This is a genomic window from Rhabdobacter roseus (genome assembly GCF_014202275.1).
Lineage (GTDB): Bacteria > Bacteroidota > Bacteroidia > Cytophagales > Spirosomataceae > Rhabdobacter > Rhabdobacter roseus.
This window is the reverse complement of record NZ_JACHGF010000020.1, coordinates 1-57,671: the sequence shown is the minus strand read 5'-3', so window position 1 is coordinate 57,671 and position 57,671 is coordinate 1. Positions and strand designations below refer to the sequence as shown.

Here is a 57,671-nt window from a genome sequence, read left to right as displayed (position 1 = left end):
TATTCAACCGTATTAATCCTAAATTCCTTAACGCAATGAAGAACGAGAACCAGGTTTCCCGCCGGGAATTCATCAAAAACTCCGCCGGCGTGGCCGTAGCGCTTTCGATCCCTACCTTTATTCCGGCCAGCGCTTTCGGGGCCAATGATCGCGTCCAGGTGGCCGTGTTGGGAATCAACGGCCGGGGGCAAAACCACATCAGCGGTTTTTCTAATCTTAAAAACGTAGACGTAGCCTGCCTCTGCGACCCTGACAACGAGGTACTTCAAACCCGCGCCAAAGAATTTAACGAGAAGGCGGGCAAGAAGGTCAAAACCGAGCAGGATCTCCGCAAAGTCATCGACGACAAGTCCATTGACGTCATCAGCATTGCCATGCCCAACCACTGGCACGCGCTGGCTACCATCTGGTCCTGCCAGGCGGGTAAGGATGTGTACGTGGAGAAACCCGGCTCGCACAACTTCCACGAAGGGCGCAAGATGATCGAAGCCACCAAAAAGTACAACCGCATCGTGCAGCACGGCGTGCAGCTCCGGAGCTCGGAGGCGCTACAGGAAGCCGTGAAGCACCTGCGCGACGGCCTGATCGGGAACGTGTACATGGCGCGCGGACTGGTGTATAAGTGGCGGCCCGATATTGGCAACAAAGGTACCGAGCCCGTACCCGCGGGCCTCAACTACGACCTCTGGACCGGACCGGCCGAAATGCGGCCTTTCTCCAAGAACTACGTGCACTACAACTGGCACTGGAACTGGAACTACGGCAACGGCGACATCGGGAACCAGGGTATTCACGAAACGGACATGTGCATGTGGGGACTGGGCGTAGATACCTTCCCCGAAAAAATCACCTCGGCCGGTGGTAAGTTCCTGTGGGACGACTGCCAGGAAACCCCCGAGCTGCTTTCTTCGACCTATATTTATCCCAAAGAAAAGAAAATCATCGAGTTTGAGGTACGCCCCTGGATGACCAACCGCGAGGACGGCGTCGACATTGGCAACATCTTCTACGGCTCCGAAGGGTACATGGTGGTGAAGGGTTACGATTTCTACGAAACCTTCCTGGGCCGCGACCGCAAGCCCGGCCCCACCCGCAAAGCCGGGGGCGACCACTACAAGAACTTCATCGACGCCGTGGTGTCCCGCGATGCCTCTAAACTGAACGGCCCCGTCGAGACGGCGCACCTGTCGTCGGGGCTGGCACACCTGGGCAACATTGCCTACCGCACGGGCCGCGCACTGACCTTCGATCCCAAAACGGAGAAATTCGTGAACGACAAGGAAGCCAATGCCCTGCTCACCCGCAAGTACCGGGCTCCCTACATGATGCCCGAAACGGTATAAAGTACCTTTCGCTTTTTTCCAAAAACGAAGGCCCGGCGTGTTGTCCGGGCCTTCGGGCTTTAAAAGGGCACTTTAAGGTACCTTCTAGGTACTTAAATATCCGAGTACTCCGTAGGGCGCAAGAAGTAGGTATTGTTCTTGGAGACGGTATGGTCGTACTCCGACTTGCCCGACAGCGCTTTCCAGGCCGGGTCGCTGCTGAATGACTTCCAGTGGGCGTCGCGCGAGGCTTTGTCGGTAAAGGTCGTCAGGTACATGAGGTTGGGCATGGTTCGGCCCGACAGCGCTTTGCCGTAAAACACGGCGTTGAAGCCCAACGATTCAAAAATGGCGATCTCGCCGCCCGTGTTAAACATCTCTACCTTCTTGTTGTATAGCTTCTCGGTGGCTCCTTCGTAGCTGCGCAGCTCGTAGATCTGCTGGCTGCGGGGGCTGTCAAGGGTAGGCTTGCGGTAGCGGGGCATTTTGTCGAAGGCTTCCAGCAAGATCGTCTCGATGCGCTGGTAGGGCGGGTTGTTCCAGGCGGCCTCCAGGTACTCCTGGCCGTCGGCCAGGTACTGCTTATCCTTTTCGAGCTGCTGGAGTAGCTTGGGTACCTGGTCCAGCGAGCGCAGCGGCGTGTACACGTAGATGCGCTTACCGGCGGCGGTGTCCGTCTCCACGGGTTTGAACACCCCCACTTCCTTGATACCCGCCCGGTGGAGCGCCGGGAGGTAGGCATTTTTGAGGTAGCGTTCTACCCGCTCTTCCTGCGCTTTGCCGCTCAGGTGATAGATTCTGATTTCATAAAAATCGCGCTTGGGCGCGGCACTGTAGGTACTTTGACTCAGCAGAGCCAGTAAACAAAAAAGGCTAAAAAAGCGGTTCATAAAAAGCAGGTTAAATAAAGCACAAACTACACGAGTAGAAAGGCAGGCATAGCCGCGTTCTATGCAAGGTAGGTACTTTTATTTTTTGTAGTAAAATCTCTAAAACTTGGGGCAGGAAAGCTGCCGGTCTTTCCGGCGCGGGCGGGGGCGCTTGGGTGTGATTTCTTCAAAAATATAAGAAAGGGAAATTTCGTGCGCGCCACCGCTGGCAAAACCCAGCGTGGAGATGGTGGCGTCGTAGCTGTAGCCAATGGAGAATTTGTCCTGCCTAAAGCCTGCCAGCACGATCAATGACTCATGGTTGTTGATATTTTCGGCGTACTTTTTGATCGGAATCCCCCGGTACCAGGCCCCAAACACCATGGGCGAGTACGTTACGTACAGCCCCGCGTCAAACTGATCAAATTTACCCTGCGACTTGTACATGATGGCCGGCGAGATGGTTTTTTCGCGGTCGAGCTCGTCGCCCAGGTAGGTATAGCCCGCAAACGGAATGCGTAGCCCCGCGTGGAAGCTGGTCTTCATGGGTAGGCGGGCCAGCTCCAGCCCCGAAAAGGACTGGTCGGGCCGGTTGATGTGGTGCATAGCCAGCCCCGCCCAGTACCAGTCGGAGTACACGATGGCCCCCGACGAAAAATCGGCGTAGGATACCTGCGGAATGCCGTTGCCCACGATGGGCTCCTGGGTAGGGTTGCCGGTATAGCCCTGGTTGGAGTACTGGTCGCCGAAGGTGAGCCCAAAGTAGTCGAGGGTACGCGTGGCAAAAGTACCCTGAAGGCCCATGCGCACGTAGGTTTCTTCGTTCAGCCGAAGCTGGTAGGCATACTGTAGCCCTACTTCTGTTGACTTAAGATTACCCAGCCCCTGGCTGTCCGTCAGTACCAGCATCCCCAGCCCACTGTTAAAGCGCGGCAAATAAATATCCGCCCCGAAGGAGGTAGTCACGAAGTTGGCCGACAAGGCCGGCCACTGGTTACGGTAGTTGACGGTGGCACGGGGTGCCAGCGCACTACCCGCCATGGCAGGATTGAGGTACAGCGGGTTAGCGTAGAACTGCGAAAATTGAGGGTCCTGGCTCCAACCTTTTAGCGTACTGAGGGTCAACGTAAGTAGAAGTAGTAATCGCTTGATCATAGTTAAATACATTCATGAGTCGAAAATAGCCCGCCAAAATCCGATGTGGCCCATATTTTGACGACTATTATTCACAAATTAGCGCCACCTTGCGTAATAAAGACCAAAGAAGGAGGTATTTTGAATATTTATCGAACAAAATTTTAGAATTTTATTTTCGTTAGAACTAGCAGAGAATGCAATAGTTAGAACAAAGGACTGTGGATTTGAGTAAGTAACGAACAATGGGGTGGATTTATAATAGGTACAGGCTTTTTTTTTGGTGCGTAGGAATGTTGGCTGTTTTTATGGCTAGCGCGTCTGTCCACGCCCAAACGCCGTTTTTGGTACAAGGCCAGTGCATGCAAAATCCCGACTGCGAAGCCGACTCCACGTCCTTCAGGGATACGCTCAGCACCGCCGTTTCGTGGCGCTGGGACTTCGGCGATGCCGCCAGTACGGAGAACACCTCCACGCGCCAGAATCCGCGCCACTCCTACGCCACACCGGGCGCCTACACCGTATCGCTCACCCGTACGCTGGCCGATGGTACCACTGATAGCTACACCGACATCGTCCAGATCGGCGAACTACCTCCTTCTTTCCAGAACTGGAAGCCCGATACCACCATTTGCCCCGGCGAAACCATCACCCTCGACCCCTACCCCATGGGAGCGCCTCCGGGTGCGCAGTACATCTGGTACCCCAAAGGCGATACCACCCAAACCCTGGAGGTAGATAGCTCAGGCTGCTACTCGGTGGAGGTGATTCTGCCCAACGGCTGTAAGATACAGGACCGGGTGAACGTCAAGATTTGTTTAGAGCCTGCCGGGGGAGAAGGAGCCAAGTGGTTCTTTGGGAATAATGCCGGGCTGGATTTTTCGGGAGGCGCTCCCGTAGCCATCACCGACGGAAAGCTCAATACGCCGGAAGGCTCTTCGTCCATTGCCAACTCCAAAGGCGAGCTGCTGTTTTATACCGACGGTATTAAGATTTTTGATAAGGAGGGAAACGAGATGGTGTGCCAGGCCGATAGCTGTCTGCCCCTGCTGGGAAGCCCCAACTCCACGCAGTCGGCGCTGATTGTACCGCAGCCTACCTGCCGGGGTTGCGACTACCTGTATACGGTTTTTACTACTACCGACATCAACGATACCACCAAGCTCCTCACCACCACCGTCGTAGACATGCGCCGGGAAGGAGGCAAGGGGGCCATTGTGGAACAAAACACCATTCTGCAGCAATCGACCACCGAGCGGCTGGCCTCCGTCCGCAACGACCGCGACAGTACCTTCTGGATCATTTCGCACGACTACGGCAGCAACGTATTTCGGGTGTACCATGCCACGACGGGCGGGCTTACCGAAGCAGGTACCTACCCCTTAGGTATGGCCCACGATACCCCCACCAAAGGCGAAGGCTACATGAAGTTTTCTGCGCCGGATAGTACCGGCCTGCGTCGCCTGGCGGTAGTGGTACCCGGACCGCCCAATAACTACGTGGAGATATTCACTTTTTCGGACTCTACGGGGGTACTTGGCTACGAGCGCACCGTTGACCTGGGTCCCGCGCCACCCAAAGCCTACGGGGTGGAATTCTCGCCCGACGGCGAAAAACTCTACGTTTCCTACATCGGAAACGGCAGCGACACGGCCTCCCTCCTGGTACAATACGACATTAGTCTGGGCGACTCGGCCCTCGTGGCGGAGTCCAGGATCGTGATCGACAGCTCCCGAACGCAGAAATTCGGCGCGCTCCAGATTGGCTCCGACGGCCGAATTTACATGGCCATCGAAGGCAGTCAGTTCCTGGCCGTCATCGGCGAGCCGGATCAGAATTCCGTCACGGCCATCGAATACGAGCGTAATGGCGTAAGCCTCGGGGGTAGAACCAGCCAACTGGGACTTCCCAGCCTGGTACAAAACTTCACCCAGGAAAGCGACGGCCCCGGCTTCCAGGCCGACGGCTTTTGTTCCGGCGCGCCTACTACCTTTCAGGCCAGTCCGCTTTGCCAGCCCATTGAGGATACCTACACCTGGAACTTTGGCGACGGCAGTGCGCCCGTATCGGGCAAGGAAACCGAGGTGCAACATACCTACCGCAACCCCGGCATTTATACGGTTACGATGCGCGCCGTCAACCAGTGTAAGGATACTACCTTTACCCAGGAGATTGAGATCTTTGCCACGCCCGAGCCCATCGACCTGGGACCTGACCGCGACGAATGCCGCAACGCCGTGCGGTTGGAAATCAACGTGGAGGCCGAAGAGTACTTCTGGCTCTACAACGGCCGTTTGTTTGGCCGCGAAAAGGTACTTAGTGCTACCAACACCGGACAGTACATAGGCATTGCTGCCAACGGCCCCCAGGGAGCCTGCTTCCGCGTCGATACCCTGGAGCTAACCCTGCGCCGTCCGCCCGCCTTCTCGCTGGGGCCCGATACCACCATGTGCAACGACAGCAGCATTGTGCTCTCCGCCCCCGGCCTTACCTGGCGCGAATTTACCTGGAATACCGGCGAAACCACCCGTGACATCACGGTACGCCAGCCGGGTATGTACTTTGTGGAGGTAAAAAATGCCAACGACTGCTACAACGAAGATACGATTCAGGTAGTAGCCCGACCGCGCGCCCGCATCACTGCCGACTTGCTGACGCCCACGGGCTGTACCACCGCCGACGGGGCCATTACGGTGACGGCCATTGCGCCGCCGGGTACTTACAACTACGCCTGGACCAGCCTGGACAGCACCGTACTGGGTACTTTGCCCGAATTGACGGGTCTGCGCGAAGGCTCTTATTCGCTGCGCGTGAGCGGGAACCCGCAGGCTTGTACCACCGACACCAGCTTTGCCCTGCGCTCGGCAGCCAATACGTTACAGATGAGTCCGCTCATCGACAACGCCGCCTGTACCCAGCCCGACTCCGGGGCCATTGCCCTCAACATCACCGGCGGGCAGCCCAACGTATTCCGCTGGCGCAACAACAGGGGGCAAATCATCGGCACCGATTCGTCCATCAACAACCTCAGCCCAGGTACCTATAGCCTGGAAGCGTCCGACGCCGGGGGCTGTACGTTTACGCTCACGGGCATTCGGGTAGGGCTCGACCAAGACAACCTGGCCAACCTAGGCCCCGACCGAGGCAAGTGCATTGGCGATACGGTTCACCTCATGCCCTACGCGGTGGATTTTCCGGGCAATCAGTACATCTGGGGCAATGGCTCCACCGACCGCACGCTGATTGTGCAGGAAGACGGTACTTATACCCTGACCGTACGCAACCCCGAAAATGGCTGCGAAGCGACGGATCAGGTACTGGTTAGATCCACGCCGCCGCCGGTGCTGGACCTGGCACCCGAGAATGTTCTGTGCGTAGATGCGGGCGGGGTGATCACGCTGGATGCCCGCGGACGGGGTGAGCTGAGCTACTTCTGGCCCCAAACCGGCGACAGTACCCAGCGAATCCAGGTGGACCGGACGGGCCAGTACCTGGTGATTGCCATGAACGCCCAGGGCTGTTCGGTGGAGAAAACGACCGTGGTGCTGGACAAATGCGAGCCGCGGCTGTACATTCCCGACGCTTTTACGCCCAACGGCGACGGAAGCAACGATTTCCTGGATGTCTTTGGCGCGTACTTTACCAACTTCAACCTGAAAATTTACAACCGCTGGGGCGAAGTGATCTTTGCCTCCGACAGCATCGAAAAACGCTGGGATGGTACCTACCGGGGGCTGAAAGTACAGCCGGGAGTATATGCCTACATCGTTTCGTACAGCAGCGAAGACTTCCCCGAGCGCCCTCCCGCCGTAGAGCGGGGCTCCGTGACCGTGATCCGGTAAAATTGTGCTGCTTTACGCCCAAAAATCCGTATTTTTGATTCCCTTCGTTTCCCGTAGCAAAAAGCGTGTAGGTACCTTTCGGTCCGGCTAGCCTTTTATGCTCTGGCAACGAAATCCACTTCGAAACGATTAGTTCATGCGTAAAGATTATCTCTCCGGCGAGAAAGAACCGCTATCTTCCACTGAGAAGGAAATTGAACGGGCGCTGCGGCCGCTTTCGTTTGAGGACTTCACGGGGCAGGATAAAATACTGGAAAACCTGAAAATATTTGTGCAGGCCGCCCGGCAGCGCGGCGATGCCCTGGACCATGTGCTGCTGCACGGCCCGCCGGGCCTGGGCAAAACGACCTTGTCGCATATCGTGGCCAACGAGCTGGGCGCGAATATCAAGATTACCTCTGGCCCGGTCCTGGACAAACCGAGCGATCTGGCGGGACTGCTCACCAACCTGCAGGAGTACGACGTGCTCTTCATCGACGAAATTCACCGGCTCAATCCCGTCGTGGAAGAGTACCTGTACTCGGCCATGGAAGACTACAAGATCGACATCATGCTCGACAGCGGCCCCAACGCCCGTAGCGTGCAGATTGGCCTCAACCCCTTTACGCTGGTGGGCGCTACGACCCGCGCCGGCCTGCTTACCTCGCCCCTGCGGGCGCGGTTCGGGATCAACGCCCGCCTGGAATACTACGATGCGCAGCTGCTGGCCTCCATTGTGCGGCGTTCCGCCGCCCTCCTAGGTACCCCCATTGACGACAGCGCCGCTTTTGAAATAGCCCGTCGCAGCCGAGGTACCCCCCGGATTGCCAACAACCTGCTGCGCCGCACACGTGATTTTGCCCAGGTCAAAGGCCAGGGTATCATTACGGTGGCCATTGCCGAAATGGCCCTTTTGGCGCTGGACGTGGACCAGAACGGCCTTGACGAAATGGACAACCGCATTTTGCTTACGATCATCGAGAAGTTTAAGGGTGGCCCCGTGGGGCTGTCTACGATTGCGACGGCCTGCGGCGAGGAAGCCGAAACCATCGAGGAAGTATACGAGCCCTTTTTGATTCAGGAAGGGTACCTGAAGCGCACGGCTCGAGGCCGCGAAGCAACCGAAAAAGCCTACCGCCACCTCGGAATTTTGCCCAAGTACCGCACCGGAGAGCTGTTCTAGCGCTCCTTCCCCGTTTTCTGAAATCGTCTCGGTGTCAGGCTCCCGAGGCGATTTTTCTTAACGACAAAGTACCTTTTTATCTATTTAGTTACAAAAAATACTAAATAGATACCATTTCTCGTTCTAACAACTTGAATCAGGAATTTTTCTTCGGCGAAGGTAAGCAGAAACGGATGAAGAAGAATACCACAAGAAGCAGGCGCAAAGGTCGCTTTTAGGCTGACATGCAGACCTTTGGCTTTATTGTCCATCAAGTACCTTCCTCTACTTCGCCGGTAAACACCCAAAACTTAATGTTTAAGTAACGATCCTATGTTGTACTTTTGTGCGCTTTTAGGAATGAAGAAAGGAAATGGTAGTGCCCGAGATAACCACCAAAATGATTGTGAAAGTACCCTGTGCCGTGATTGAACGTGAGGGTAAAATACTGGCTGCTCAACGAAATGCAGCCAGCTCGCTCCCCCTTAAGTGGGAGTTTCCGGGCGGCAAACTGGAAGAGAACGAAACCGAAGAAGAGGGGCTGATTCGAGAAATCCGGGAAGAATTGGAAGTGGAGATTCGAATTGGCCAGCGGTTGCCGCTTAGTATCCGCGACGACGGCTGGCGCGAGATCCAGCTGGTACCTTTTGTTTGTCAACTCCTTAGCTTTGATATCGTACTTACCGAGCACGAGCAGATTCTGTGGCTCTTTCCCCATGAGCTCGACGCCCTCGACTGGGCCGAGGCCGACCGCGATGTCATCGAGAGCTACCGCGACTATTTGCAGAAACAATTATTTCTGTAAGTACCTACCGCTTCCCCTTCCAACCGATCAAAACGACCCCGGCTAACACCAGGAAGGTACCTGCTATTTGTAAAAAATCAATTTCCTCACCCAGCAGTAGCGTAGCCAGCACAATGGTAAAGATAGGCCCGATGCTGGCCAGGAGCGACGCATTGCCCGAGCCCACGCGCCGGATGCCCTCGGCAAGCAGGAAGGTAGGAAGTACCGTCACGAATACGGCCATGACCAGGCTGAGCCCGTATACCGGTGCCGGGTACCCTAGCAGCGACCAGCCGTTGACCACCAGCGTATGCACGACCGTCGGCACGGTGGCGGCAAGCATGGCGTAGCAGGTAAATACCCGCGAGCCCACCACGGGGATAATCCGGTCGCTGCCCACTAGATACACGGCATAAACGACCCCGCTCACAATGACCCAGAACGCTCCCCAAAAAAGATCTTTTTGCGCTCCTGCCTCCACATTGGGGACAAAGGCCAGCAGAATACCCAGGTAGGTGAGTACCAGCGCACCGTACTGCCGCCGGGTTATCGTTCGCTTGAACAATATGGCCCCCATCAGCAGCACGAAGGTAGGGTAGATAAAGAGCAGGATGCGCTCCAGGCTGGCCGTGATGTAGACCAACCCTAGGAAATTGAAGTAGCTGGCGAAGTAGTAGCCCAGAATGCCCATCAGGCTCAGGTACCCCCACTGCTGGTGCGTCAGGCGCTGGTAGGTACCCCGCCGCTGCGCCTGACGCGCCAGCAGTACGGCGGTCAGGAGGTAGAAAGGCAGGGCAAAGAGCATTCGGAGCGCCAGCAACGCAATGGCGTCGATGGGGTACTGGTAGGCCATCTTAATGAGAATGCCTTTGCAGGCAAAGCAAAAGGCCGCCACCAGCACCATCAGGGCACCCGCCCAGTAGTAGAGGCGGGCGGGTAAGCCTGACGAGGAAGTCCGCTCCACAGATTTTACTTTTCCCGGAAAAACAGCGTGATGGGTACGCCTGAGAAGTCAAAATTTTCCCGCATCCGGTTCTCCAGGTACCTCATGTAGGGCTCCTTGACGTGCTTAGGGTGGCTCGTAAAAAAGATGAACGTGGGTGAGGGCGTAGGTACCTGAATCATGTACTTGATGTTGATGTACTTACCTCGATGAGCGGGCGGTGGGTACTTGGCGATTTCGGCCTGCATCACGTCGTTGAGCTTGGAAGTAGGGATGCGCTTGGTTTTATTTTCATAGACCTCCATCACCTTTTCCATTACCTGGTAGATCCGCTGCTTTTCCACCACCGACGCAAAGATAACCGGCATGTAGTTCATGGGTGCCAGGCGCTCCATCATTTGCTTACGGAACGTGTCGGCCGTTTTGGTATCTTTTTCTACCAAATCCCACTTATTCACCATCAGCACGATGCCCTTCTTGGCCTTGTCGGCCTGGCCTATGATGCTAATGTCCTGGCCTTCCAGGCCCAGCGTGGCGTCGATCATGACCACGCAGACATCCGACTCTTCGAGGGCTTTCACCGAGCGCAGTGTCGAATAAAATTCAATATCTTCTTTTACCCGCGACTTCCGGCGGATACCGGCGGTGTCGGTCAGGATAAAATCCTTGCCAAACGCTTTGTAGCGGGTATGGATGGCGTCGCGGGTAGTACCGGCGATGTCGGTCACGATGCTGCGTTCGGCACCAATCAGGGCGTTCAGGAACGACGACTTACCCACATTGGGACGGCCCATGATAGCCACGCGCGGAATACCCGCTTCGGGATTTTCGATGCCCGGGTCCTCGAAATGCGTCACGACGGCATCCAGCAGATCGCCGGTACCGAAGCCCGTCTGGGCCGAAATGGTATAGATTTCGTCGCCCATCCCCAGCTCATAAAACTCCGCCGCCGACTGGTGGCGCTCGGTGGTTTCGGCTTTGTTGGCCACCAGGTACACGGGCTTGTCGTAGCGGCGCAGCACGTTGGCAAACTCCTTGTCGAGCTCGGTCAGGCCGGTCATGGTATCAACCATGAAAAGGACCACCGTTGACTCTTCGATGGCCCGCTCTACCTGCTCCCGGATGGCCCCCTCAAAGATGTCCTCCGAACCCACCACGTACCCGCCCGTATCGATGACGGTAAAGTACTTGTCGGTCCACTCGCCGTAGCCGTAGTGGCGGTCTCGCGTTACGCCGCTCTGGTTGTCCATGATGGCCTTCCGCTCTTCGATCAGCCGGTTAAAAAGGGTCGATTTACCCACGTTGGGGCGCCCTACGATGCAAATAATATTCGTACTCATTGTTTTTATCTAAATCAAAAGTGGGCTTTCAAAAGTACCTTCGCGCTTTCGACGGCCCCTGTATTATATATATACTAAATTAAAGGGGGTACTTTAAAGTACCCTATTCATTGTAGCCAAATTGCCGCAGCTTGGTTTCTTTGCTGCGCCAGTCGGGCTCTACTTTTACGTATTGTTCCAGAAATACCTTCTTGCCAAAGAACGCCTCCAGGTCGTGCCGCGCCTGGGTACCTACCCGTTTGAGCATGGAGCCCTTATCGCCGATCAGAATCCCCTTCTGGCTCTTGCGCTCCACAATAATCTCGGCCCGCATCACGATCATGTCGTCGCGCTCCTTGAACTCCGTGATCATGACCTCGCTGCTGTACGGAATTTCCTGCCGGTAGTTCAGAAAAATCTTTTCCCGGATGATCTCGGAAGCAAAGAAACGCTCGGGTTTATCGGTTAGTTCATCGGTGGCAAAATAGGGCGGGTGCTCCGGGAGCCGCCTCACCACGGCATCAAAAAGAGTGGCCGTATTGGCGTTCAGCAGGGCCGACACGGGCACAATCTGTGCCGGAGCCAGGGCCTGTTGCCATTCGTCCATTTTCGCCTGCAGCTCTTCCTCGTTCGAGAGGTCAATTTTGTTCAGCACCAATATCACCGGTGCCTCGGTTCGCTTCAGGAGCGGAAGTACCTCGTGGTCGGCGGCCTTCTCCCCTACCTCTGCCACGAATAGCACCACGTCGGCGTCTTCCAGGGAGCCTTTCACGAAGGTCATCATAGACTCCTGAAGCTTGTAGGCAGGGTTGATCACCCCGGGCGTGTCGGAGTACACCAGCTGAAAGGGGGTACCTTCGTGCTCGCCGTTAAGGATGCCCATGATCCGGTGGCGGGTTGTCTGAGCTTTAGAGGTAATGATGGACAGCTTCTCCCCCACCAGCACGTTCATGAGCGTCGACTTGCCCACGTTGGGCCGACCGATGATGCTCACAAAGCCGGCTCTGAATCCCGCCGGAGCGGTACTTTCTTGTATTTCTTCCATGATTAGCCTTTTCTTACGTCTACCAGTACGAAGCGCTTCGGTAGGTACCTGAATCTTTGCCTTGCCTTCAAAAGGGTAAAAGATCAGAGTAATGACAGTTTTACGTATTTTTTTACAAAGGTAGTTGTTTTTTATAAAGAATCGTCGTATGTTTGCAGTCCCATTCAACAACACCGCGGGATGGAGCAGTTGGTAGCTCGTTGGGCTCATAACCCAAAGGTCGCTGGTTCGAGTCCAGCTCCCGCTACAAGTACAAGGTCGCTAGCAAACGTTAGCGACCTTTTTGTTTACCATAGCTACCCTCGCCTTACCTTCAAAGGTACTTTCCCTCCTCCTAAAAAACTTTTACCAGCCACGTTCATGGCATTGCTTTTTTAGGCGCTTTCCCTCGTCAACTAAACGCAATATGTATGATGGAGGACCTTTGGTACAAAAATGCCGTCGTTTATAGCCTGGATCTGGAAACGTTTATGGACGCCAACGCCGACGGAACGGGTGATTTTGAGGGCTTGTGCAATAGGCTGGATTACTTACACGCGCTGGGCGTAGATACCATCTGGCTGGCCCCTTTCCAGCCCACGCCCAACCGCGACAACGGCTACGACGTCAGCGATTTCTACGGAGTAGATCCCCGCCACGGCTCTAGCGGCGACTTTGTCAATTTCATGCACAAAGCCCATAATCTGGGTATCAAGGTGATCATTGACCTGGTGGTGAACCATACTTCCGACGAGCATCGCTGGTTTCAGGAGGCACGGTCTTCCAAGGACAATCCCAAGCGCGACTGGTACATTTGGTCGGATAAAAAACCCTCTGACTGGAACCAGGGCATGGTTTTTCCGGGGGTACAAAAAGCCACCTGGACCCTGGACAAAAAGTCGAAGTCCTACTACTTTCACCGCTTTTACGAATTTCAGCCCGACCTGAACATCGACAATCCGGACGTGCGGGATGAGATAACCCGCATCATGGGGTACTGGCTGCAGCTGGGCATTGCCGGGTTTAGGGTAGATGCCGTCCCTTTTATCCTGGAATCGCCTCAGCCCGGCGATAAAGAATCGACCATGCATTTTGAGTACCTGAAAGAAATGCGGCGTTTTCTTCAGTGGCGACAAGGCAACGCGGTTTTATTGGGCGAAGCCAACGTACTTCCCGAAGAAAGCAAAGAGTACTTTGGGGAAGCGGGCGACGGCATTCACCTGATGTTTAACTTTTTCGTTAACCAATATGCCTTTTACGCCCTGGCTACCGGCGATACCGTTCCTTTAGTGAAAGCCCTGGAAGCCACCAAAGAAATAGCCCCCACCAGCCAATGGGCTCACTTTCTACGCAATCACGATGAGCTGGATCTAGGCCGACTGACCGAAGAAGAAAGACAAAAAGTATTTGCCGCCTTCGGGCCGGAAAAAAATATGCAGCTGTACGAGCGGGGTATCCGGCGGCGGCTTTCGACGATGCTGGGAAGCCGCCAGAAAATGGAACTGGCCTATAGCCTCATGTTCTCGCTACCCGGCACGCCGGTGATCCGCTACGGCGACGAAATTGGGATGGGCGACAACCTGGACCTGAACGAACGGGATGCTATCCGAACGCCCATGCAGTGGTCGGGTGAGAAGCAGGCGGGTTTTTCTAAGGCTACCAAACTGGTGCATCCGGTGGTGAGCGAGGGCTACTACGCCTACGAGCACATCAACGTAGAGAACCAGCGCCGCGACCCCGGCTCCCTGCTCAACTGGATGACTTCGCTCATCCGGCTGCGGAAGGAATGTCCCGAGATTGGCTACGGTACCTGGGAAATTTTGGAAACAGGCTGCAAAGAAATTCTGGGTATGCGCTACACCTGGAAAGGCAAGAAATTATTTATTTGGCATAACTTTCTGGAAAAATCCCTGGAGCTGGTCGTGCCCAGCAAGCAGGCCGAAGCCGAGCGGCTCGTCGATTTGCTCAATAACATTGAAAGCCGGGCGGATGAAAAAGGCAAGCATACCATCACGCTGGAAGCCTACGGCTACCGTTGGTTCCGGGCCTCGGAAGAATGAAAAGCACAGATAGCCGTAAATCCATAGAATACGATACCTTTACGGTATGAAGCCTCAGCCCCAAACTACCCCTCAGCCGCAAGCCGCCAACCGATGGTTGCTGTTGTTAGCGCTTTGGGGTAGTTTGTTTTGCTTTTCGCCGGCGCTCCCGGCGGTTTCCTGTTTGCAACCAGCGGCCCCCCAAACCGAACTGGTGGCCCGCCTGGCCCGGCTCCAGAAAGGGCCAATACGTTTTCGTCGGGCTTCCAGCCAAGTACCTACTCTTGGCCCTGATCGTAGTGCCGCCGCACTCCGGCGGCTCGTTCGGGTACATGACCAAGCGGCTCAGGTCGCATTTTTACAGTCCGCTCCGCTTCCTATTTCTTTCGTCGGCGGGTGGGTACCTCCCAAAACCATCCCCCAAAGCTCCGCCGAGCCCTTGGGCTCTTTCCTCGCGGCGAAATCTTTCGCCTAAGCGCTAGCGCTTCTTTCTCCTTTCTAATAAAAAATCAGACACGAAGGTGGCTTCTAAGCCACCGCTCCTAATTCATTATCCTATGAAAAAATTCAAAAAGCTGCTCCGGCTGGGCGGCTTGCTGTGCCTGTTGCTTTTGGCTTTGGTAGGTGTGGGCGTGGGTCCCATTTTTTCCGGCCAAAAGGAGCCCTACCGCGACAACCAGATTCAGACCGAACTGGTTGAAACCAGGGAAGAAGACGAGGACGAATCCACTAAACCCGACGTAAAGTAGTAAAAACGAGTATTCTTATTTTATTGATCAAAAAAGCACTACGTTTATCAACCTCAACTTTACTTCTGATGAAACAAAACCTGCTACTCTCGTTTTCAGTACTCCTGATTTGCTTCTCCTCAGCCTTGGCTCAGAAAAAAACCACCGCCCAGCAAGAGGTAGAAAAAATGGTGGTGCTGTTTTTTGACGCGCTGACCGAGGCCGATATGCCCAAACTGCGCCAAACCTGTACCGATGACTTCCTGCTGCTGGAAGACGGCGAAGTCTGGAATCTGGATACCCTCCAGGCCAAACTGGCCGGTGGGCGCCCCGCCGACTTCAAGCGGGTGAATAGTTTTGACTTCTTCCGCACCGACGTACGCGGCGATGTGGCCTGGCTGGCCTACGAAAACACGGCCGTTATCACCCGCGGCCAGCGCGAGCGGACCATCCGGTGGCTCGAATCGGCCGTGTTGGAGAAAACCAAGCGGGGCTGGCGCCTTCGGGTACTTCACTCCACGGTGATCCGGGATAAGCCGTAAAGTGCCCTATGGTCCGTTTACTTAGGTACCCGCATCAGGTACACCTTCCCGGAGGGTACTTCCAGCATTACGTTCATGGTTTTGTTTTGTTCGTGGTATTTGTCGGCAGAAGTCCAGGTGGAGCGGTATAGAAGCCAGGGATTGAGGTACTTGAGCTGGTTGTAGGTCAGTTTGTATTGGCGCGCAAAGGCCACCAGGTCCGTATCCTGGCTTACTTCTACCACCTGCGTAGGTGCTTGGTACTCCGCCGCCGGGACGTTAAATCCGTAGCGCTCGGGCTGCTCACAGATGAGCTTCAGAGCCAGGATCCGGAACACGTAGTCGTAGGTTTCGGGCGTCAGGTACAGGTCATAAAAAGACTTCACCTGCTGTGCCTTCAGGTTGTTAAGTACCATCGTTCGGCCACCGTTGTAGGCCGCAGCGGTGAGCGTCCACTTCTGGAAAGTTTTATAAAGTGCCATAAACTGCCGACTCGCGGCCTGGGTGGAGCGCTCAAGGTGCCGGCGCTCGTCCACGTAGCGCGACATCTCCAGGCCTTGTTCTTTGGCCGTCGCTTCGGTAAACTGCCAGAAACCCACCGCCTTGCCCGACTCGGCCAGGGGTGAAAGATCACTCTCGATCACCGCCAGGTAGAAGAAGTCGGCGGGTACTTTTTGCTGCGCTAAAAGGGCCGTCATGGGTTCCCGGTAGCGCTGCACCCGCTTCAGGATGGTCAGCGTGGTGGCGTGCTTGTACACGTTTTTGACCAACTCTCTCTCCAAACGATCACGGACCAGCGGGTCGGTCAGCGGCACGGCCTCACCCGCAAAGGTCAGGGTTGAAGGTACCCAGGGTACTTGGTTGGCCGCGGGCTGCGCTAGCGCTTGACAAAAAGCCAATAGCAGCCAGCAAGTACCCAACATCAGTAACACACGCATGGAGGCAAGTAATTAAAACCAGGGCTCAACAAGACTTACAAGATGTTTATTTTCAAAGAAGTAAAAGGTTGCAGGCGCGCAAAATCCTTCCGATTGTAGGTGACCAGCTCGGTGCAGTGATGCGCTTCGGCCAGGGCTACATGAAGGCAATCGTTGATATTTTTAAAGCCAATTTGCTGCGCCAAATGAAGCGCTCGCGCGAACATCTCTACATTAAAATTGACTAGATCCGGTGAATGCCAATTTTTGACGGTCGCTGCTATATCCATAGCAGCTATGTCTTTTAGTGGCAATTTCGCCAATGCATAGGTTAATTCCTGTAAAGAAAGTAGGGAGATAAAAAAGGTTTGGCTGCTTGCCGCTCGCCGGTATAGTTCTTGGGCTTGCTGATGTTTGGCTGGCTCCTGATTGATCAAGTAGTGGATCAATACGTCTGTGTCAAAGTACTGCATCCTATAATTCTACATCATTGATATCATCAATCAAATCGTTAATATCTACGCCAGGCGGTAATTGCACAGGTACCACTTCCATCCTTTGTCTAATTTCTTCCATTTTAAGAAAAACTTCATATTGATTCCCTGTTGGCTTTTGCTCAGGACTCATTGCTTTAATCATAATGGTTTCACCTGCTCCAAACTGACTTTTTAACTGTTCCAGCCACTCGGGAGTTAATTCTTCCGTTTTTACTACAAATGTCGCTTCCATGCTTTCATAAGATCATTGATTAGCAAGATAACGATTTTTCTGCTCCGTTAGGTACCTGGGGTACTTTCTTACGAAGGTACTTTAAGAAGGTGTCAGCGCCTCGATCAGCGCCCGGTGCTGGGGGTACTTGGCCAGCAGATCGGTCCGCTCGGCGAGCTCAAAATCCGCGAAGTCAAAACCCGGCGCTACCGTGCAACCTACCAGCGAGTAGGTACTTCCCGACGCGGGGCGCGAGCCAAACCAGGTACCGGCCGGTACGGCCGCCTGAAACACCTCCCCCGCCTCGGGGTCATCCCCGAGCCTGATCACCTCCAACCGACCGTCTTCGGGGTAGATCACGTACACCTCCAGTGGGCCACCGGCGTAGAAGTGCCAAAGTTCGTCGGACTGGATGCGGTGCAGCGCCGACACGTGGTGGCTCTCGAGCAGGAAGTAGATGGCCGTACTAAACGTTCGATCCCCGCCAAAGCGAGCGGGCAAAGCCGCTTGCGAAAGTACCTCGGCGGCGCGGTAGGTTTCTACAAAGTACCCCCCTTCGGGGTGCGGCTGCATCTGGTACTTCTCTACCCAGTAAGTAGCTGGTTTCATGGTTCGTTTCTTTTCTTATTAAAAATTAAGGTAACTGCGAAACTGGCCTGGCTCGCCGCTGGCGCATGGCCCGTAGCCCAAACACCGCCGCGTTGCTGAGTGCCGCCAGTAGCAGGTAAGGGGGGCGGCGTTGCAAGGCTAGGCTCCGGGCCATTTATCTATAATTTCTTCCATTGGTCAAGGAGAATGACGATTTTTTTTAGCAGAATTCTAGCTTTGCGACCGGTTAGGTACCTGTGCCCTGGGCAGGGTACCTTTTACCGGCAATATTCTAAAAAATAAATAGCCATGAAAAAAAATGTTTTGAAGCCGATCGTCGCCCGACGATCCACCCTGCTATTGGCCTTACTGGCCGCAGCTTTCACCGCCTGCCGCACGGCCGAGCTGGCCGTCAGTGACGAAATCAAAACCGGAGCCACCGCCTACGCCGTCAAGGGCCGCCAGGGCTTTCAGGTGGGCCAGGTACTTTCGTTTGGCGAGTACAAAACCAGCCAAGTAAAGCGCGGCTGGACCTTCAGCTACTCCATTCCGTTTGCGGCCCGCTTCAGCGGTGCCCGCGAAAAACTAAGCTTTCAGCAGCTGGGCCCCGGCGGCCGCTCGGCGGAAGTCGCCTTCGTGAGTCGGTTTAAGGAAACCGAGCTTTCCCCGCTCAAAGACTACTTCTCGCTTTCGGCTTACTACCAAAACGCCTTCGCGGGCGGCATTGAGCTCAACGGCACCAACGAAGGCTGGGAATTCATTGTTCAAAACGTAGATGGCGGCGGTAATTCTCTGAAAAACAATACGCTCGGCTTTGTACGTAGCAGCACCGACCGCACCCGGATCGACATCATAGGCCTGCGCGAACTGGAAGGTAGCCCCAAGCTCATGACGATGACGAACGTCTACGGCTACGAATTCCGGCTGGATGGCCAAACCATCGGCGCGGTATCGACGGTCAATAACGGCAAAGTGTGGATCAAAGATAATCTGCACCCCGAGCTAAAACTGGTGCTGGCGAGTGTAGCCTCGGGCCTGATACTACGCACCAACGTAGAGGAAGAAGCCCTGGCGGCGCGTTGAGCTTTCCGGGCCAGGTACCTTCAAAGTACCTCTAGTCCGGGAGGCGGGCCAGCACGATGCCGTACTTTTCGTACAGGATAATTTTGGTGGGAAAGTCCACCAAACGATCCTTCCGGGCCAGTACCGTATCACCCGGCCGTGGCGCCCGCTCCTGGGCGAAGCGGCCGGAATAAAAATGAAAGCTCGGAGTATAATGATCCAAGACGACCAGACGCTGGTCGTCTTTTTCTTTGGCCAGCAGCGCCGCTTCTTTGATGGGTCGTTGCAGCAGATTTCCCAGCCGCGGCATCCACAGCCCGTTGACCGTCACCAGCAGCACCCCTCCCACTAGCAACGCCCGGAGCTCCTGGCTCCAGGTTTTACGAAAACCTACTAGTACCACCAGCCCCATCAGCAGCCCCATCGTAAGCAGGTACGGCAGGCCAAACTCCGCGGCGGCCCCTTGCATCACGGCCACGGCGTAGGCATCCTGAACGTACGGAAGTACCCAGGGCAGCCCGAAAGGTACCCCCGCCAACAGCAGCAAAAGCGCCAGCGCGGGCCACATAACGGGAAGCCGTTTGCTTTCTACCAAGTACCTGGCTCCCAGCACAAACAGCGGTGTGTAGCCGTAAACAAGGTAGTGGTGAAGCTTGGTACCCGAGAAAGAAAAAAAGACAAACACAAACCCAAACCACAGCAGATGAAACGAAAGGTACCGATCGGCCCAGAGCCGACGTACCTGGCCCAGCGCCGAAAGTACCACCGCCGTGTAGGGCAAAGTACCTAGCAGCAGCACTGGTACAAAGTAAAGTACCCCACCGTAGTGCCCCTCGAAGGCCGTCTGGAAGCGGTTGAGGTTATGATTAAAGAAAAAACCGTCGATGAAAGCCTGCCCCATTTGGCGGTACTGCAGCCAGTACCACGGCAGCGCCAACCCCAAAAACAGCAGCATACCCAGCGGATGCAGCACACGCAGCAGCGGCTTCCATGCCCGCCAGCGAAGCAGGTACAGCCCCGTGACCGCCCCCGGCACCAGCACCGCAATGGGCCCCTTGGCCAGAAACCCCAGCGCCGTGAAGCCGTAAAACGCCAGCAGGTACTTGAAGGTAACTTTCTGAAGTACCTCGTAAAGACAAAACATAGCACCCGCCAGGAAAGCGTTGAGCAGGGAGTCGGCCAGGGCGGCCTTGCCGATGATCGTGATCTGCAGCGAGCAGGTAGCCATCAGCGTAGCGAAGAAAGCCTCCCGCTCGCCCAGCGCCCGGCGTACAAACCGGTACAGCAGCAGCATCCAGCCCAGCGCCGCCAGGGCCGACGGCAGCCGCATGGCCGCTTCGGTCCAGCCCAAGAGCTGCGCCGAAAGGTACTGGAGCCAGTTGGTGAGAGGCGGCTTGTCGAAGCGGGGCTCCTGGTTGACGTAGGTAGCAATAAAATCGCCGCGGAGCGCCATTTCGCGGGTACCTTCGGCAAAGAAACCTTCGTCTTCGTCGAAGAGCGGGGCGTTGCCCAGGTTCCAGAAAAACCCAAAAAGAACAATACCGACCAGCCACCAGCGGTGGTCCAGGCTGAAAATCTTCATATTAATACACTATCCAAAATCAAAAGCGCCCCGGTACCTTCCCTACATCGCCATCATGCCGCCGTCGACGGGCAGGGCCATGCCCGTGACGAAGGTGTTGTCGGGGGCGCACAGCCACAGGATCGCCTGCGCCACGTCCTCGGGCTGGCCGTAGCGGCCCAGCGGGATGTTTCGTTTCAGCTTTTCTTCGTAACTCGGATCAATGGAAAATAGCGAATCAAAAAGCGGCGAGCGCGTAAAAACCGGGCACACGGCATTGATCCGGATGTTTTTGCGGGCGTACTCCACGGCCGCCGCCTTGGTGAGCCCCACCACAGCGTGCTTGGTAGCGGTATACACGGCGCTGTTGGGCAGGCCGCGCAAGCCCGCCACCGAGGCTACGTTTACGATGCAGCCGCTCCCTTGCTCGAGCATCTGCCGGAGCTGCTCCTGCATCCCGAAGAATACGCCCCCCAGGTTGATGTTGACGGTCTGGTGGTAGTCCTCGGGGGTAATGTTGGCCGTTTTGGCAAAAGTACCCCCCACGCCCGCGTTGTTGATGGCGATATCCAGTTTACCATACGTAGCCAAAGTACCTTCCACCAGCTGTTGTAGCTGGGCCGGGTCAGCTACGTCACAGGCCAGAAATGTAGCCTCACCGCCCGCTTCTTCAATGAGCCGCACCGTCTCGTGCCCGCCTTCCTCGGCCCGGTCGGATACGACCACCCGCCCGCCCTCCCGGGCAAACGAAAGGGCCGTGGCCCGGCCAATACCCGAGGCCGCGCCCGTAATGAGTACTACCTGCTGCTGAAATTTTTTCATGGATTTAAGCGAATTTAGTTTTGCCAAGTACCTATCCGGCCAACGCATAAAAACCCGGGTGCCCCCCCAAACCAGCTCAGGTGAAACGTCCTTTCTGGGGCCACCAGCGGGCGTAGTTTTGCCGCTGGATTTCAAGGTAGTAATAAAGTAGCAAACTAGTACTTACTCCCAGCAAAGCACCCACGTGGACGTCGATCGGGTAGTGCTGCAAAAGGTACATCCGCGAAAAAGCGACCATCAGCGCTGGCAGCAAACACAGCGCTTTCAGCCAGGGACACCGGGCCTGCAGCGCCAGCATCATGCATAATGCAAAGGCCGACGTACTGTGCCCCGACGGAAAGCTGGCGCTTTGGTACAGAACTACGCCCTCTACCCTATGCAACTCCGGCACTACCTGGCTCAGGGTATACCACGGCCGGTGGGCCTGGGGAAAAAGTACCTGCTTACCCAGGTGCACCAGGGTACTTGAAAGCAGGTAGCTGAGCAAAATCCGCAGGGAGTGGCGTCGGGAAAAAAGCAGCACTAGCGCCGCCACCGCGAGCACAAACAAACCATCGCCCCCGTAGGTACCATACTTGAAGAGCCCGTCCAGGGCGGGTGTCCAGTGGTGGTTGATCCGTAGTAAAATCTCGTTTTGGGAATAAAAGAACTGTAGGTACCCCGCGGCCAGCCATAGGATGGTAAAAGGTACCCCAAAAGGCCATTGCCGAAAAAAGAATTGCCCCATAAACTACCTGCTTGAGATAAGAACCGGGGCAAAGGTATTTTCAAACTACCAGCGGGGTGTTCGTTCGTCTATTATGTTTATTTTAAATCAGTTGTCTCCGTTTTTTTGTTTTTTTAATCTTCACCACTCCGTGGAATTCATAAAGCGCACGCCGCGCTCGCGCGCTTCGGCGTAGATGGCGTCGGCCAGGTACCCCAGATCCGTCACGTCCGACATGCAGTCGGTCAGTACCACCACCTTTGGTACCAGCTGCGGGGCGTAGCGCAGCATTTGGTGGAGGCTGGTCCCTACGCAGTGTGAGCGCGCTTCGCCCACCAGCAGCAGGCGATCGTAACCTTCGAGAGTGGCGATGAGCCCGGTATTCAGCTCCGTTTCGGGTACGCCGGGTACGGGTACCTGCGCCCGAAAAATGCCAAAATGTTCCGCCAGCGGATGTACCCCCTTCACGACCGCCTCGTAGTCGCGCCCCCGGCGGTGTACCCACGCGCGGGCGGCCGCCGCAATGGGCTCCGCCAGCGCCGCTCCCCGCGTACCCAGGAGGCAATGCTCCGGCCAGATGAAATGCTGGAACGCCCCTTCGGCTTCCAGTTGCTGGAGGTACTTTAGCACGTAGTCCGGCTCGAAACGAGGTACCCAGCGGCCCGCCGCCAGGTCGGCGGCCGTGATGGTCGTAAAGGGAGCCGGGGGGGTACCTTCGGCATCTTGCCAGAAGCCCGGATGGGCCACATCCAGCACCTGGTGCGTATCCAGCGTCACGATGAGGTGGTCGATGCGGTCGGCCTGCCGGTGGATGAGGTCGGCGATACGACGCACGTCTTCTTGGGCACCCGGTACATAGAGCGCCCCGCCGGGGTCGCAGAAGTCGTACTGAGCGTCGATAATGAGTAAAGCGGTAGTTTCTTCCATCGTAGATTAGTTAACAAAAGTACCTCCCCTAGTGTATCAGGGCCAGGCTTTGGGTAGTTGGAGCTGCCGGGCGTAGGATTGCGTGCACATGGTGTGTAGCTGTTGCAGCAGCTGGTTCACCCCGGACTCAAAATCCACGTAGTAGTCGGTATCCAGCTTCGTGAGCCGGTTCAAAATAGTCTGGGCTTTTTTGGCCATGTACAAAGCGCACTTGTCCGAGCGGGAAGTATGGTGTCGGAGCTGGTCGGCCTGCTGCGCAAAGAACGCATTGAGCATGAATAGGTTCAGGTCTATTTCGCCGTACTTATCCTTGGTCACCTTCACGTGGTAGGCAATATCGCCGCTCAGCGACCGCATGTCCATCATGATCCAGCCCGGCGAGTTGTGGGTCATGTCAGCCACGCGCGCGATGGTCCGGCGGATCGCCTCCCGGCGGTCATCCACGGTGGCCGACTCTTCGATCAGCTCAAAGAGCAGGCGGTCCGTCAGTACTTTATCCTTGACGACCAACCGTAGCAAAAGCTTGTCTTTTTCTTTGGGAGGTAGTTGAATGATCGCTTTTTTGAGAGAATCCGGGAGCGCCATAAGCCATAGCCATTTGGTGAATAGTGGGGTAAGCAGGCGATTGATCGCTTCGCTAACCCAAACAAATATAGCCTTCCCGGCGAAACCCGAAGGCTTCTCCTTAAAAATTTAAAAATAGTGCCCAGGGATAAAAGTACCTCGGAAGAATCGACCGGGGCGGGGCTATTCCTTTTTGGCCAGGCACTTCGCGCGCTGATGTTTCTCCGGTTTTATTGTCAATACGCTTAAATTTTAACGCTTCGGGCTACCAAAAGAACCAAAAGCGGATTAAATTTGCCCTCTATTGTATTCATCGATCATCATTTAGGGTATGCGTTTTACAACTCATCGAGCCGAAAGAGCTCCTCATTTCTACTCTGTATACGCGCTGGATTTTACCCAAAAAAGTACCCTGATCCCTTGAAAGTACATTTACAACCTCCCTCCCGCCGCTCAAAACAAAAAAAACAGGTAGCGCTTCCTATTAGTACTCACTTACACACACTAGCATGATTTCAGTAGCCATGTGTACCTACAACGGGGCGAAGTACTTACCGGAGCAGTTGGAGAGTATCATCCGGCAAACCCAGCCCGTCGATGAGCTGGTGGTGTGTGACGATGGCTCCACGGACAATACCCTGGAGGTACTGCGTACTTTTGCCCAAACCGCCCCTTTTCCCGTACAGATTCACCAAAACCCAGTGAACCTGGGCTCGACGAAAAACTTTGAGCAATGCCTGCTGCGCTGCCGGGGCGAGATTATTTTTCTGTGCGATCAGGACGATGCCTGGTACGACCAAAAAGTAGCCAGGACGGTGGCCTACCTGGAGGCACATCCCGAAAAAGATGCGGTATTTACGAACGCCCGCGTCATGGACGGCGACTCAACCACCAACGGCCGAACCATCTGGGAAGAGGTGGAATTTATCGAGACCCAGCAGGAGCTCTGGAACCAGGGACGCGCGCACGAAATTCTGTTCAAAGGCTTCGTAGCCACCGGCGCTACCATGGCCATCCGGAAGCGCTGCCTGGCTCGCCTCCTTCCTTTTCCGACGCACGTACGGCACCTCATCCACGACGCCTGGATCACGCTGGCCCTGAGCCTGGAAAACAAGATTGGGTTTATCCCTGAGTGCCTGAGCAACTACCGGATGCACGCGTTGCAGCAGGTGGGTTTTGGGGCCAAAGTAGAACCCGTACGCCTGCGGGATCGCCTGGTGCGGGACCGCTCCCGGAAGTTGAGGCCCATTCTGGAAAAAGCCGAGGAACTACAAGGTATGTACCAGCTCCTACGCGAGCAGCCTTTTGTGCCTCAGGAAAAACTGGCGAAGCTTTATTCAAGCCAAAAACACTTTGAAAAACGCGCTAGCCTACCCGCCAATCGCCTGCTACGGATTGGACCCGTGCTGACGGATGTACTCCAAGGACACTATCGGTTTAGCAGCCGGCACTGGTGGCTACCCGCCCTGGGCGATTTATTTGAATAAACAGTAGTAAAAAGCAACCGCAACGACCCGTGCGTGAAGTACCTCCCCGGCCCAATGCCGTCATTGTGATTCCGCTCTACAAAGCGGCGCTTAGCCCCGGCGAGCGCCAATCGCTTCGGCAGTGCCTGCACGTGCTGGCGGCCTATCCCATCGTGCTCATTAAGCCGCACGGCTTAGCGATTTCATCGCTACTACAGGAATTCCCGAAGCTAAAAGTACAGTCTTTCGACGATAGGTACTTCACCAGCATCGACACCTACAACCAGCTGATGGTGTCGGTAGCCTTTTACCAAACTTTTGGCCACTACGAGTACATGCTGCTGTACCAGCTGGACGCCTACGTATTTCGCGACGAACTACCCCTCTGGTGCCAAAAGGGCTACGACTACGTAGGAGCACCCGCACTCGAAACCGAGGCCGTGGATCAACTACCCGCCGCCGAGCATGAGCGCTACGCGCGCGCCCTCGACACCACCCGCCCGGTACTGAACGGCGGCCTGTCGCTCCGCCGGATTCCCTCGCTCATCAGGTACCTGCGGATCTACCACTTTTTTTACTCGGCCTGGCCCGGCAACGAAGACAAACTCTTTTCGCTCGACGCCCGCCGCCTGGCCCCCATGAAGTACTTCATCCGCCTGCCGACCTGGCGCGAAGCGCTCTTTTTTTCGTTTGAGAAAAGCCCCGCCGCCAGCTACGCGCTCACGGGCCGCCAGCTGCCGTTTGGCTGCCACGCCTGGGAGCGCTACGACCCGGATTTCTGGGTACCTTTCATGCCAACAAACTCGTAAAGTACCTCCAGCATTTAACAACTTTTAACATACTAAGCCTTTGCGCTCAGGCGTTTCTGCATTGCTTACCAAAGTACCCACTTTTAGTATTTGTAAAAACGTCATGAAAACATCTTTTACGCTGTTCGCCTTGGTTTGGGTGGGGCTGGCGGGGGCCTGGGGGCAGGTCACGCCCCGTCCGCGGGTCGATGAGCAGTCGGCTCCCTACGTGAAGATCACCCGCGTGGAGCTCACCAAGTCGTATACGATCATTGACATGCGTTTCGTGAATAGCTCCCTGCCGCGCGAGCTTTTACCCTTCTCTCGGAATCAAGGTGGGGTTATTCCAATCAGCATCAACCCGGACAGCCGCCTGTATGAGCCCGGCGTCACCAGCCGTAAGTTCGCCTTTGTGCGGGCCGAAAATATTCCGCCTTCGCCCGAAAGCCGTCGGGTTTATCCGGGTGACACGGTGCAGTTCCGGCTATACTACGAGCGCCTGGAGCCCGGCATCGAGGTTTTCGATTTTTACGAAGGCAGAAGTGCTCAAGGGTACAATACCTGGAATTTTTACGGCATTCACATTAAAAATCCCAAACAGCCCACGGCCAGCACCCAGGCGCGCAAAAGTACCCCAAAAGAAGCTCCGGCTCAGCCCCCCGCAGCGGAAGTACCCGCCCCCGAAGTACCTACGCCTACCTCCCGGACCGTGACCTGGCTGGGTACCGTCTACGACGCCCAAACCAAAAAACCCATTGCCGCCCAGCTCTCCTACGTAGAGGCAGGCGATACTTTGCAGGTACGTACCTCTTCGGGCAAGTACCGCCTGGGGCTGGCCGAGGGGCAGGCGGCCGTGCAGGTGTCGGCCAAGGGGTACCTAGGTACTTCGGGGGTACTTAACTCCGCCGAAGCGGCCGACCCGACCAGCCTGACGCAGGATTTTTACCTGGTGCCACTGGCGGCCGGAGCTAGCTTTACGCTGGAAAATATTTACTTCGCAACCGGCGAGTTTATGCTGCTGTCGGAGTCGCACCGGGAGCTGGACCAACTCGTAGAAACGATGCGCAGCAACCCGACGCTGCGCATCCGGGTAGAAGGCCATACCGACAACCTGGGCGACTTTGACAAAAACCTGGAGCTGTCGCGCCAGCGGGCTGAGTCGGTCAAAAACTACCTCGTCAAGCAGGGCATCCCGGCGGCCCGGATCGACACCCAGGGCTATGGCTCCACGCGCCCGGCCACCAAGGGCACTTCCGAGGCCGAGCGGCAAAAAAACCGCCGGGTGGAGGTGGTGGTGATCGAAACCTAGCGTCGGCATAAGGGTACTTTTTACCAACGGGAGGTCGTGCGGCCTCCCGTTTTTATTGGTTACCTTTGGTGGGCTATTAACTCCTTTTGCTTTTTTATTCCGCTATGAATTACGTTGAAGTATCACTTGAAACTACCCCCGACTACGTCGATATCCTCACCGCCGAACTGGCCGAAATTGGGTACGAATCGTTTGTAGAAAACGAGGACGGCCTGCTGGCCTACGTACCCGAGGCCGATTTTGACGAAAGTACCCTCCAGGCGATCCTGGCCAAATACCAGATCTTCACCGCAATAGCTTGTTCCTGGCAAACGTTAGAGAAGAGAAATTGGAACGAAGAATGGGAGCAGAGCTACGAGCCCATCGAAGTAGGCGACCAGATCCGGGTGCGGGCCTCCTTTCACGAGCCTGACGCCCGTTTTCGGCACGACTTGCTCATAACGCCCAAGATGTCTTTTGGCACGGGCCACCACGAAACCACCTGGCTCGTGATGAACGAGCAGCTCACGCTGCCCCATAGCGGGATCGACGTGATGGACGTAGGCTGCGGAACGGGGATTTTGGCCATTTTGGCGCGGAAATTGGGGGCGCAAAGCCTGCTGGCGTTTGACATCGACGAGTGGGCCGTAGAGAATACACGGGAGAATTTTGCGCTGAACGAGCTGCACGAGCAGGCGGAGGTTTTTGAGGGTACTATTGAAGAAGTACCGGCCCACCGGCAGTTTGGCGGAATACTCGCCAACATCAACCGCAACATTTTGCTCCGCGACATCCCTCTCTACGTGCAGCACCTGCGAGCCGGAGGCTGGCTGGTGGTGAGTGGCTTTTATGAGGCGGATCAGTCCGCTATAGTGCAGTGCGCCGAGCAGAACGGGCTGCTCCAGAAACGGAGCAGTACCCGCCACCAGTGGGCCACGGTAGTTTTTGAAAAGCGATGAATGTAACGTTATCCTAGTTGATTGATCTTGTGAACAGAACCGTATTTACCTCTCTATTACGCAGCCTTTTACTCGCCATCCTGGTACTGGAAGGTGGGTCCGCTTCTGCCCAGGCCGTACGGCTTTCCGAAGAGCCGGGGCAGTTTATGGTGGATATAAAGAAGCTGATGGAAAGCAGCAAGAACCCTGCCTACCTCAAGGCGGCGGAGGAGCTGGAAAGCATCTGGATGAGCCAGCTCAACACCACCCAGCAGCTACAGTTTGTGGGCCAGGTACGCCGCCTGGCCGCCAAAGGCCAAAAGGCCGGGCCTGTATTTGCGCTTTTGATGCACAACCTGCACACGGTCACTACCCAGCAGGGCGACATCAACGGCCTGATGATCATGCTGGACAAAGCCAGTGACAAGTACGACGGCAAAACGCTGCTGCGGCTGCTGGAAACGACCCAGCTGATCCTGGAAAAAAAGCAGCTCTACGCTTCTAATACCAATAAACTCTACCTCACCGAAGGCCAATATCGTTTCCGCTTCGACGACTCCCGACCCGACGCGGGCTCCCTCACCACGGTCAGCGACGGCTGGGACACCCCTGCCGACACCAACTTCTCGGTCCTGACTAAGTCTCAACCTATGCCTACCCTATCGGGCGCGCTGCTGGACTTGCAGGAGGCCACCTTTGCGATTGTGACGGCGCATGACTCCGTGGCCTTCGGGCCCAGCACGGGTAGTGTGTCCCTTCGGGAAGGTACCTTTGTGGGCAAAGGCGGGAAATTTACCTGGGAGGCGGCGGGCAACCCAGCCCTGTACGCCGCCCTCGACGAGTATACCTTCAATATGGCCAGTCCCAAGCTCCTGGCCGAGAACGTAACCCTGCACTACGACGAAAAGCTGGCCCAGCCCGTTAAAGGTACCTTTGAGTTTAGAAGCGCCCGCCGGGCGGCGGGCAAACCTACCACCTACCCGCGCTTTATTTCTCAGAAGAACGACGCCGTGCTGCGCAATGCGCGCAAGAGCATGGCCTACCGCGGCGGCCTCACGCTGCTGGGTACTTCCATGTACAGTACTTCGCTGAGCAACGAGCCCTCCACGCTGGTGGTATCGTACAAAGACCGCCCCGCCTTCCGGGCCACCAGCCTCCGCTTTGCCCTCAACGACTCGGTGGTTTCGGCCCCGCTGGCTACCTTTTCGATGCCGCTGGGCCGCGACTCCATCTACCACGTGGGGGTGGTATTCCGGTACAGCGACGACGCCGGCCTGCTGCGCCTCGAGCGGGCCGATGGCACGGCTTATGGCGGAATTGCCTACCAGGACAGCTACCACAAGATGAACATCTGGGCCGAAGGCATGCGCTGGTCTTTGGGCAAAGACCAGGTGGAGTTTTACATGATTTCCGGAAAAAAGGAAGTACCCGTGCGGTTGGAATCGTACGACTATTTCAGGCCGCAACGGTTTCAGGCGATGGCCGAGGAGTTTGGTTTTCAGCCGTTGCTCATGGCCACAACCTACGTGCAGTCGGAAAAGAAACAAACCTTTACGCCGGACGAGCTGGCCACGAAACTACGGCAAAACCCCACCATCCTGCGCCGGGCTCTCGAGCAGCTTAGCCTACAGGGGTACTTTGAGTACAACCAACTCACGGATGAGTACCGCGTCACGCGCAAGGGTATTCTGTACGTACTGGCCAATTTTGACAAAAGCGACTACGACAACTTCCAGATCTCCTCGCATTTCCAGGCCAATAGCGACGTGGCCAACGCTACCATCAACCTGAAAGATACCCTCCTGACGGTGCGGGGCGTGGAGCGCTTTGTGGTTAGTGATTCACTCAAAATTATTGCAACCCCCTCCGACAAGCAGGTGGTGATTGGGCGCAACCGGGATTTTACGCTCAACGGCCAGATGAAGTCGGCCAACTTCCGCTTTGCGGGTCGTGACTTAAAATTTAATTACGATCAGTTCTTTGTCAACCTCAACCAGGTCGATTCAATCACCTTCACGCCCCAGGAAAAGTACGCCAAAGGCCTCTCGGGTGAGGTAGGTGGTCACGTCAAGTACGAAAAAGGGGGTACTTTTTACCTAAACGACCCGAAGAATAAATCCGGAAAACAGAAGGGTACGAAATCGCCCCGGCTAGTGGTACCGGAAGGCATGACGGTATTCTTTGACCAGCCCATCCGCAGCCCGATCCTTTACGACCAAAGCGTTTTCTTCAAAATACCCAAGCTCGACTACGACAGCCTCGACCGCCGCGACGTGGCCTTTGTGGGTACTTTTAACTCCGACGGTATGCTGCCGCCCATCAAGACCACCCTCAAAAGCATGGAAGATAATTCGCTGGGCTTTGAGTACAAGCCCAGCGGGGACGTGAAAGTATACAACGGCCAGGCGACGGTGAAATTTACGGACCCGCTGGTAATGGACAACAAAGGGCTACGGGCCTCGGGGGTACTTTCGCACTTGTCGGCCACGCTACCTACCGAAAAAATGCTCTTTACCTCCGACTCGCTGGTGGCCTCGGGAGCCGAAGCCAGCATCAAAGAAGCGACGATCGGCAAGGGGTACTTTCCGAAGGTAGAGTTGAAAAACTACTCGCTGCGCTGGATTCCCAAAACCGACAGCATGTTGATCCTTTCCAAGGGCAACTCCTTCAACTTTTACAACGGCAGCTCCAAGCTGGAAGGCGGGCTGCTGCTGCGTTCGTCGGGGCTATACGGCTACGGACACCTCAAGCGGTCCGACTCGGAGCTCCGCTCGCAGGACATCAAGTTTAACAAAGAAGGCTTTGTGGCCAACCAATCCCAGTTTACCATTACGGACGGGCAGCAGCAGTCGTTCCGCTCCATTCTGCTGGGCCGCAACGTGGACGTCGACTTCAACGTGGCCAAAGGCCAGGTAGAGCTGGCTACCAACGCCACGGGCTTCGGAGCCGACTCGTCCAGCCTGGAGTTTCCCTACGCGGCCTACCGTACTTCCATCAGTAAAGCGCGCTGGGACATCAATAAGAAAAGCATTGCCATGAAGGGCGACGTCAAAACGTCTACCTTCACCTCCACCGCCCCGGAGCAGGAAGGGCTTACTTTTAACGGCTCGGCGGCCGTGTACGAAGTAGAGAAAATGATGCTGAGCATCAGCGGGGTACCTTACATCCGCACCGCCGACGTGAAGATTATCCCCGACAAGGGTGTAGTGAGCGTGAAGAAAAACGGCGAAATGAACGCCTTCAAAAATGCCCGGATCGAGATCGATACCCTCAACAGTTCGCACCGGCTGCGCAATGCCGACATCCGGATCACCTCCCGCAACCGTTTTGAGGGCTCGGCTACCTACCAGTACATCACGGCGCGCAAGGATACCTTCAACATCAAGATGGAGAACTTCGAACTGCGCGAGCTGGGCGCACCCGAAGTGACCGCCAGCCGTCGCGCCAAGTCGGCCCCAAGTACCCAACCGGCGGGTACTACCTACTACACTACCGCCCGGGCGGAAGTCCGGGAGGACGACAAGCTGGTTCTTTCGCCCCGGATGCAGTTTAAGGGCGGCGTGCGCCTGATTGCCTACGAGCCTTCGCTGCAGCTGGACGGGTACATCCGGCCTATGCTCAAGCCGCGGCCCGATTTGACCAGTTCGTGGATTGTGTACAAGGAAGCCCCCGGCGAAATCCTGACCATTAAAGTAGATAAAAATCTTAGAAACGAGGTTGAGCAGCCTCTGTTTGCCGGCCTGCACTACCGCCCGAGTGGCGGCATGTACCTGAGCTTTTTGTCGCCCAAGGAGTACAGTCGCGACCAGGATATTTTTACCGCCGAAGGTACCTTGCGTTTTGACGAAGAAAGCAAAGCCTTCCGGATTTTGCCACCGCCCGGCGCGGATGGGCTCGTCAACGAAGCCCGCGCCTTTACTTTCAACGACCAGAAAGGCACCGCTACCTTTGCCGGTCCGCTGAAGCTCGTGGCCGCCGACTGGCTCACGGCTGCCGGTACGGTGGATGCACAGGTAGACAGCCTGCGCTTTGACTTCAACACCCTGCTGCTCATGAACCTGCCCGCGCTCACGCCGGTATTGCCGGAGCTGGCAGCCAAAATAGTCCAAACCAACCTGGACGAACAGAACAGCGACGCGGCCGAAGATGACCCCACCCGCCTGAACACAAAGCTGGCCGTACTCATTGGCCAAAAAGGAGCCGACGACTACCTGACCAAGACCGCGGCGGGCTACAAGCCTCTTTACGAAGCATCGGCCACGCTGGATGCGCCTATAGTACTTTCCAACGTAGACCTTCGCTGGTCGGAGATACACGGAGCGTACTTCTCCTCGGGGCCGATCGGCGTATCCAACCTGGGCCGCCATGACATCAACGCCCAGATGGAAGGCATGCTGGAGATTCGGCGCAGCGACCGGGGCGATGAGTTCAGCTTGTACCTGGAAGTCTCGCCCGACGTGTGGTACTATTTTGATTACTCCCAAAAGCAGCTGGGGGTGGTGTCTTCACTGGTTGATTTTAACGATCAGCTTTTGGCCAAATCCAAAAACGCTAAAACCAAAGACATGGAACTGATTTCCCTGGGCTTTGAAGAAAAGGCCATGTTTACGGATCGCTTCTACGATTTTTACCAACCAGCGCTTAAAAAAGCGAAGCTCGTCAAAGCGGCGGAGAAAAAAGACACCAAGAAGAAAACGACCAAAAAGGCCGCTGAAACCCAGGAAGGCTTTTGATTATCAAATAGTTAAATTATTGTTATGAATTAATTTTGGCGAGTCAATGTTAGGGGTAGCGGGTACCCACACTTGCAAAGTCCGGGAAGAGTTGTATTTTTGAGTAAAAGTGCCCCAAACAAGTCAAATTTTTATTGATAATATCCAACAATGAGCGTTGCCTTATTTAGTATTACCATTTTGTTTGCCTACTTGTTAGGTTCTATTCCTACCTCCGTATGGTATGGGATCGGCTATTTTGGGGTCGATGTACGTCGACTCGGCAGCGGCAATGCCGGCGCTACCAATACCTTCAGGGTACTTGGCAAAAGAGCGGGTACCATCGTGATGTTGATTGATGTGCTCAAAGGCTGGACGGCTACCTGCCTGGCACCGCTGCTTTACTACTTCAATGCCATTGGCGACTCCGAGGTACTTACTTACAAGATTATCTTTGGGATCATCGCCATCGTGGGTCATATTTTCCCGGTTTTTGTGCGCTTCAAAGGAGGCAAAGGCGTAGCTACCTTGCTGGGGATGGTCCTGGCGGTTCATTCGGAGCTAGCGCTGGTGTGTATTACCATTTTTATCCTGACGCTGATTGCCTCGCAGTACGTTTCGCTGAGCTCGATTCTGGCTACGCTGGCCTTTCCGGTACTTTCGCTGCTGGGCGTTTTTGGCCAGCCCGATCCCTTGCTGGTGGCCTTCGGCTTTGCCATGTTTTTGCTTGTTGTTTTTACCCATCAGAAAAACATCGTCCGGCTGCTAAAAGGCAACGAAAGCCGGGTCAATATTTTCCGCAATTCAAAAAGAGACCAGTAAACCTTATCTATATTATCTGTGAGTCCCGAAGGCCGTATGGCCTTCGGGCTTTTCTTTTTAACTTCGGGCCGTGAAGTACCCCTTGCGACAAGGTACTTTACAGGCAGGTACTTTTCCGAAAAAGGTACCCCTCGCTTTCATCTGACAAACCGCTTTATCTATGACCAACTACCTGGACCAACACCGCGACCGCTTTCTGAACGAACTGCTGGAGCTCCTGCGCATTCCGTCGGTCAGTGCCGACTCGAAATTTAAGGCCGACGTCCGCCGGGCCGCCGAGTACGTCCGTGACCGCATCCAGGACGCCGGGGCCGACTCGGTTAAAATCTACGAAACGCCCGGCCACCCCATTGTGTATGGCGAAAAAATGGTGGACCCTGCTGCCCCGACGGTGCTGGTATACGGCCACTACGATGTACAGCCCGCCGATCCGTACGAGCTCTGGGACTCTCCGCCCTTCGAGCCCGTGATCAAGAACGACCGGATCTACGCCCGGGGAGCCTGCGATGACAAAGGGCAGTTTTACATGCACATCAAGGCGTTGGAATTCATGCTGGCAACGCATAGCCTCCACTGCAACGTTAAGATCATGATTGAGGGCGAGGAAGAAGTAGGCTCCGATCACCTGGGCGAGTTTGTGAAGCAGCACCGCGACATGCTCGCCTGCGATACCATCCTGATTTCGGATACGAGCATCATTGCCAACGATGTACCTTCGATTGAGGTAGGCCTGCGGGGCCTTACCTACCTGGAAGTAGAGGTAGTGGGCGCCAACCGCGACCTGCATTCGGGCGTGTACGGCGGGGCCGTGGCTAATCCCATCAACGTACTTTGCGACATGATCGCTTCGCTCAAGGACGAAAACGGGCACATTACCATCCCGGGCTTCTACGACAACGTGGAGGTACTTTCGGACGAAGCGCGTAAAGCAATGAACGAGGCGCCCTTTGATCTGGACGCTTACCAAAAAGACCTGGGCATCGACGAGGTCATGGGCGAAGCGGGCTACACGACCATCGAACGTACCTCCATCCGGCCTACGCTGGATGTGAACGGAATCTGGGGTGGCTACACGGGTGAAGGGGCCAAAACGGTACTTCCGGCCAAAGCTTTCGCCAAAATTTCCATGCGCTTGGTACCAAACCAAACTGACAAGGAAATCGAGGCGCTCTTTACCCGGCATTTTGAATCCATCGCTCCGGCTTCTGTGAAGGTAAAAGTGAAACCTCACCACGGCGGCCTGCCCTACGTGAATCCCACCGACTCCGTGGAGTACGAAGCGGCTTCGCGCGCCATGGAAGAAGCCTTTGGTAAAAAACCTATCCCGACCCGCGGCGGCGGAAGTATCCCCATCGTGGCGCTGTTTGAGCAGGAGCTGGGCGTTAAGAGCGTCTTGATGGGCTTCGGGCTCGACATCGACGCGCTGCACTCGCCCAACGAAAGCTACGGGCTTTTTAACTACTACAAAGGCATCGAAACCATCCCGCTCTTCTACAAGCACTACGCGGCGTTGAAAAAGGCGGAATAAGTACTCTAACTACTTACCAAAAAAAGCAGGAGTCTCCATCAACTCCTGCTTTTTTTATAACCACAAGTACCCAGGTACCTTTCCGATATTTGTTGGACCAGGAAGTACAAGAACCTCTCATTTCAATACTCTGTACTCACGAAACAACGCCAGCCTACCTACTACACCGCGCCTATGGCTTTTCTTAGCTCTATCGTTGGCTGGGAGTAGCCGATGGGTCAGTCGCCGAGACCCGCCCTGATTTTATGGGGTAAAAAACCGAAGTGCTTCTTAAAGGCCACCGTAAAATGCGTGGCGTGCTTGTAGCCCATCAGGCGGGCCACTTCCGACACTTTCTCTTCGCCTTCACTGAGCAACTTTTTAGATTGCTCCATCCGGTGCTCATGCAGGTACCCAAACACGGTATTGCCAAATACGCGTTTGAAATGGCTTTTTAGATTATACTCGTTAGTACCTGCCTGATGCGCCAGATCCTTCAACGAGAAGGTTTTGTCCAGGTTGGCCAGCATGGTTTCTCGTACCAGATGCATTTTCTCCACGTCTTCCTTTTTTAAATCGCCCCAGGACGGTAAGGTACTTAGCTGCTCGTACTGCCCGAGCTGCAAGGCCAGCAGCTCCACGATCTTGGCCTCCACGAAGAGGCGTTTGTAGCACCCTCCCAGTTCGCAATGCAGCAGCTCGTACAGAATGGTGCTGATCCGGGGCGTAATGGGCAGGCCGTTTTCACGAAGGCTTCGGGGTACTTTATCCTCTAGATGCTGGCGGAAAGCGTGGTAAAAGGGGTGGCTGGGAGGGAGGTAGTTAAAGAATAGAGACGGCGCTATATTGATACTAAAAAGCTCGAGGTGCTGGTGGGGCTCCCAGGCCAAATCCAACGTAAAGGGGGGCAGGATCAATAGATTATGCTGGCAGGGCGCAAAAGTAGCGAAGGGACGGCTCTGGCCCAGGGCCCGGTATTCGCTGCTACAGCGAACCGAAAAATGCAGCTGAACCACGGGTTCGCAGTACTCGATCAGGGTACTTTTGGATTGCAAGAGGCGCTGATTCGTATATGACAGATGGATGCCTTTCGTAATTAAATCGTAGGTACTTCCCTCGGCGTCAGCCTCCTGGATGGTATTCGTGTTTTCCACCAAGATGTCTATTCCCTTCTCCAGGCGCGACGCACAGTAGGATTGCACCAACGGCTCACCCGCTTTCTTGATTCGTTCAATTTCTCCTTTTCGCGTTAGTGATTCTCCTTGATACGTCATTTCTAAAACGTTTCTGCGAATATCTTTGCACGAAATTAAGTTTATTTAGACAATTTATAAATAAAAAGCTTCTTTTTCTATTAACATAGCAACCGAATCATGCATAAAAAATTACTAATTGCCTTCTTGATCTACCTCGGCGGCTTAAGTACAATTCAAGCTCAGGAGCGCGGCCTACGAGGTAAAGTGGTTGACGAACAAACGGGAGAGGTACTTCCGGGAGCGGCTGTCACCATCAAAGGTACCAACGTAGGTACCACCTCCGATCAGGAAGGACGGTTTAGGCTTCCGGCCAACGCCGGACAAACCCTCGTGGTATCGTTCATTGGCTACACGGCGCAGGAGATCGTCATTGAAAGCCTTAGCCAACCCCTCACGGTTAATCTTAAGGAAAATTTCAATCAGCTTTCGGAACTGATCGTGACGGGAGCACTGGGCATTAAGCGCTCGGCGCGGGAGCTTGGTGCGAGCGCGCAGATTGTGAGCGACGAATCGCTGAACCAGGCCAAAACCATCAATCCTATTTTTGGTTTGAGCAGCAAAGTATCCGGCCTGCGCATCAACATGTACGACAGTAAGGTAGATCCGGCCGTTCAGATCACCCTGCGCGGCAACCGCTCCCTGAGCCGCTCGGCCGGGATTGACGGCCGCGGGGCCAACGAGCCCATCTACGTGGTAGACGGCATGCCCGTACCGGACATTGCCCGGCTCAATCCCAACGACATCGAGAGCATTACGGTACTGAAAGGGGCCAACGCCGCCGCCCTCTACGGCTCGGAAGGCGTCAACGGGGCCCTGATGATCACCACCAAGTCGGGCAAGCAAGGCCGGGGCGTGGTGAAGATCAGCAACACCACCACGTTCTCGCAAGTGTACCTGCTGCCCAAGTACCAGTCCGAATTTGGGCAGGGAGTCAATGGTGTGTACGATCCGGTACAGTTTGAGTCCTGGGGCGACCGCTTCGATGGGTCGATGCGAAACTTCGGTCTTCCGCTGCCCGACGGTACCCAGCCTCAGCTGCGCTACGCCGCCCGCGATACGGATGCCCGCCTGGATTTATTTCAAACGGGCGTCAACCAGCAAAACGACGTGTCCTTCTCGGGTGGCGACGAGCGAAGTACCTACTTTCTGTCGGCGCAGTACGTCAAAATCAAGGGAATAATTCCCCAAGACGAAAGTGACCGGATCAACTTGCGCTTCAACGGCGCGCGGCAATTTGGCAAACTGAACACGACTTACAACGTCAACTACATTCATTTCAAAAAGAACACGACGCCCGATGGTCCCTGGATCGGTGCCTATCGGTACCCGGCCAACTTCGACTTCGGCATGATGAAAGACTGGCGCGACCCGCTTTCGCCGGGCAACCCGCTCAACTACTTTACGCCGCAGGGAAGCTGGATCCGGAATCCGTACTTTCTGATAGACAACATCCGCGACCAAACGCAGCAGCAGGTGCTGAACGGAAAAATTGACTTCGATTATCAATTTACGCCCTGGTTTAAGGCGTTGTACCGCGTAGGCTTGTACAGCCTCTCGGAAGAGACGCGCAGCACGACGGGCAAATTTGAAGCACCCGGTACCCGCAACACCGTCGGGACCGTGAGCGATGGTACCAACAACTACCGCCGGGTAAACAGCGACCTGATCCTGACCTTCAACAAAGATTTTGGCAAAGTAAGTACCCGCCTGCTTGTGGGCCAGAACCTGCGCCTGGATAGCCGGAAAACCACCAGCATTGGGGCCAGCAACCTGCTGTATCCCGATGTATTCAATCCAGGCAGTCGCGTGGGCGAGCTCAACGGCAGCGTGGCGCTCACGCAGTACCGCACGGCGGCGGCTTACGGCGAATTTACGGCGGGCTATGACAACTACCTGTTCCTGACGCTGACGGGCCGCAACGACTGGGTGTCGGTACTGAGTCCCGAAAACCGCTCCTACTTCTACCCCGGCGTAAGCGCCTCCTTCATCGCCAGCGAGGCGCTGGATTTCCTCCAGAAAAGCAGCCAGGTTTCGTTTGCCAAACTGTACGCTTCCTGGAACAAAACGGGCAACGTAACGCTCACGCCCTACCAGCTCAACAACCCTTACGCGCAGAGCAACGGCTTTCCCTTCGGTGGCCTGGTGGGCTTCTACCCTAGCCTCACCAACCCCAACCCCAACATCAAGCCCGAGTTTGTGACGTCGTTTGAGACGGGCTTGCAACTGGGCCTGTTCAACAACCGCCTGAACTTTGAAGGTACCTACGTTTTCTCCGACTCCAAGGGGCAGATTTTCAACGCCAACGTTTCGCGCGCTACGGGCTACAATACGGCCTACATCAACGCCGGCCGCATGACCAACAGCGTGGTAGAACTGGGCCTCAACGGCGACGTGGTACGTACCTCCGCCCTCAAATGGAACGTGGGCGCTACCTTTACCCACATTAACACCCAGGTAAAAGAACTCTACGACGGCGCTACGTCCCGCCAGAACTTCCGGCAGTCGTACGCCATCCTGGGTCGGCAGTACCCCACGCTGCTGGTATCGGACTACGTGCGCGATCCGCAGGGCCGCGTGGTAGTCGATGCCCGGACCGGCGACCCGCGCATTGCCGCCAACCCCGACACGGTAGGTACCTTGATACCGCCTTATTTGATGGGAATAAGTACCCAGCTCAACTACAAAGGATTTAGCCTCGGGATGCAGTTCGACTGGCGCATGGGCGGCTGGCTCTACTCCGAAATCGTGCCCGCCATGTACTCTTCAGGTACCCATCCGGCCACGGCATACAACGGTCGCCAGCCCTTTGTATGGCCCAACTCCGTCATTGAAACCTCCGAAGGAGTGTATACCGAAAATACGACCCTCAAAACCTCCAGCGCCGACCGGGCCTTCTGGAACCGCCAGGGCCAGGTTCAAAGCAACACCATGGCCAAGGCCGATTTCTTCAAGCTGCGGGAGCTCAACCTGAGCTACTCGCTACCGAAGGCGTTGCTGGGTCGACAAAAAGTCATTAGTGAAGCCACCATTGGCTTCGTAGCTACGAATCTCTTTATCATTCGCCACAAGGACAACGACCACGGCGACCCCGAGTACCTTTACAACAACACCGACGGCTACGTGAGCTTCCGGCAGGTACCTCCCTACCGTACCTACGGTTTTACCATGAATGTGGCATTTTAAGTAGTTACAAAAAAAAAACCAAAAGCCCGCCTCGGCAAATGACAACGGGCTTTCCGAAGATAAACCTTATGAAAAGCGTTCTAAAATTTATCATTGCCATCACGGGGGTACTTTCCTTTTCCGCCTGCGATCAGTTCCTGGACGTTAACGAAAACCCCAACGCACCGGGCGCTACCACGCTTCCGTTGAGCGCTAAATTTCCCTCGGCGCTGGTGGCTACCGTGAACCTGGAAGTGGGCCTGCACAACCAGGTCGGCGCTTTCTGGGGTGGCTACTGGGGTACTACCAACGAGGGCGTGGGCCTGTACATCGACCTGAAAACCTACAATGGGCCGGAGATTCGGCACCAGCGCGACGGGATTCATATTTGGGAAAATAACTACAACACGCTGCTCTACTACCAGCTCATTCGGGAAGAAGCCCAGGAAAAAGGGGCGCTCTTCTACCTGGGAGCGGCCAAAATCATGCAGGGCTGGCATTTCCTGCGCCTGGTAGACGTCTACAACGGGGTACCTTTCGACGACGCCCTGCAAGGTACCAAGGTACTTTCGCCCCGCTACGAGGACGGCAAAACGGTGTACGAAAAAGCCATCAACCTCATCACGGAAGGGATCGTGGATATGAAAAGTACCCTTCCCGGTACGGAAGCCAGCACGGACGACATCCTCTTTAAAGGCGACAAAACCTTGTGGGCTAAATTTGGCAATACCGTGAAACTACGCGCCCTGGTGCGTCAGAGCCAGGTGGCCGGGCAGGCTTCCTACATTACGTCCGAAATTCAGAAGATTCAGCAGGAAGGAAGCGGGTACCTGGGCGTGGGACAGAGCGCCCTGGCCCAGCCGGGCTACCTCAACACCGCCGGGAAGCTCAACCCCTTGTGGGAGACTTATTACCGCAACGTGCAGGGTGTCAGTACCAACGCCCGCGAGGACATCCGCCCCACGAACTTCCTGCTCGGCAAGTACCAGGAGCGCAACGACCCCCGCCTGGCCAACCTTTACGTAGCCGTCAACGGGGAATACAAAGGGGTGATTTTTGGTAACCAGGGTACCGCCCCCGCCTACGCACGGGCCGCGACTTCCCTCTTCAAAGGCCCCAACGAAAACAGTAGCCGCCCCGCCGCCCTTTTCAAAAGTGCCCAGCAGGCTTCGGTACTTTTGGGTTCGTTTGAGAGCCTCTTCCTGCAGGCCGAAGCCGCCCAGCGCGGCTGGCTGCCCGGCTCGGCTCAGACTTTTTACGAGCAGGGTATTCAGGAGTCGTTTAAGTACATGGAAGTACCCGCGGCGGAGTTTGCGGCCTACAACGCCCAGGCGCTGGTCAACTTCGAGCAGGCACCGAACAAAATCGAGCGGATCCTCGAGCAAAAATGGCTGGCCCTCAATAGCCTCAACAGCCTGGAAGCCTGGAGTGAGTTCCGCCGTACGGGCTTTCCGGACATCCCCGTTTCGCCCAGTGCGCCCACACCCACGGCTCGCCCGCTGCGCTTCATGTACCCCGAGTCGGAGCTGATGACCAACGGCGAACAAGCCCGAAAAATGGGCGGTGACGACACGCTCAAAGACGCCGTTTGGTGGGATCGGTAATAGTCCGCTCTTGGTCCACGCGTATTTCCAAAACTAGGCCTTGGCAGCAAGGCCTAGTTTCTGTTTTGTAACCAATAACCCTTACCCTATACCTCCTCTGCTATGGCTGCTGAAAAAAAGAAATCCCCTCAAACACCCTGGCAACGGGTGCGAAAGCTGCTCAATGACCTCCATCTTTGGATGGGTCTGGCCAGCGGACTCGTCGTTTTTGTGATTTGCCTGAGCGGTACCATCTACGTGTATAATACGGAGATTCGGGAAATAGCCTCGCCTGAGCTGTACCGCGTGGAGCCGCTGGCTGAACGCCTACCGGCCGAGGAGCTCATCAAGCACGTAAAAGCCAGCACGGGCGGGAAGGTACTTTCCCTGAAAGTACCCCATGATCCGGCGCGTTCGTACCAGGTGACGGTACGCCCGGCCGAAGAAAAGAAGGACGCCGAGCCGGGGAGCGAGCCAAAGCGAGGAGATGGAAAACGAGATGAAGCGGAAGCCAAAACGGAAAAAAGCGGGGAGGCCCCCCAACGGAAAGAAACCGAGAACAGCGCGCGCGATAAGCCCAAAGAAGGAGAATCGCGCCGCAGTGGCGGTCCGGCGGGACCCGGTGCCGGACCGGGCGGGCCCGGCGGGCGGGGCATAGCCTACCTGGTGAACCCTTACACGGCGGACATCCTGGGCGAGGCGCGAGCCAAGACCGCTACCTCCGAGTTCATGCAGACGATGTTCAGCCTGCACCGCTGGTTGCTGCTGGACAAGATCGAGGAGCCGCTCCTTGGCGAACTACCCAACCGGAAGCTGGGAAGCTACATTTCGGGCTGGGCTACGATTCTCTTTACGCTTGGGGTACTTACGGGGATCGTTATTTGGTTTCCCCAGAAAGTAAAAAACTGGCGGCAGGGCTTGTCGGTCAAATGGTCCGGCAACTGGAAGCGCATCAACCATGACCTCCACAACACGCTGGGCTTTTACGCCTGCATTTTGCTCTTTCTGATGGGTGTTACGGGGCCCTTTTTCTCGTTTGATTGGTACCGCGAGGGCCTGCGCAAAACCCTGGGTACCTACCAGCCCGAAGATGCCCCCCGCCCCGAGCCGCCCCAATCCCAGCCACCCGCTCCCGGCCAGCAGGCTTTGGTACTTTCCATCGCTGACTACCTGGCCGCCGCCGATGAGGTACTTGCTTACCCCGGCGACTACACCCTTACCCTCCCTACCGACTCGACGGCCGCCGTGACCATCAGCAAAAACCGGACGGGCTTCTTTGCACCCGCCGCCGCCGATCGCCTGCTGCTGGACCAATATACGGGCCGGGTACTTAGCGTGGAGGTATTTCGGGACAAACCCTTCAACGAGCGCGTGTCGGGCTCGATCAAGGCCCTCCACCTGGGCGATGTCTACGGCCCTTTTTCCAAACTGCTGTACTTCATTGCCTGCCTCATTGCCACAAGCCTACCCATAACGGGTACCCTCATTTGGCTCAATAAGATGAAGCCCAAGAAAGCCAAGAAGAGCTCCGAAAAGGTACTTGTGGACTAGCCTAGTAGTACCGAGGTCGGCCCAGGGGGATGGTGCTGATGAGCGTCAGGCAGAAAATATCCGGGTTGAACGGCGTCGTAACCAGGTACTCGGCCTGTACCTTCAACTCCCGAAAGGCCACCCCTACGCGCGGTACGAGGGTCAAGAACACGTCACGGTCTTTGCGGCGCAGGTAGTACACGGCGTCGGTCTGGTTGTGGCGTGCTTCCAACTCACCAATGTAGGTGGCCCCCACACCAAAGCCCAGGTAGGGGCGCACCCGCTTGTAGCCTCCGGCGCCCAGGTAGTAGTCGGCGAACAGCACCCCGTAGGGCGTAAATTTGCCCTGTAAGGTACTATTCGATTCCGCGTCGTCGAACTTGGGACGAAAAACGCCCCCCAGCTGCAAGCCCAGATTGAGCCGCTCGGAAACAATGTAGTGGGGTGCGGCAAAGACCTGCCAGCTAAGGCGTGTATTGGCCAGAAACAACGGCTGCACCGCGTAGGCCCGGCTCGCCTTGGACACACCCCCACCTACCCCCACATCTAGGTAGAAGCGGCGTTCGTCTTCGTAGGGACGCTCGTAGCGCTGGGCGGCCGTAGGGTACTTTATGAGTAGTAAAAATAAGTTGAGTAGTAGCAGGTGTTTCAGCATAGTGCATAAGGATTGTTTATAATCAACAAGTTATAACATCCTATACGCTTTTGCAAAAACCATGCCCAATCCAGGTACCTATTGCCCCGCCGTGTAGTACAGCCGCAGGCGAAGCCGGTCGGTGGCGTGCTGCGCATCGCCCAGCGCTACGCCACGTACTTGTGAGCCGTCGTCGGTACCTACCGTAATCAGCAAACCCTTGTTTTCCAGGCTCCCGTCCAGCACGCTGATGAAGTAGTTGGTGAGGTCGAAGGTGTAGCCGTCTACCAGCGTCAGGGCCGTCAGATCCACCCGGTAAGTCGCCGACACCGTAGTTCCCGTAAAATCCTGCAAATTTCCCACTACTTGGTTGCTACGGTTAAGTACCTGTAGCGTAAGTGTAGTGGGCGGCGGCGTGTGGTCGCGCAGGCTTTTGCGTACGGGCTGTACATCTAAGAAAACGCGGTTGAGGGCCATGTACTGTTCGATGTGCCTGAGCTGCTGGAGGTAGGGTATTTCGAGCTTCGTCCGCAGGCCCACGCCCAGTTGCACCAGCGTTTCGTGGCCGGTAGCGCGGCTGGGTACTTCGTCGCCTTTTCGGGCCAGGGAATACAGCGCCCCCCACGACCCCGCCGCGTACCGCAGGGCGTTGAATTGCGTATTGCCCGTTCGTATCGATAAGTCGGCTTGGTAGGGCTCGCGGGTTGATTCGTCGCGGTAGTAGAGCCGCACAAACGACTGTGTGGCGTCGAAGCTCAGGATCGCCGCCTGGTCGGTGGCCTCGGGTACCAGCGTCAGGCCGTAGTTCCAGCCGTTGATCATTTCTTCCGAGAGCGACGTATAGTTTCTAAAAAACTCCAGCAGCTGCTGGCCCAGCACGTCCGGCAGGCGGAACGTAAGCAGGCTATCGCGGGAAGGGCGCGCCCGGAAGGTTTTCTGCGCCAAAGGCGGTGGGTTATAGGCCAGCGCCGACAGGTGGCTGTAAACACGGAGGTAGTTGGGTAGTACCGAAAGCGCGTGTACGCGCAGCGTCTGGCTTTGGGTTGTATCGCCAAAAGTCCCGGCGTACTTCAGGAACAACACCAGCGAGTCGAACTGAACGCGCTGGGCCGTGGAAGGAACAGAAGGCGCATTGAGCTGAAAGTACCCCTGCGCCTCCATGATTCCTCCCTGGCTGGGGGTGGCCCTCCCGGCCAGGATCGTACCACTGGCCGACGTCACTACCGAGTCCAGGTATACGGTAGCCGTACGGATGGTGAGCGTGTCTATTTCGCGCGTGTAGATGAGCTGATCGGCGTCAATCGGCAGCGCTATACCCAAGTCTCCCTCCTGGCAGGAGCACAAGAAGGTACTTAGCAGGCACAAAAGGGTACCTACAACCGCGGCGCAGCGTTTTTTGTTTTTTTGCATAAAAAAGAAAGATAAAAAAGGTACTTACAGCGCCCCCAGGCTGTCGAGCTCCGGGAGCGAAAGGGTGGGTGGGAATCGTCCCGCCCGCATTTTAGTCAGTACGAGCTCCCCTACCCGCTGCGCTTGTTGCCGCGTAGCAAAGCTCCGCTGCCCCGGCACCACCGGAATGGTGGGCTGGTCGATCACCACCCGTCCCTCCTGCCGGATCAGGTACCCCCAGCCCGAAGCCGTGGGCTGCACCTCCAGCGTGAAGGTACTTTTTCGGGAAAAAACCATCCGGGTACCTACGGCGATCAGAAGTACCCCTACGAGTACCCATCCCCAACGCCCTGGCTTTTTTATGTTACTCCTGGGCCACATCCGGAACAAACGCCCAAATGTCGTCGTAGCGCGCCAGGCCGCTGGAGCCCGTCATGACGTAGCCCTGCTGGCCAAGGCTCCAGCCCACGGCATAGATGCGGCTCGCGCCCTCAAAGGACGAAGCGCTGCTCCAGGTTTCGTCGGACGGATCGTAGGCCCATACCGACAGGTTGTTGACGCCCGACGCAAAGTACCCCTTGCCGCCGATCGAAAAGCCCACGCCGTAGGATCGCGCCGCCGTCGTTTCGTCAAAATTTGTTTTTTCGGTCCACTCGTCGGTGGTGGGGTTGTACTCCCAAAAGTCGGACTGGTCGAGGCCGTTGTTGTTGCCCGTCCCGACGTAGCCCTTCCCGTTGATCACAAAAGCCGCCGCGCCCAGGCGCTTGGCCCCCCCGATGCTCGTAATCTTGGACCAGGCGTCGGTGGCGGGGTGGTAGGCCCAGAAGTCTTTGAGGTAGCTGCCGTCGTAGCCCGTCCCCACGTAGCCCACGTTACCGATCGCAAAGGCCACGGCGTGGCGACGGGGCGAGCCCTCAAAGTCGGCCTTGCGTGCCCAGGTGTTGGCGGCGGGGTTGTACTCCCAGAGGTCGTTCAGGCGCTCGTCGTTGGCGTCCAGGCCGGTACTGACGTACCCTTTGTCCTGAATGGCAAACCCCACCGCGCCCGTGCGGGCAGGCCCCGTGAAGCTGGCCTTTTGGGTCCAGGTGTTGTTGTCAGGATTGTATTCCCAGAAATCGCTCAGCTTGCGGTTGTCGCTGTCGGCACCCAGGCCCAGGTACCCTCGGTTGCCGATGGCAAAACCCACGGCCGAGTGGCGCGCCACGCCGTCCAGATCGGATTTTTTGACCCAGTCGCCGGTGTTGGTCGTGACATCCTCGCTGGAGCAGGACCAAAGACCAACGGAAAAACATAGAAACAAGAGAAAAGATGGGTACTTCATATGAACCGTTACCACTAATTGTGAGAGAAAAAGACGTTACGTTTTTTAACCGAGCCGGGTACTTTACTCCCCGAGGCTCTGTTTTCTGTTACGTAGGGTCTTTCCAATCTGTGGCAAAAGGCGGAGAAATTTCTTTTTAAAGTACCTCTGAGGGTATCCTATTTTACCCACAAACTATCCGTGAAGTAATGCTTGCAATCAAAGAAATGCTGCTCCACGTGGAAGCCACTGGCGGCCGCAAGTGCGTCGACTTCCTCTAAGGTATACTTCCGCGAAAGCTCGGTTTTGATCAGTTCGTTTTGACGGAAATGCACCGTCAGGTCCAGGGCTTTTACCCGAACCTGCTGCTCCGTTAGGCTCACCAGGGCGCTGCGTACTTCGCCGTTGTAAGGGTTGTAGAAGCAATAAAAGTCAAATTTATCGGGCTCGAAAGTCCCCCCCAACTCGCGGTTGATCCGCCAGAGCAGGTTCAGGTTGAAGGCCCGCGTAATGCCGTGCGGGTCGTCGTAGGCCAGTTGAATGGTACGCGGATTTTTTCGCAAATCGAAACCCGTCAGGAGCTGGTCGCCCGGCTGCATGTACCGGTGAATCAGGCGCAGCAGCGCCAGGGCGGCCTCCGGCTCGTAGTTGCCGATGTTACCTCCCAAAAACAGAAACAGGCTGGGCTGCTGGCCCAAATCCAGCCGCTCAAGTACCTCAAAGTAGTCGCCCACCTCGGGTTGTACGTCCAGGTCGGGCAGGCTCGTGGCCAGTTTGTGCTGTAGCTGCTGCATGGCCTCCCCCGAAATGTCGATGGGCAGGTACTTTACCTGCGCCGACTGCCCCACCAGGTACTTAAGGAGCTCTTTGGTCTTGAGGCCGTCGCCCGCGCCCAGCTCTACAATCGTGAACGGCCCCGAAAACCGCAAGGCCGCCGCAATGGCCGCCGGGTGCAGGCTCAGGATCTCCATTTCGGAGCGGGTGAGGTAGTACTCGGGCATCTGCATGATGTCCTGAAACAAGCGGCTGCCCGCGTCGTCGTAGAAGTACTTGGACGGAATCGCTTTTTGGGCGGCCAAAAGCCCCCGGCGTACGTCTTCGGCAAAGGGCGACTGTAGGATGGTGGAAGAAGAATGCAAGGTAATGAATGCTGAATGAAGGTGGAGAAATGGTACTTACCGGACCAGCCGGATGCCCGTACACTGCCACTGCAGGTACGGATGGAAGAAATTGCGGTAGGTTGGGCGGCTATGGTGCGGGGAAGTAGCCGTGGAAGCTCCCCGAAGTACCATCTGGTTGATCATAAACTTACCGTTGTACTCACCGATGGCCCCCGGCGCTTTGCTAAACCGCGGGTAGGGCAGGTACGCGCTGTGGGTCCATTCCCAGCGGGTACCCCAGTCGAAGTACCCCGCGCTGGCTTCCCATTCAAACTCCGTCGGCAGCCGCATGCCTTTCCACTCGGCAAAGGCCAGCGCTTCGTAGAAGTTGACGTGGCACAGGATGCTCTCCGGATTTACCTTTTGCAAGCCCCCCAGCGTGTAGTAGTGCCACTCGCCCCCGATCCGGTGCCAGTAGAGCGGCGCTTGGGCCTGGTTCGTATTCACCCACTGCCAGCCTTCGTCCAGCCAGAGGTCGTGGCGCTGGTAGCCGCCGTCGTTCATGAACTCCAGGTACTCCCCGTTGGTCACGAGGGCCTTACTGATTTCAAAGGCCTCCAAAAGTACCCGGTGTCGGCCGCGCTCGTTGTCGTAGTGAAAGCCTTCGCCTTCGTGGCCTATGTCGTAGATTCCCGCCGGGACCGACACGAAGCCCGTTTGTGCATTGGGTACTTCGGTGAGCGAAAAGCCTTCCTGGTATACGGGGAAAATGGGGTTATGCCCCAGGATGTACTTCAGGTCGGTGATGAGGAGCTCCTGGTGCTGCTGCTCGTGATGCAAGCCCAAGGTAATGGTTTCTTCCAGCTCACTTCGGCCTGAGTCTTCTTCCAGCAGCCCCTCCAGCAGAGCCTGCATGGCCTCATCCACGTAGCGTCGGTAGGCGTATACTTCCTCCACGCCGGGGCGCGTGATGTTGCCGCGGTCGGTGCGCAGTACGCGGGTACCTACGTGGTTGTAGTAGCTGTTGAAAAGGTAGCTGAAATCCGGGTGAAACCGCGGGTAGTCGGGCTTGTACGGAGCCAGCACGAATTCTTCAAAAAACCAGGTAGTATGCGCCAGGTGCCACTTGGGCGGGCTGATGAACTCTACCGGCTGGGGTACATAGTCTTCAATCTGCAACGGGGCACACAGGGCTTCGGTATACCGCCTCATGGTTCGGTAGGCTTCGTATAGCTGCGTCGTTGGGGGCAGGATGGCAGGATCCATTTCTTTCCGGTTTAGGATTTAGTTGGTTCAAGAGGTACTAATTGTATGCCAGGCCTTTTTGGTTCGAGGTACCTACTAACAACCCAAAAGCCTCACTGGAAGTTTACAGCGAGGCTTTCTTTGCGGTACCCTACGTTTCTTACCGGAGTTTCAGCGTGACGAGCGTCATGATGGCCAGCATAATACCCAGAATCCAGAAGCGCGTCACGATCTTGGATTCGTGGTAGCCCTCCTTCTGGAAGTGATGGTGCAGCGGCGACATCAGGAAAATCCGCTTCCCTTCGCCGTATTTTCGGCGGGTGTACTTAAAATAGCTGACTTGCAGGATGACGGACAGAAGCTCGGCCAAAAACACCCCGCACAAAATCGGGATCATGAGCTCTTTGCGGATAGCCAGGGCCAGCACGGCGATGACCCCGCCCAGCATGAGACTGCCCGTGTCGCCCATGAAGACTTGGGCCGGGTAGGCATTGTACCACAAAAAGCCTACGCAGGCCCCCACAAAAGCCGCACAGAAGATTACCAGCTCGCCGGAGTTAGGGATATACATGATGTTGAGGTACTGCGAGAACTTGGCGTTGCCCGACAGGTACGCCAGCACTCCCAGCGTAAGGGCAATGATGCCCGAAGTACCCGCCGCCAGGCCGTCGATGCCGTCGGTGATGTTGGCTCCGTTGGAGACAGCCGTAATGATGAAGATCGCGATCAGCGTGTAGATAATCCAGGTGTATTCGTCAGGCAACAGGCCGAACAGCAAGTTGCTGTAATCAAATTCATTGTCTTTAAAGAAAGGCAAGGTGGTGGTGGTGGGGTGCACCACGTCGCGGTAGCGCTGTACTTCGCCCAGCGTGGAGCTCAGCACGGGTTTGTCGTAAATCCGGATCCGGACGTTGTCGTTGAACGAAAGCGTCAGTCCCACAATGAGCCCGAGCCCCACTTGCCCCACAACCTTGAATTTGCCGTGTAAGCCATCTTTATTGTTCTTAAATTTTTTGATGTAATCATCAATAAAGCCAATCAGGCCCGTCCAGACGGCGGTGATCAGCAGCAACACAATGTATACGTTGGTGAGCTTGGCAAAGAGCAACACCGGAATCAGCAGCGAAGCCAGGATGATGAAGCCACCCATGGTAGGGGTACCTTTCTTTTCCATTTGTCCGGCCAGGCCTAAGTCCCGGATGGTTTCCCCTACCTGCTTCCGGTGCAGCAATTCAATAATCCGCTGCCCAAACACCGCCGCAATGAGCAGCGAAAGCGTGGTGGTACCCAACGCCCGGAACGATATGTACTGAAATACCCCGGCACCGGGAAAATTAAACTGCTTGTCGAGGTAGTCGAACAAATAGTAAAGCATGAGTTGGGTCGTTGGGGTTGACTAAATAGAAACGCAAAAATGCTTTTTTTCAAAGCATTTTACGCACATACGGGCCTATTTTTCAAACGTACTTAATGAGACTGATCCTTTTTGAGAAAACGTTCGCGGTGCTCGAACGCCTCCCGAAGTACCTCCCGGTCGTCGAAGTCGTATTTTACACCTTTGATTTCCTGGTAGGTTTCGTGTCCCTTGCCCGCGATGAGGATAATATCGTGCGGCTCGGCCAGCTCCAGCGCCCGGGCAATGGCTTCGCGCCGGTCGGGAAGTACCGTTACTTTCTTGAAATCCAGGGGAGGTACCCCCTGGAGCATCTGGTCCAGGATGAGCTGCGGATCTTCGTGGCGGGGGTTGTCGGAGGTAAGTACCACGCGGTCGCTGTGCCGACAGGCAATGGCCGCCATGCGGGGCCGCTTTTCGGCGTCGCGGTTGCCACCACAACCCACTACGGTGATAATTTGCTCGTTTCCTTCGCGCAGGTGCACAATGGTTTCGAGTACATTCAGCAGGGCGTCGGGCGTGTGGGCGTAGTCCACGATCCCCACCAGGCCCGTGGCCGGTACCAGCTCAAAGCGGCCCGGCGGGCTGCCCAGGCCCGAGAGCTCCGTAAGTACCTCCTCGGGGGCCTCCCCCAGCAGGATGGCGGCCCCGTATACACCCAGCAGGTTATAGGCGTTGAAGCGGCCAATCAGCCGAAACCATACCTCCTGGTTATTGATTTGCATGTGCATGCCCTGGAAGGTTTCCGAGAGCATTTTGCCCCGAAAAGTGGCCATCGTTTGCAGCGAATACGTTTCTACCCGCGCGCGCGTATTCTGCACCATCACGCTGCCACGGCGGTCGTCGATATTCGCCAACGCAAACGCCTGGGGAGGTAGTTGATCAAAAAAACCTTTTTTGGCCGCTATGTAGTGGTCAAAGGTTTTGTGGAAATCCAGGTGATCGTGGCTGATGTTGGTAAAAATACCGCCCGCAAACGTAAGGCCCGTAATCCGCTGCTGCACCACCGCGTGGGAGCTCACCTCCATAAACACGTGCGTACAGCCCCGCTGCCGCATCTCGGCCAAAAGCTGGTTGAGTGTGACGGCGTCCGGGGTAGTATGGGTAGTGGGGATTACCTCGTCCTCAATCTGGTTCTGGACCGTAGACAGCAACCCACAACGGTACCCTAGCCCGCGGAACAGCTGAAAAAGCAGCGTGGCGGTGGAGGTTTTGCCGTTAGTACCCGTCACACCCACCAGCTTGAGGTGGTGCGAAGGGTGATCGTAAAAAGCCGAGGCCAGCAACCCCAGCGCACGGGCCGAATCAAGTACCTGCACGTAGGTGACGTCCGGGCGCGTTAGCGCGGGAAGTTCCTCGCAGAGAATGGTGCGGGCACCCAGCTCGACGGCCGTCTGGATGTAGCGATGCCCGTCGGTTTGGGTACCCCGGAGTGCCACAAACAAGCTGCCGGGGCCCGCCTGGCGCGAGTCCAACGTGAGCTGCCCGATTTCGCGGGCTAAGGTACCTATTACCGCCGCTTCGGGTACCGCCCGCAGCAGTACCTCCAGCTGTTTACTATTTGCTGTATTCATAAACCACTTCGGTCATTCCAGGGTGAGCATTATACTTTTTTTCTCAAGTACCTTCGTGCCCGGCTCCAGCGACTGAGCCACTACTTTCCCGGCTCCTTTGAAGGTTACGCGGAACCCTTTGTTTTCCATCAGGTACAGGGCGTCACGCAGGGCCATGCCGCGCAGGTCAGGTACGTCGGCTTTATCCACCGAGCGGGCGTACCAGGCTACTTTTCCCTTTGGAGCCAGGGTACCTTGCATCCATTCGCTGCCTTCGGGCACGGGCGCGAGGTTCAGCGCGGTGCTGATGGCTTTTAGCTCACTGGCGGGTCCGGCCCACTTTACCGTGCGAACGACCTCCGAGGGTTTTTCTTGGGTAGGTTTGTGCAGGCGAATATCGTAGGCGTAGATGCGATTGGCAACTTCCCGAAACACCGGTGCCGCCACACTTCCCGCGTAGAGCTGCTCCATGCTCGCGCCCCGGGCGTTGCTCACCACCACGATGCAGCTGTACTTGGGCCTCTCGGCCGGGAAGTACCCCACAAAGGACGTATTGAATTTACCATCTTTGGCGTAGCCGCCGTTGATGTTGCGCTGGGCGGTGCCCGTTTTGCCGGCAATGCGGTAGTAGTCGTTTTTGAGGTTCGTGGCGGTTCCGCGTTGCACCACGCCTTCCAGCATACTTTGGGCCAGCCGGGCCGTACGCTCCGAGCAGATGGGCGTCGGGTCCACGTAGGGTTCATAGGTATCAACGACCTCCTCCGAATTCTTGATCTGCTTAACGATCATGGGCCTTACCCAGTAGCCCCCGTTGGCCACGGCGTTGTAAAAGGCCAGTACCTGAATGGGAGACAGGCGCATTTCGTACCCGTACGAGAGGTACGAGAGCGTGGTACCACTCCAGGTTTTGTCGGCACGATCCTTGATGTAGGGGGCGGCCTCGCCTTGCATGTGAATGCCGGTGCGGCTTTTGAGCCGGAACTTTTCCAGGTACTGGAGGTACTTGTCGGGCTGCTTAGCAAAGTACTTCTGCGTGAGCAGGTGGGTACCTATATTCGACGATTTTTCCAATACCTGCCGGGCGGTGATGGTGCCAAAGCCCCCCCGGTGTGCATCCTTGATCACGACGTTACGGTACTTGTGGTTACCATCGCCCGTCGCGCACCACTCCTGGTCGGGGTCCAGGCCGGTTTCTTCCAGCACCGCCATCAGAGTGGCTAGTTTGAAGGTAGAGCCGGGGTCGTTGCCCTCGGCCAGGGCGTAGTTGAGCGCGTCGTGGTAGTCGCCGTCGGAGCCGCGGCTCAGGTTGGAGATGGCCCGGATCTCGCCCGTAGCTACTTCCATCACCACCACGCTACCGTGATCGGCCTGAAACTGCCGCAGGGCCCGCCGAAGGGATACCTCGGCTACATCCTGAAAATTCATGTCCAGGGTAGTATACACATCGTAGCCCGGCTCGGGGCGAATGTTGAGGTCATCCCCAACGGGTATCTTCATGCCATTTTCTATTACCTCCACCAGCCCTACGCCATTTTTCCCCACCAGTTTTTGGTCAAAACTCGCTTCTATGCCCACGGCTCCCTGGCCGGTTTTGGCACTTACGCTCCCAATGGTGCGGTCGGCCATGGGCGTAAAGGGTTTGTCGCGGCGGTAAATCATTTCAAACTTACCCCCTTTGCGCTTATCAAAAAAAGGCCATTTAAGGATTTGCTCGCGGTCCAGGTAGCTGACAGCCTGCTTTTTGAGACGCAGGTAGCGGCGGTTTTCGCTATGGCGGTACTCCAGGATACGTTCCCGGTACCGGGCGGCGGAGTATTCTCCAAAATGAGTCGCCAGCAGGGCCACCAGCCGATCCAGGTTGGCGTTGAAGTAGGTCGTGTCGGCCATTTTGGTATCCAGGCCCACGTAAAAATAGGGTAGTGAGGTAGCCAGCAAGCTGCCGTCGCTCGAATAGATATTGCCCCGCATGGCCCGAATAGTATCCAGCTTGAGGTCGTTCTGCATGGAATATTCGGCCCAGGTTTTTCCTTTGTAGGTATCGTAAAATTGCACCCGGAGGAGCTTGATAAACACCAGTACGGCCATCAGCACCAGCCCAGCTGCCACCAGCCGGGCCCGGGCAATCAGCGCTTCCTTATTGCTTTCTCTTTTATCGGCTTCGCGTCTCATAGGCTTTCGTCGTCATCAGGATTAGCGGGCGGGTACTTTGGCCACGATCTTTTTAGGTGGCACCAGGTTCTCTTCCAGGCCCGTACCTTTTACTTTCCCTATCACCTCCGACTGCTTCCCTCGCTTCATGTACTCGGCCTTGATGGAAGTATATTCGGCCCGCATGTCTTCTACTTCTTTTTTTAGCTCGAGACTTTTGCGTACGTACTGCTCCGACTGGTACCCAATGCGCTCGTAGATGACCAGGAGCAGAATCAACCAGCCAAAGTAGTAGAAGTACTTGACAGGTACCAGCTCATGCTTGCCCGGCTCGTTTTCGCCAAAGACGCGGTCCAGCGGCAGGTAGCGATTCAGCCAATCGAACAGCCGGTACTGACGCCGGGGGCGCGGAGGGGCTGGTTTGGATTTACGTCTGTTTTGGGCCATTGCTTTTCCTATTGATGAAGTGATGGGTTCGTCGATTCTTTTTTTGAAGTCTCGGTGGCTTTTTTTTACTGCGGTTTTTCGGCAATTCGTAGCTTGGCACTGCGCGCGCGCGGATTCCGACCTACCTCCTCCGGAGAGGCCTCGAGGGGCTTGCGGTTTACGGTCCGCAGCGGTTTCAACTCATTTCCGTAAAAATCTTTCTCTACTTCTCCCTCAAATTTCCCCTTGTTGATAAAGTTTTTTACCAGCCGGTCTTCCAGCGAATGGTACGACATCACCACCAGGCGTCCTCCCGGACCAAGTACCTCCGGTACCTGCATCAGAAATTCTTCCAGTACCTTTAGCTCGTCGTTGACCTCGATCCGGAGTGCCTGAAATACCTGCGCAAAGTATTTGTTTTCGCGGTGGCGGGGGGCGTAGCGCAGCAAAATTTCCTTCAGGTCATTCACCGTAGCGATGGGGGCGTTGTGGCGGGCGGCGTAAATGGCTTCGGCCAGCGTACGGGCGTTGGTCACTTCGCCGTAGCGTCCCAGCAGGCGCTGGAGCTCTGCCGCGGGGTAGTCGTTCAGGATCTGCCGGGCGGTAATGTCCGACTGTCGGTTCATGCGCATGTCGAGATCGGCTTCAAAACGCGTCGAAAAGCCCCGCTCGGCCGTGTCAAACTGGTGGGACGATACCCCCAGGTCGGCCAGAATGCCATCTACCTTGTCTACTTTATGTAGTTTCAAGTACCGGCGCAGGTGTCGAAAATTAGCGGGTATGAACGTAAAGCGCGCATCGCCACGCCGGGCTTCGGCGTTGGCGGCGGCATCGGCATCCTGATCAAACGCCAGCAAGCGCCCGGTGGTTAGCTGCTCCAGTATAGCCCACGAGTGCCCACCGCCCCCAAACGTGACGTCCACGTAGGTACCTTCGGGCCGAATGGCCAATCCAGCCAGGCATTCGGGTAGCATAACGGGCGCGTGGTAGCTGTACGAGGTATCCATTCTTTTTAAAGAAACGTAAGTAGGAACTTATTTTTGCCGGGAGGCCGTTACAAACTTAACAATTTTCCAGGGTAGCCAGAGTTATTTTTTATTGAATTACTTTTACCTAAAATTCCCTTTTCTATCCTACTAAACGGAGTATGAAGTACCTTTCGCTTTCGTTCGTGGCCTTTTTAGGGCTGGTTTTCCTGGGCTGTGATTCGGCCCATTCGCCCACCGTCCGGGCGGGCGAATGGCGGGCTACGCTGGCTCGGGATGGCCACATGCTGCCTTTCCTGCTGGACATCCAGCCTAATCCGGACGGAAAAACCTACCGCGTACACGCGCTCAATGGCTCCGAACGCATCCAAATGGACACCGCCTACCTGGAAAATGATTCGCTGCATATTCCGATGCAGCTGTTTGAGTCGGACCTGGTGGCCAAAATAGAGGGCGATCAGTTGTTGGGTGTTTGGAAAAGGACCCGACTCGGAAAGCTGATAGGTACCTTGCCGTTTGAGGCGCGGCACGGCCAAAACTACCTGTTTGTAGAAGATACCACTGCGACGGCGCAGCCGGTAGCCGGCAAGTGGGCCACGGTATTCCGGGACGAAGCAACGCAGGATTCGACGCTGGCGGTTGGGATTTTTGAGCAGCAGGGACCCTCCCTGAAGGGTACTTTCCTAACCCCTACCGGCGACTATAGGTACCTGGCGGGTAACGTAAAAGGCGACAGCGTGCTGCTTTCTTGCTTCGATGGCTCGCACATTTTTCTTTTTAAAGCGGCACTCCAGCCAGACGGTACTCTGAAGGGCGGCTTTTGGGCGGGTATCTCCGGCTACGAAAGCTGGACCGCCCGCCCTGATCCTGCCGCAGAGCTACCCGACGCTAACGCCCTTACCTACCTGAAGCCGGGCTACGAAACCATGTCTTTTTCTTTCCCTAATGCCGAGGGGCAGCCCGTTTCGCTACGCGATGCACGCTTTCAGAATAAAGTCGTGGTGCTGCAAATCATGGGCTCGTGGTGTCCCAACTGCATGGACGAAACCAATTTTCTGGCTCCCTGGTACCTTCAAAACCGGGACCGGGGCGTGGAGATCGTTGGCCTGGCCTTTGAACGCTCCGACAAGCTGGAAGACTCCGCTCCCAAGCTCCGCCGCATGACCGAGCGCTTCGGGATTGAGTACCCGGTACTGCTGGCCGGGCTCAGCGACAAGCAGGCCGCCGCCGCTTCGCTGCCCATGCTCAACCACGTCATGTCGTTTCCTACTACCATCATTCTGGACAAGCGGGGCAAGGTACGTCGAATCCATACCGGGTTTTCCGGCCCCGGCACCGGCCACTACTACGACGACTTCGTGGAAGAATTTAACCGACTGATTGATAAGTTGGTGAGTGAGTGACAGATGGTTTTCTTGCTTTGGATAGCTATAAATGAAGCTGTTAAGGAGATGCTTGTGCGAATAGGTCACTCATTTTCTAAATGTATTGCTCCGGTGCCAAGCTAATGCCTCTATCGACGGAAAGAAATCTTTATCCAAGGGCAACAGTATTGTTTTACCTTCTATTTTGCTAAAACTATATTCACTCGCGGTGTTCTCTTTGAAGCTCTCGGAGAGAATAACTTCATAATTATCATCAACCGCAATTAGTCCTCTATCAAAAGCCCTATGGAGATTAGGGCAAAGTGCAATTCCATTGATCAGGCTATTGTCAAAACTATGAGAGAAAGGTATAATGTGGCAGGCGTCTACCATCGTAATAGCAAAAGGAGCCGAAACTCGTATTCCTGAGATACAACAAGTTTCATCATAGAGCTTAACTATTTCTCTTCTAAAAATGGCTCCTCGGTTATAAATCTCAACTTGATAGGTTTCAGGATTGAGATGTGCTTTAAGGTTTAGCAGTTTTGCTTTGTAGCTTCCCGGCATCTCTTTCATCTCATTTTTCAGATCATGAATGTAGCTATCGTATAAGCCACTGGGATTTTCTAGGTGATTTTTTGGAAAATATGTTTTTAAAAGTACCCCTTTGAGAATATCCCTGCTATCGTTGTTAAGCAGCAAAAACGCAAGATTTTGATCAATTTCAGCATAGCAGACTGCGGTGCTCAAATTACCAAAGCTACGCATGGAGCCAGCATTCTCAATCCACAGCTCACAACCTACATTTGGAATTAATCTCCACCAACTACCTTTTTCACCAGTTAAATGGAAAAACGGCAGAGCAAATTTCTGATCGTGCTCAGAAGTAACTAGCTTATTCCAGTAAACTGAAAAAGAGTGGGTTAATTCGGGAGTTATAAAAATTCTATTGTCTTGGATCCTACCTTGTTTATACTCATGAAGAATGGCTAAGAGTAAGATTGGTTTGTGTGGAGCACCGCCTTTTTTTCTATCGCGGTGGAGATTCGCAAAAGCGAATGAAAAGTAGTCTATTAGTGAAGGGTTTTCAGGTACGAATGGCATGAATCTTTACTCAAAATTCTTCTAACAAATTTTAAATTTCATTTTGATGGTATTTACGCAGAAGGGTAGGTTCTGCTTGTTTTTAAATTACAGAACTAGGGATTAGCAACGTACCTTGTACCTTCCAAACCATAATAACGCATTAGAACCTATAAGTTGCTATTTGACTAAATCTATTGTTTTGTAGGCCGTAAATTCAAGAATACAAGGAAGGTAACCTTCGTTTGAGGGAAAGCTTCAAGCGGGAGTACTTTATGAGGTATAGCGATTATTAGGGGAGTAGGAGTTTGGGCGGCCTTTGGGAGGATTTTTCGGTTTGTTCTTAAGCAGAGCGAGCAGCCTTTTGAGGGGCTGCTCGTCTGGTTTGATGGTCTCGTGGCGGCTACCTACTTTTCCGGGGGTTGACCCAGTATCATCGGCGGTGCGGGGCTTAACTTCTCTGTTCGGGATGGGAAG

Annotated in this window: 48 protein-coding genes, 1 tRNA gene and 1 rRNA gene; 21 read left to right on the top strand and 29 right to left on the bottom strand. The window is 55.7% G+C overall.

Annotation, left to right across the window (positions count from 1 at the left end):
- The first annotated feature begins 35 nt into the window (after positions 1-35).
- Complete coding sequence (locus HNQ92_RS28050; protein ID WP_184180018.1) at positions 36-1,343, top strand: Gfo/Idh/MocA family protein; 1,308 nt, start codon at positions 36-38, stop codon at positions 1,341-1,343.
- A 92-nt stretch (positions 1,344-1,435) separates the two neighbouring features.
- Here the strand turns inward: HNQ92_RS28050 and HNQ92_RS28045 are convergent, their stop codons facing one another.
- Entirely contained in the window at positions 1,436-2,212 is a 777-nt protein-coding gene (locus tag HNQ92_RS28045) for an NIPSNAP family protein (RefSeq protein ID WP_184180015.1), read from the bottom strand.
- 99 nt (positions 2,213-2,311) lie between these two features.
- Positions 2,312-3,346, bottom strand: a complete 1,035-nt coding sequence (locus HNQ92_RS28040) for a PorP/SprF family type IX secretion system membrane protein (protein WP_184180012.1) — start codon at positions 3,344-3,346, stop codon at positions 2,312-2,314.
- A gap of 341 nt (positions 3,347-3,687) precedes the next feature.
- Here HNQ92_RS28040 and HNQ92_RS28035 point away from each other — a divergent pair, with 341 nt between their 5' ends.
- The 3 genes from HNQ92_RS28035 (at position 3,688) to HNQ92_RS28025 (ending at position 9,113) form a co-directional block, all read left to right on the top strand.
- Positions 3,688-7,167 carry a PKD domain-containing protein gene (locus HNQ92_RS28035; RefSeq protein WP_246440979.1) on the top strand — a complete coding sequence of 1,160 codons (3,480 nt, stop codon included), beginning with the start codon at positions 3,688-3,690 and terminating at the stop codon, positions 7,165-7,167.
- 136 nt (positions 7,168-7,303) lie between these two features.
- The gene (gene ruvB, locus HNQ92_RS28030) at positions 7,304-8,329 is read left to right on the top strand and encodes a Holliday junction branch migration DNA helicase RuvB (protein WP_184180005.1); all 1,026 of its coding nucleotides are present in this window, start codon (positions 7,304-7,306) and stop codon (positions 8,327-8,329) included.
- 379 nt (positions 8,330-8,708) lie between these two features.
- Positions 8,709-9,113 carry a (deoxy)nucleoside triphosphate pyrophosphohydrolase gene (locus tag HNQ92_RS28025; protein WP_246440977.1) on the top strand — a complete coding sequence of 135 codons (405 nt, stop codon included), beginning with the start codon at positions 8,709-8,711 and terminating at the stop codon, positions 9,111-9,113.
- A gap of 4 nt (positions 9,114-9,117) precedes the next feature.
- Here HNQ92_RS28025 and HNQ92_RS28020 read toward each other — a convergent pair whose 3' ends face one another.
- The 3 genes from HNQ92_RS28020 to era form a co-directional block, all read right to left on the bottom strand.
- Positions 9,118-10,056 (bottom strand): DMT family transporter, encoded by a 939-nt coding sequence (locus tag HNQ92_RS28020; RefSeq protein WP_343063060.1) that lies wholly within the window; start codon positions 10,054-10,056, stop codon positions 9,118-9,120.
- Positions 10,057-10,061: 5 nt separating this feature from the next.
- Positions 10,062-11,375, bottom strand: a complete 1,314-nt coding sequence (gene der, locus HNQ92_RS28015; RefSeq protein ID WP_184179999.1) for a ribosome biogenesis GTPase Der — start codon at positions 11,373-11,375, stop codon at positions 10,062-10,064.
- A gap of 103 nt (positions 11,376-11,478) precedes the next feature.
- Positions 11,479-12,399 carry a GTPase Era gene (era, locus tag HNQ92_RS28010; protein ID WP_184179996.1) on the bottom strand — a complete coding sequence of 307 codons (921 nt, stop codon included), beginning with the start codon at positions 12,397-12,399 and terminating at the stop codon, positions 11,479-11,481.
- 174 nt (positions 12,400-12,573) lie between these two features.
- Here era and HNQ92_RS28005 point away from each other — a divergent pair.
- From HNQ92_RS28005 to HNQ92_RS27985, 5 genes are all read left to right on the top strand, one after another.
- Positions 12,574-12,646, top strand: a tRNA-Met gene (locus HNQ92_RS28005).
- A 163-nt stretch (positions 12,647-12,809) separates the two neighbouring features.
- Positions 12,810-14,438 carry an alpha-amylase family protein gene (locus HNQ92_RS28000; protein WP_184179993.1) on the top strand — a complete coding sequence of 543 codons (1,629 nt, stop codon included), beginning with the start codon at positions 12,810-12,812 and terminating at the stop codon, positions 14,436-14,438.
- A gap of 46 nt (positions 14,439-14,484) precedes the next feature.
- Positions 14,485-14,892 (top strand): hypothetical protein, encoded by a 408-nt coding sequence (locus HNQ92_RS27995; protein ID WP_184179990.1) that lies wholly within the window; start codon positions 14,485-14,487, stop codon positions 14,890-14,892.
- An 82-nt stretch (positions 14,893-14,974) separates the two neighbouring features.
- On the top strand, positions 14,975-15,166 hold the full coding sequence (locus HNQ92_RS27990; RefSeq protein WP_184179987.1) for a hypothetical protein: 192 nt from the start codon (positions 14,975-14,977) through the stop codon (positions 15,164-15,166).
- Between the two features lie 68 nt (positions 15,167-15,234).
- Complete coding sequence (locus HNQ92_RS27985) at positions 15,235-15,687, top strand: nuclear transport factor 2 family protein (RefSeq protein WP_184179984.1); 453 nt, start codon at positions 15,235-15,237, stop codon at positions 15,685-15,687.
- Between the two features lie 17 nt (positions 15,688-15,704).
- Here the strand turns inward: HNQ92_RS27985 and HNQ92_RS27980 are convergent, their stop codons facing one another.
- The 5 genes from HNQ92_RS27980 to HNQ92_RS29020 all read right to left on the bottom strand — a co-directional run bounded on the left by HNQ92_RS27980 (position 15,705) and on the right by HNQ92_RS29020 (position 18,054).
- Positions 15,705-16,604 (bottom strand): lytic transglycosylase domain-containing protein, encoded by a 900-nt coding sequence (locus HNQ92_RS27980; protein WP_184179981.1) that lies wholly within the window; start codon positions 16,602-16,604, stop codon positions 15,705-15,707.
- Between the two features lie 35 nt (positions 16,605-16,639).
- Positions 16,640-17,056, bottom strand: coding sequence for a type II toxin-antitoxin system VapC family toxin (locus tag HNQ92_RS27975; RefSeq protein WP_184179978.1), 417 nt, complete (start codon positions 17,054-17,056; stop codon positions 16,640-16,642).
- A gap of 1 nt (position 17,057) precedes the next feature.
- The gene (locus tag HNQ92_RS27970; protein WP_184179975.1) at positions 17,058-17,312 is read right to left on the bottom strand and encodes a hypothetical protein; all 255 of its coding nucleotides are present in this window, start codon (positions 17,310-17,312) and stop codon (positions 17,058-17,060) included.
- Between the two features lie 81 nt (positions 17,313-17,393).
- Positions 17,394-17,900, bottom strand: coding sequence for a cupin domain-containing protein (locus HNQ92_RS27965; protein WP_184179972.1), 507 nt, complete (start codon positions 17,898-17,900; stop codon positions 17,394-17,396).
- Between the two features lie 25 nt (positions 17,901-17,925).
- Positions 17,926-18,054 carry a hypothetical protein gene (locus tag HNQ92_RS29020; RefSeq protein WP_281380787.1) on the bottom strand — a complete coding sequence of 43 codons (129 nt, stop codon included), beginning with the start codon at positions 18,052-18,054 and terminating at the stop codon, positions 17,926-17,928.
- A 134-nt stretch (positions 18,055-18,188) separates the two neighbouring features.
- On the opposite strand from HNQ92_RS29020, the gene HNQ92_RS27960 reads away from it, so the two are divergent.
- Complete coding sequence (locus HNQ92_RS27960; protein WP_184179969.1) at positions 18,189-18,962, top strand: hypothetical protein; 774 nt, start codon at positions 18,189-18,191, stop codon at positions 18,960-18,962.
- Positions 18,963-18,993: 31 nt separating this feature from the next.
- Here the strand turns inward: HNQ92_RS27960 and HNQ92_RS27955 are convergent, their stop codons facing one another.
- The 5 genes from HNQ92_RS27955 to HNQ92_RS27935 all read right to left on the bottom strand — a co-directional run bounded on the left by HNQ92_RS27955 (position 18,994) and on the right by HNQ92_RS27935 (position 23,542).
- The gene (locus HNQ92_RS27955) at positions 18,994-20,523 is read right to left on the bottom strand and encodes an ArnT family glycosyltransferase (RefSeq protein WP_184179966.1); all 1,530 of its coding nucleotides are present in this window, start codon (positions 20,521-20,523) and stop codon (positions 18,994-18,996) included.
- Positions 20,524-20,565: 42 nt separating this feature from the next.
- A complete protein-coding gene (locus HNQ92_RS27950; RefSeq protein ID WP_184179962.1) occupies positions 20,566-21,324 on the bottom strand; it encodes a glucose 1-dehydrogenase in 759 nt (252 codons plus the stop codon).
- A 76-nt stretch (positions 21,325-21,400) separates the two neighbouring features.
- On the bottom strand, positions 21,401-22,051 hold the full coding sequence (locus tag HNQ92_RS27945; RefSeq protein ID WP_184179958.1) for a phosphatase PAP2 family protein: 651 nt from the start codon (positions 22,049-22,051) through the stop codon (positions 21,401-21,403).
- Between the two features lie 120 nt (positions 22,052-22,171).
- Positions 22,172-22,957: a cysteine hydrolase family protein gene (locus HNQ92_RS27940; protein WP_184179955.1), complete on the bottom strand. Its 786-nt coding sequence runs from the start codon at positions 22,955-22,957 to the stop codon at positions 22,172-22,174.
- Positions 22,958-22,993: 36 nt separating this feature from the next.
- On the bottom strand, positions 22,994-23,542 hold the full coding sequence (locus HNQ92_RS27935; protein ID WP_184179952.1) for a hypothetical protein: 549 nt from the start codon (positions 23,540-23,542) through the stop codon (positions 22,994-22,996).
- A gap of 488 nt (positions 23,543-24,030) precedes the next feature.
- Here HNQ92_RS27935 and HNQ92_RS27930 point away from each other — a divergent pair, with 488 nt between their 5' ends.
- The 7 genes from HNQ92_RS27930 (at position 24,031) to HNQ92_RS27900 (ending at position 35,063) form a co-directional block, all read left to right on the top strand.
- Positions 24,031-25,008 carry a glycosyltransferase family 2 protein gene (locus tag HNQ92_RS27930; RefSeq protein ID WP_184179949.1) on the top strand — a complete coding sequence of 326 codons (978 nt, stop codon included), beginning with the start codon at positions 24,031-24,033 and terminating at the stop codon, positions 25,006-25,008.
- Between the two features lie 29 nt (positions 25,009-25,037).
- Complete coding sequence (locus HNQ92_RS27925; RefSeq protein ID WP_343063059.1) at positions 25,038-25,796, top strand: DUF5672 family protein; 759 nt, start codon at positions 25,038-25,040, stop codon at positions 25,794-25,796.
- 103 nt (positions 25,797-25,899) lie between these two features.
- On the top strand, positions 25,900-27,084 hold the full coding sequence (locus HNQ92_RS27920) for an OmpA family protein (protein WP_184179946.1): 1,185 nt from the start codon (positions 25,900-25,902) through the stop codon (positions 27,082-27,084).
- Between the two features lie 104 nt (positions 27,085-27,188).
- On the top strand, positions 27,189-28,022 hold the full coding sequence (prmA, locus tag HNQ92_RS27915) for a 50S ribosomal protein L11 methyltransferase (RefSeq protein ID WP_184179943.1): 834 nt from the start codon (positions 27,189-27,191) through the stop codon (positions 28,020-28,022).
- Between the two features lie 29 nt (positions 28,023-28,051).
- A complete protein-coding gene (locus HNQ92_RS27910) occupies positions 28,052-32,734 on the top strand; it encodes a hypothetical protein (RefSeq protein WP_184179940.1) in 4,683 nt (1,560 codons plus the stop codon).
- A gap of 150 nt (positions 32,735-32,884) precedes the next feature.
- Positions 32,885-33,535: a glycerol-3-phosphate 1-O-acyltransferase PlsY gene (gene plsY / locus HNQ92_RS27905; RefSeq protein ID WP_184179937.1), complete on the top strand. Its 651-nt coding sequence runs from the start codon at positions 32,885-32,887 to the stop codon at positions 33,533-33,535.
- A 160-nt stretch (positions 33,536-33,695) separates the two neighbouring features.
- Complete coding sequence (locus HNQ92_RS27900) at positions 33,696-35,063, top strand: dipeptidase (protein ID WP_184179933.1); 1,368 nt, start codon at positions 33,696-33,698, stop codon at positions 35,061-35,063.
- A gap of 218 nt (positions 35,064-35,281) precedes the next feature.
- Here HNQ92_RS27900 and HNQ92_RS27895 read toward each other — a convergent pair whose 3' ends face one another.
- Positions 35,282-36,316 carry a helix-turn-helix transcriptional regulator gene (locus HNQ92_RS27895; RefSeq protein ID WP_184179930.1) on the bottom strand — a complete coding sequence of 345 codons (1,035 nt, stop codon included), beginning with the start codon at positions 36,314-36,316 and terminating at the stop codon, positions 35,282-35,284.
- Positions 36,317-36,415: 99 nt separating this feature from the next.
- Here HNQ92_RS27895 and HNQ92_RS27890 point away from each other — a divergent pair, with 99 nt between their 5' ends.
- The 3 genes from HNQ92_RS27890 to HNQ92_RS27880 all read left to right on the top strand — a co-directional run bounded on the left by HNQ92_RS27890 (position 36,416) and on the right by HNQ92_RS27880 (position 42,594).
- A complete protein-coding gene (locus HNQ92_RS27890; RefSeq protein WP_184179927.1) occupies positions 36,416-39,481 on the top strand; it encodes a SusC/RagA family TonB-linked outer membrane protein in 3,066 nt (1,021 codons plus the stop codon).
- A 68-nt stretch (positions 39,482-39,549) separates the two neighbouring features.
- Positions 39,550-41,064 carry a SusD/RagB family nutrient-binding outer membrane lipoprotein gene (locus tag HNQ92_RS27885; protein ID WP_184179924.1) on the top strand — a complete coding sequence of 505 codons (1,515 nt, stop codon included), beginning with the start codon at positions 39,550-39,552 and terminating at the stop codon, positions 41,062-41,064.
- Between the two features lie 102 nt (positions 41,065-41,166).
- Positions 41,167-42,594 (top strand): PepSY-associated TM helix domain-containing protein, encoded by a 1,428-nt coding sequence (locus tag HNQ92_RS27880; protein WP_184179921.1) that lies wholly within the window; start codon positions 41,167-41,169, stop codon positions 42,592-42,594.
- Between the two features lies 1 nt (position 42,595).
- Here the strand turns inward: HNQ92_RS27880 and HNQ92_RS27875 are convergent, their stop codons facing one another.
- The 11 genes from HNQ92_RS27875 to rsmH form a co-directional block, all read right to left on the bottom strand.
- A complete protein-coding gene (locus HNQ92_RS27875; RefSeq protein ID WP_184179920.1) occupies positions 42,596-43,228 on the bottom strand; it encodes a hypothetical protein in 633 nt (210 codons plus the stop codon).
- Positions 43,229-43,306: 78 nt separating this feature from the next.
- Positions 43,307-44,617, bottom strand: a complete 1,311-nt coding sequence (locus HNQ92_RS27870; RefSeq protein WP_184179917.1) for a DUF4270 family protein — start codon at positions 44,615-44,617, stop codon at positions 43,307-43,309.
- Positions 44,618-44,641: 24 nt separating this feature from the next.
- The gene (locus HNQ92_RS27865; RefSeq protein WP_184179914.1) at positions 44,642-44,977 is read right to left on the bottom strand and encodes a DUF4907 domain-containing protein; all 336 of its coding nucleotides are present in this window, start codon (positions 44,975-44,977) and stop codon (positions 44,642-44,644) included.
- Positions 44,961-45,896, bottom strand: coding sequence for a Kelch repeat-containing protein (locus HNQ92_RS27860; protein ID WP_246440967.1), 936 nt, complete (start codon positions 45,894-45,896; stop codon positions 44,961-44,963). The genes HNQ92_RS27865 and HNQ92_RS27860 overlap by 17 nt, the downstream gene beginning before the upstream one ends.
- Positions 45,897-46,075: 179 nt before the next feature.
- Positions 46,076-47,035 (bottom strand): L-histidine N(alpha)-methyltransferase, encoded by a 960-nt coding sequence (gene egtD / locus HNQ92_RS27855; protein WP_184179910.1) that lies wholly within the window; start codon positions 47,033-47,035, stop codon positions 46,076-46,078.
- A gap of 36 nt (positions 47,036-47,071) precedes the next feature.
- On the bottom strand, positions 47,072-48,262 hold the full coding sequence (egtB, locus tag HNQ92_RS27850; RefSeq protein ID WP_184179907.1) for an ergothioneine biosynthesis protein EgtB: 1,191 nt from the start codon (positions 48,260-48,262) through the stop codon (positions 47,072-47,074).
- Between the two features lie 139 nt (positions 48,263-48,401).
- Entirely contained in the window at positions 48,402-49,616 is a 1,215-nt protein-coding gene (gene mraY / locus HNQ92_RS27845; protein WP_184179904.1) for a phospho-N-acetylmuramoyl-pentapeptide-transferase, read from the bottom strand.
- Positions 49,617-49,708: 92 nt separating this feature from the next.
- Entirely contained in the window at positions 49,709-51,208 is a 1,500-nt protein-coding gene (locus HNQ92_RS27840) for a UDP-N-acetylmuramoyl-L-alanyl-D-glutamate--2,6-diaminopimelate ligase (RefSeq protein ID WP_184179901.1), read from the bottom strand.
- A 12-nt stretch (positions 51,209-51,220) separates the two neighbouring features.
- The gene (locus HNQ92_RS27835) at positions 51,221-53,356 is read right to left on the bottom strand and encodes a penicillin-binding protein (RefSeq protein WP_184179898.1); all 2,136 of its coding nucleotides are present in this window, start codon (positions 53,354-53,356) and stop codon (positions 51,221-51,223) included.
- Positions 53,357-53,377: 21 nt separating this feature from the next.
- Complete coding sequence (locus tag HNQ92_RS27830; RefSeq protein ID WP_184179895.1) at positions 53,378-53,782, bottom strand: FtsL-like putative cell division protein; 405 nt, start codon at positions 53,780-53,782, stop codon at positions 53,378-53,380.
- A gap of 65 nt (positions 53,783-53,847) precedes the next feature.
- Positions 53,848-54,768, bottom strand: coding sequence for a 16S rRNA (cytosine(1402)-N(4))-methyltransferase RsmH (gene rsmH / locus HNQ92_RS27825; RefSeq protein WP_184179893.1), 921 nt, complete (start codon positions 54,766-54,768; stop codon positions 53,848-53,850).
- A gap of 140 nt (positions 54,769-54,908) precedes the next feature.
- Here rsmH and HNQ92_RS27820 point away from each other — a divergent pair, with 140 nt between their 5' ends.
- Positions 54,909-56,150, top strand: coding sequence for a peroxiredoxin family protein (locus HNQ92_RS27820; RefSeq protein WP_184179889.1), 1,242 nt, complete (start codon positions 54,909-54,911; stop codon positions 56,148-56,150).
- A gap of 69 nt (positions 56,151-56,219) precedes the next feature.
- Here the strand turns inward: HNQ92_RS27820 and HNQ92_RS27815 are convergent, their stop codons facing one another.
- Positions 56,220-57,215: an HNH endonuclease gene (locus HNQ92_RS27815; protein ID WP_246440965.1), complete on the bottom strand. Its 996-nt coding sequence runs from the start codon at positions 57,213-57,215 to the stop codon at positions 56,220-56,222.
- 373 nt (positions 57,216-57,588) lie between these two features.
- Positions 57,589-57,671 (bottom strand): 5S ribosomal RNA (gene rrf, locus HNQ92_RS27810); the annotation flags it as partial.

Coding starts and splice junctions, on each gene's coding strand:
- HNQ92_RS28050 (WP_184180018.1), top strand. CDS start 36: ATGAAGAACGAGAACCAGGTTTCCCGCCGGGAATTCATCAAAAACTCC.
- HNQ92_RS28045 (WP_184180015.1), bottom strand. CDS start 2,212: ATGAACCGCTTTTTTAGCCTTTTTTGTTTACTGGCTCTGCTGAGTCAA.
- HNQ92_RS28040 (WP_184180012.1), bottom strand. CDS start 3,346: ATGATCAAGCGATTACTACTTCTACTTACGTTGACCCTCAGTACGCTA.
- HNQ92_RS28035 (WP_246440979.1), top strand. CDS start 3,688: ATGCAAAATCCCGACTGCGAAGCCGACTCCACGTCCTTCAGGGATACG.
- ruvB (WP_184180005.1), top strand. CDS start 7,304: ATGCGTAAAGATTATCTCTCCGGCGAGAAAGAACCGCTATCTTCCACT.
- HNQ92_RS28025 (WP_246440977.1), top strand. CDS start 8,709: ATGATTGTGAAAGTACCCTGTGCCGTGATTGAACGTGAGGGTAAAATA.
- der (WP_184179999.1), bottom strand. CDS start 11,375: ATGAGTACGAATATTATTTGCATCGTAGGGCGCCCCAACGTGGGTAAA.
- era (WP_184179996.1), bottom strand. CDS start 12,399: ATGGAAGAAATACAAGAAAGTACCGCTCCGGCGGGATTCAGAGCCGGC.
- HNQ92_RS28000 (WP_184179993.1), top strand. CDS start 12,810: ATGATGGAGGACCTTTGGTACAAAAATGCCGTCGTTTATAGCCTGGAT.
- HNQ92_RS27995 (WP_184179990.1), top strand. CDS start 14,485: ATGAAGCCTCAGCCCCAAACTACCCCTCAGCCGCAAGCCGCCAACCGA.
- HNQ92_RS27990 (WP_184179987.1), top strand. CDS start 14,975: ATGAAAAAATTCAAAAAGCTGCTCCGGCTGGGCGGCTTGCTGTGCCTG.
- HNQ92_RS27985 (WP_184179984.1), top strand. CDS start 15,235: ATGAAACAAAACCTGCTACTCTCGTTTTCAGTACTCCTGATTTGCTTC.
- HNQ92_RS27980 (WP_184179981.1), bottom strand. CDS start 16,604: ATGCGTGTGTTACTGATGTTGGGTACTTGCTGGCTGCTATTGGCTTTT.
- HNQ92_RS27975 (WP_184179978.1), bottom strand. CDS start 17,056: ATGCAGTACTTTGACACAGACGTATTGATCCACTACTTGATCAATCAG.
- HNQ92_RS27970 (WP_184179975.1), bottom strand. CDS start 17,312: ATGGAAGCGACATTTGTAGTAAAAACGGAAGAATTAACTCCCGAGTGG.
- HNQ92_RS27965 (WP_184179972.1), bottom strand. CDS start 17,900: ATGAAACCAGCTACTTACTGGGTAGAGAAGTACCAGATGCAGCCGCAC.
- HNQ92_RS29020 (WP_281380787.1), bottom strand. CDS start 18,054: ATGGCCCGGAGCCTAGCCTTGCAACGCCGCCCCCCTTACCTGCTACTG.
- HNQ92_RS27960 (WP_184179969.1), top strand. CDS start 18,189: ATGAAAAAAAATGTTTTGAAGCCGATCGTCGCCCGACGATCCACCCTG.
- HNQ92_RS27955 (WP_184179966.1), bottom strand. CDS start 20,523: ATGAAGATTTTCAGCCTGGACCACCGCTGGTGGCTGGTCGGTATTGTT.
- HNQ92_RS27950 (WP_184179962.1), bottom strand. CDS start 21,324: ATGAAAAAATTTCAGCAGCAGGTAGTACTCATTACGGGCGCGGCCTCG.
- HNQ92_RS27945 (WP_184179958.1), bottom strand. CDS start 22,051: ATGGGGCAATTCTTTTTTCGGCAATGGCCTTTTGGGGTACCTTTTACC.
- HNQ92_RS27940 (WP_184179955.1), bottom strand. CDS start 22,957: ATGGAAGAAACTACCGCTTTACTCATTATCGACGCTCAGTACGACTTC.
- HNQ92_RS27935 (WP_184179952.1), bottom strand. CDS start 23,542: ATGGCGCTCCCGGATTCTCTCAAAAAAGCGATCATTCAACTACCTCCC.
- HNQ92_RS27930 (WP_184179949.1), top strand. CDS start 24,031: ATGATTTCAGTAGCCATGTGTACCTACAACGGGGCGAAGTACTTACCG.
- HNQ92_RS27920 (WP_184179946.1), top strand. CDS start 25,900: ATGAAAACATCTTTTACGCTGTTCGCCTTGGTTTGGGTGGGGCTGGCG.
- prmA (WP_184179943.1), top strand. CDS start 27,189: ATGAATTACGTTGAAGTATCACTTGAAACTACCCCCGACTACGTCGAT.
- plsY (WP_184179937.1), top strand. CDS start 32,885: ATGAGCGTTGCCTTATTTAGTATTACCATTTTGTTTGCCTACTTGTTA.
- HNQ92_RS27900 (WP_184179933.1), top strand. CDS start 33,696: ATGACCAACTACCTGGACCAACACCGCGACCGCTTTCTGAACGAACTG.
- HNQ92_RS27895 (WP_184179930.1), bottom strand. CDS start 36,316: ATGACGTATCAAGGAGAATCACTAACGCGAAAAGGAGAAATTGAACGA.
- HNQ92_RS27890 (WP_184179927.1), top strand. CDS start 36,416: ATGCATAAAAAATTACTAATTGCCTTCTTGATCTACCTCGGCGGCTTA.
- HNQ92_RS27885 (WP_184179924.1), top strand. CDS start 39,550: ATGAAAAGCGTTCTAAAATTTATCATTGCCATCACGGGGGTACTTTCC.
- HNQ92_RS27880 (WP_184179921.1), top strand. CDS start 41,167: ATGGCTGCTGAAAAAAAGAAATCCCCTCAAACACCCTGGCAACGGGTG.
- HNQ92_RS27875 (WP_184179920.1), bottom strand. CDS start 43,228: ATGCTGAAACACCTGCTACTACTCAACTTATTTTTACTACTCATAAAG.
- HNQ92_RS27870 (WP_184179917.1), bottom strand. CDS start 44,617: ATGCAAAAAAACAAAAAACGCTGCGCCGCGGTTGTAGGTACCCTTTTG.
- HNQ92_RS27865 (WP_184179914.1), bottom strand. CDS start 44,977: ATGTGGCCCAGGAGTAACATAAAAAAGCCAGGGCGTTGGGGATGGGTA.
- egtB (WP_184179907.1), bottom strand. CDS start 48,262: ATGGATCCTGCCATCCTGCCCCCAACGACGCAGCTATACGAAGCCTAC.
- mraY (WP_184179904.1), bottom strand. CDS start 49,616: ATGCTTTACTATTTGTTCGACTACCTCGACAAGCAGTTTAATTTTCCC.
- HNQ92_RS27840 (WP_184179901.1), bottom strand. CDS start 51,208: ATGAATACAGCAAATAGTAAACAGCTGGAGGTACTGCTGCGGGCGGTA.
- HNQ92_RS27835 (WP_184179898.1), bottom strand. CDS start 53,356: ATGAGACGCGAAGCCGATAAAAGAGAAAGCAATAAGGAAGCGCTGATT.
- HNQ92_RS27830 (WP_184179895.1), bottom strand. CDS start 53,782: ATGGCCCAAAACAGACGTAAATCCAAACCAGCCCCTCCGCGCCCCCGG.
- rsmH (WP_184179893.1), bottom strand. CDS start 54,768: ATGGATACCTCGTACAGCTACCACGCGCCCGTTATGCTACCCGAATGC.
- HNQ92_RS27820 (WP_184179889.1), top strand. CDS start 54,909: ATGAAGTACCTTTCGCTTTCGTTCGTGGCCTTTTTAGGGCTGGTTTTC.
- HNQ92_RS27815 (WP_246440965.1), bottom strand. CDS start 57,215: ATGCCATTCGTACCTGAAAACCCTTCACTAATAGACTACTTTTCATTC.